The sequence below is a fragment of the Streptococcus azizii genome, assembly GCF_001984715.1.
GTDB lineage: Bacteria > Bacillota > Bacilli > Lactobacillales > Streptococcaceae > Streptococcus > Streptococcus azizii.
The window spans coordinates 57,672-115,342 of record NZ_MSPR01000001.1 but is presented as its reverse complement, the minus strand read 5'-3'; the positions used below and the strand labels follow the sequence as shown (position 1 = coordinate 115,342).

The 57,671-nt window shown below is 44.0% G+C and carries 50 protein-coding genes (1 of these 50 only partly in view); 43 read left to right on the top strand and 7 right to left on the bottom strand.

All coding sequences use genetic code 11. The annotated features are described in order from the left end of the window. From BVE84_RS00545 to rpsR, 12 genes are all read left to right on the top strand, one after another. Positions 1 to 105 carry the end of a class II fructose-bisphosphate aldolase gene (locus BVE84_RS00545; RefSeq protein ID WP_076995143.1) on the top strand. It extends 777 nt beyond the left edge of the window, so only the last 105 of its 882 coding nucleotides appear in the window; its start codon lies beyond the left edge, outside the window; it ends in the stop codon at positions 103 to 105. Between the two features lie 235 nt (positions 106 to 340). Next, positions 341 to 529, top strand: coding sequence for a 50S ribosomal protein L28 (gene rpmB, locus BVE84_RS00540; RefSeq protein ID WP_001140948.1), 189 nt, complete (start codon positions 341 to 343; stop codon positions 527 to 529). A gap of 540 nt (positions 530 to 1,069) precedes the next feature. Further along, positions 1,070 to 1,435, top strand: coding sequence for an Asp23/Gls24 family envelope stress response protein (locus tag BVE84_RS00535; protein WP_076995142.1), 366 nt, complete (start codon positions 1,070 to 1,072; stop codon positions 1,433 to 1,435). 2 nt (positions 1,436 to 1,437) lie between these two features. Continuing rightward, positions 1,438 to 3,102, top strand: coding sequence for a DAK2 domain-containing protein (locus BVE84_RS00530; RefSeq protein ID WP_076995278.1), 1,665 nt, complete (start codon positions 1,438 to 1,440; stop codon positions 3,100 to 3,102). 122 nt (positions 3,103 to 3,224) lie between these two features. Continuing rightward, positions 3,225 to 4,217: a LacI family DNA-binding transcriptional regulator gene (locus tag BVE84_RS00525; RefSeq protein WP_076995277.1), complete on the top strand. Its 993-nt coding sequence runs from the start codon at positions 3,225 to 3,227 to the stop codon at positions 4,215 to 4,217. 162 nt (positions 4,218 to 4,379) lie between these two features. Next, a complete protein-coding gene (locus BVE84_RS00520; RefSeq protein ID WP_076995141.1) occupies positions 4,380 to 5,678 on the top strand; it encodes an ABC transporter substrate-binding protein in 1,299 nt (432 codons plus the stop codon). A 69-nt stretch (positions 5,679 to 5,747) separates the two neighbouring features. Then, positions 5,748 to 6,641, top strand: a complete 894-nt coding sequence (locus BVE84_RS00515; protein WP_076995140.1) for a carbohydrate ABC transporter permease — start codon at positions 5,748 to 5,750, stop codon at positions 6,639 to 6,641. Then, positions 6,634 to 7,476, top strand: a complete 843-nt coding sequence (locus BVE84_RS00510) for a carbohydrate ABC transporter permease (RefSeq protein WP_076995139.1) — start codon at positions 6,634 to 6,636, stop codon at positions 7,474 to 7,476. The genes BVE84_RS00515 and BVE84_RS00510 overlap by 8 nt, the downstream gene beginning before the upstream one ends. A gap of 5 nt (positions 7,477 to 7,481) precedes the next feature. Further along, the gene (locus BVE84_RS00505; protein WP_076995138.1) at positions 7,482 to 8,846 is read left to right on the top strand and encodes a glycoside hydrolase family 32 protein; all 1,365 of its coding nucleotides are present in this window, start codon (positions 7,482 to 7,484) and stop codon (positions 8,844 to 8,846) included. A 156-nt stretch (positions 8,847 to 9,002) separates the two neighbouring features. Next, positions 9,003 to 9,293 carry a 30S ribosomal protein S6 gene (gene rpsF / locus BVE84_RS00500; RefSeq protein WP_076995137.1) on the top strand — a complete coding sequence of 97 codons (291 nt, stop codon included), beginning with the start codon at positions 9,003 to 9,005 and terminating at the stop codon, positions 9,291 to 9,293. 11 nt (positions 9,294 to 9,304) lie between these two features. Further along, a complete protein-coding gene (locus tag BVE84_RS00495; protein ID WP_076995136.1) occupies positions 9,305 to 9,799 on the top strand; it encodes a single-stranded DNA-binding protein in 495 nt (164 codons plus the stop codon). Positions 9,800 to 9,831: 32 nt separating this feature from the next. Then, positions 9,832 to 10,071 carry a 30S ribosomal protein S18 gene (gene rpsR / locus BVE84_RS00490; protein WP_002939250.1) on the top strand — a complete coding sequence of 80 codons (240 nt, stop codon included), beginning with the start codon at positions 9,832 to 9,834 and terminating at the stop codon, positions 10,069 to 10,071. 497 nt (positions 10,072 to 10,568) lie between these two features. Here rpsR and BVE84_RS00485 read toward each other — a convergent pair whose 3' ends face one another. The 3 genes from BVE84_RS00485 to BVE84_RS00475 all read right to left on the bottom strand — a co-directional run bounded on the left by BVE84_RS00485 (position 10,569) and on the right by BVE84_RS00475 (position 12,961). Next, positions 10,569 to 11,261 carry a hypothetical protein gene (locus tag BVE84_RS00485; RefSeq protein WP_076995135.1) on the bottom strand — a complete coding sequence of 231 codons (693 nt, stop codon included), beginning with the start codon at positions 11,259 to 11,261 and terminating at the stop codon, positions 10,569 to 10,571. 81 nt (positions 11,262 to 11,342) lie between these two features. Continuing rightward, a complete protein-coding gene (locus BVE84_RS00480) occupies positions 11,343 to 11,996 on the bottom strand; it encodes a DUF1129 domain-containing protein (RefSeq protein ID WP_076995134.1) in 654 nt (217 codons plus the stop codon). 20 nt (positions 11,997 to 12,016) lie between these two features. Further along, a complete protein-coding gene (locus BVE84_RS00475; protein ID WP_076995133.1) occupies positions 12,017 to 12,961 on the bottom strand; it encodes a magnesium transporter CorA family protein in 945 nt (314 codons plus the stop codon). A gap of 260 nt (positions 12,962 to 13,221) precedes the next feature. Here BVE84_RS00475 and BVE84_RS00470 point away from each other — a divergent pair, with 260 nt between their 5' ends. The 8 genes from BVE84_RS00470 (at position 13,222) to nusB (ending at position 21,664) form a co-directional block, all read left to right on the top strand. Then, positions 13,222 to 13,680 (top strand): rhodanese-like domain-containing protein, encoded by a 459-nt coding sequence (locus BVE84_RS00470; protein ID WP_076995132.1) that lies wholly within the window; start codon positions 13,222 to 13,224, stop codon positions 13,678 to 13,680. A gap of 447 nt (positions 13,681 to 14,127) precedes the next feature. Continuing rightward, positions 14,128 to 16,956 carry an excinuclease ABC subunit UvrA gene (uvrA, locus tag BVE84_RS00465; RefSeq protein WP_076995131.1) on the top strand — a complete coding sequence of 943 codons (2,829 nt, stop codon included), beginning with the start codon at positions 14,128 to 14,130 and terminating at the stop codon, positions 16,954 to 16,956. 115 nt (positions 16,957 to 17,071) lie between these two features. Next, positions 17,072 to 17,263, top strand: a complete 192-nt coding sequence (locus BVE84_RS00460) for a type II toxin-antitoxin system HicA family toxin (RefSeq protein WP_076995130.1) — start codon at positions 17,072 to 17,074, stop codon at positions 17,261 to 17,263. Positions 17,264 to 17,298: 35 nt separating this feature from the next. Then, positions 17,299 to 17,676: a type II toxin-antitoxin system HicB family antitoxin gene (locus tag BVE84_RS00455; protein WP_076995129.1), complete on the top strand. Its 378-nt coding sequence runs from the start codon at positions 17,299 to 17,301 to the stop codon at positions 17,674 to 17,676. Between the two features lie 670 nt (positions 17,677 to 18,346). Further along, positions 18,347 to 19,408, top strand: coding sequence for a M24 family metallopeptidase (locus BVE84_RS00450; protein WP_076995128.1), 1,062 nt, complete (start codon positions 18,347 to 18,349; stop codon positions 19,406 to 19,408). Between the two features lie 866 nt (positions 19,409 to 20,274). Then, positions 20,275 to 20,832 (top strand): elongation factor P, encoded by a 558-nt coding sequence (gene efp, locus BVE84_RS00445; protein ID WP_024416366.1) that lies wholly within the window; start codon positions 20,275 to 20,277, stop codon positions 20,830 to 20,832. A 27-nt stretch (positions 20,833 to 20,859) separates the two neighbouring features. Beyond that, positions 20,860 to 21,252 (top strand): Asp23/Gls24 family envelope stress response protein, encoded by a 393-nt coding sequence (locus tag BVE84_RS00440; protein WP_076995127.1) that lies wholly within the window; start codon positions 20,860 to 20,862, stop codon positions 21,250 to 21,252. Further along, positions 21,242 to 21,664 carry a transcription antitermination factor NusB gene (gene nusB, locus BVE84_RS00435; protein WP_076995126.1) on the top strand — a complete coding sequence of 141 codons (423 nt, stop codon included), beginning with the start codon at positions 21,242 to 21,244 and terminating at the stop codon, positions 21,662 to 21,664. Before BVE84_RS00440 ends, nusB begins: the two co-directional genes overlap by 11 nt. 383 nt (positions 21,665 to 22,047) lie before the next feature. On the opposite strand, the gene BVE84_RS00430 is transcribed toward nusB, so the two are convergent. Together BVE84_RS00430 and BVE84_RS00425 are read right to left on the bottom strand one after the other, a co-directional pair. Then, positions 22,048 to 23,010 carry a LacI family DNA-binding transcriptional regulator gene (locus tag BVE84_RS00430; protein WP_076995125.1) on the bottom strand — a complete coding sequence of 321 codons (963 nt, stop codon included), beginning with the start codon at positions 23,008 to 23,010 and terminating at the stop codon, positions 22,048 to 22,050. Then, positions 22,991 to 24,445: a sucrose-6-phosphate hydrolase gene (locus tag BVE84_RS00425; RefSeq protein ID WP_076995124.1), complete on the bottom strand. Its 1,455-nt coding sequence runs from the start codon at positions 24,443 to 24,445 to the stop codon at positions 22,991 to 22,993. The genes BVE84_RS00430 and BVE84_RS00425 overlap by 20 nt, the downstream gene beginning before the upstream one ends. 222 nt (positions 24,446 to 24,667) lie before the next feature. Here BVE84_RS00425 and BVE84_RS00420 point away from each other — a divergent pair, with 222 nt between their 5' ends. From BVE84_RS00420 to lacD, 8 genes are all read left to right on the top strand, one after another. After that, positions 24,668 to 26,551, top strand: a complete 1,884-nt coding sequence (locus BVE84_RS00420) for a PTS sucrose transporter subunit IIABC (RefSeq protein ID WP_076995123.1) — start codon at positions 24,668 to 24,670, stop codon at positions 26,549 to 26,551. A 92-nt stretch (positions 26,552 to 26,643) separates the two neighbouring features. Beyond that, complete coding sequence (scrK, locus tag BVE84_RS00415; protein WP_076995122.1) at positions 26,644 to 27,525, top strand: fructokinase ScrK; 882 nt, start codon at positions 26,644 to 26,646, stop codon at positions 27,523 to 27,525. Between the two features lie 1,075 nt (positions 27,526 to 28,600). After that, positions 28,601 to 29,545 carry a mannose-6-phosphate isomerase, class I gene (manA, locus tag BVE84_RS00410; protein WP_076995121.1) on the top strand — a complete coding sequence of 315 codons (945 nt, stop codon included), beginning with the start codon at positions 28,601 to 28,603 and terminating at the stop codon, positions 29,543 to 29,545. Between the two features lie 298 nt (positions 29,546 to 29,843). Further along, the gene (secA, locus tag BVE84_RS00405) at positions 29,844 to 32,369 is read left to right on the top strand and encodes a preprotein translocase subunit SecA (protein WP_076995120.1); all 2,526 of its coding nucleotides are present in this window, start codon (positions 29,844 to 29,846) and stop codon (positions 32,367 to 32,369) included. 70 nt (positions 32,370 to 32,439) lie between these two features. Continuing rightward, positions 32,440 to 32,811 (top strand): holo-ACP synthase, encoded by a 372-nt coding sequence (gene acpS, locus BVE84_RS00400; protein ID WP_076995119.1) that lies wholly within the window; start codon positions 32,440 to 32,442, stop codon positions 32,809 to 32,811. Then, the gene (alr, locus tag BVE84_RS00395) at positions 32,792 to 33,895 is read left to right on the top strand and encodes an alanine racemase (RefSeq protein ID WP_076995118.1); all 1,104 of its coding nucleotides are present in this window, start codon (positions 32,792 to 32,794) and stop codon (positions 33,893 to 33,895) included. The genes acpS and alr overlap by 20 nt, the downstream gene beginning before the upstream one ends. Before the next feature lie 333 nt (positions 33,896 to 34,228). Further along, positions 34,229 to 35,377, top strand: coding sequence for an N-acetylglucosamine-6-phosphate deacetylase (gene nagA / locus BVE84_RS00390; RefSeq protein WP_076995117.1), 1,149 nt, complete (start codon positions 34,229 to 34,231; stop codon positions 35,375 to 35,377). A 75-nt stretch (positions 35,378 to 35,452) separates the two neighbouring features. Beyond that, complete coding sequence (lacD, locus tag BVE84_RS00385; protein ID WP_076995116.1) at positions 35,453 to 36,451, top strand: tagatose-bisphosphate aldolase; 999 nt, start codon at positions 35,453 to 35,455, stop codon at positions 36,449 to 36,451. A 51-nt stretch (positions 36,452 to 36,502) separates the two neighbouring features. On the opposite strand, the gene BVE84_RS00380 is transcribed toward lacD, so the two are convergent. Next, a complete protein-coding gene (locus BVE84_RS00380; RefSeq protein WP_076995115.1) occupies positions 36,503 to 37,852 on the bottom strand; it encodes an aspartate kinase in 1,350 nt (449 codons plus the stop codon). A 719-nt stretch (positions 37,853 to 38,571) separates the two neighbouring features. Between BVE84_RS00380 and fabM the strand changes: the two genes are divergently transcribed. The 13 genes from fabM to BVE84_RS00315 all read left to right on the top strand — a co-directional run bounded on the left by fabM (position 38,572) and on the right by BVE84_RS00315 (position 50,400). Beyond that, positions 38,572 to 39,363 (top strand): trans-2-decenoyl-ACP isomerase, encoded by a 792-nt coding sequence (fabM, locus tag BVE84_RS00375; protein WP_076995114.1) that lies wholly within the window; start codon positions 38,572 to 38,574, stop codon positions 39,361 to 39,363. Between the two features lie 147 nt (positions 39,364 to 39,510). Further along, on the top strand, positions 39,511 to 39,945 hold the full coding sequence (gene fabT, locus BVE84_RS00370; protein ID WP_076995113.1) for a fatty acid biosynthesis transcriptional regulator FabT: 435 nt from the start codon (positions 39,511 to 39,513) through the stop codon (positions 39,943 to 39,945). After that, the gene (locus tag BVE84_RS00365) at positions 39,945 to 40,919 is read left to right on the top strand and encodes a beta-ketoacyl-ACP synthase III (RefSeq protein WP_076995276.1); all 975 of its coding nucleotides are present in this window, start codon (positions 39,945 to 39,947) and stop codon (positions 40,917 to 40,919) included. The genes fabT and BVE84_RS00365 overlap by 1 nt, the downstream gene beginning before the upstream one ends. A gap of 154 nt (positions 40,920 to 41,073) precedes the next feature. Next, positions 41,074 to 41,298, top strand: coding sequence for an acyl carrier protein (locus BVE84_RS00360; protein ID WP_076995275.1), 225 nt, complete (start codon positions 41,074 to 41,076; stop codon positions 41,296 to 41,298). Positions 41,299 to 41,820: 522 nt separating this feature from the next. After that, positions 41,821 to 42,774, top strand: coding sequence for an enoyl-[acyl-carrier-protein] reductase FabK (fabK, locus tag BVE84_RS00355; RefSeq protein ID WP_076995112.1), 954 nt, complete (start codon positions 41,821 to 41,823; stop codon positions 42,772 to 42,774). Between the two features lie 774 nt (positions 42,775 to 43,548). After that, the gene (gene fabD / locus BVE84_RS00350) at positions 43,549 to 44,472 is read left to right on the top strand and encodes an ACP S-malonyltransferase (protein ID WP_076995111.1); all 924 of its coding nucleotides are present in this window, start codon (positions 43,549 to 43,551) and stop codon (positions 44,470 to 44,472) included. 3 nt (positions 44,473 to 44,475) lie between these two features. Beyond that, positions 44,476 to 45,210: a 3-oxoacyl-[acyl-carrier-protein] reductase gene (fabG, locus tag BVE84_RS00345; RefSeq protein WP_076995110.1), complete on the top strand. Its 735-nt coding sequence runs from the start codon at positions 44,476 to 44,478 to the stop codon at positions 45,208 to 45,210. Between the two features lie 11 nt (positions 45,211 to 45,221). Next, positions 45,222 to 46,454: a beta-ketoacyl-ACP synthase II gene (gene fabF / locus BVE84_RS00340; protein ID WP_076995109.1), complete on the top strand. Its 1,233-nt coding sequence runs from the start codon at positions 45,222 to 45,224 to the stop codon at positions 46,452 to 46,454. Continuing rightward, on the top strand, positions 46,455 to 46,910 hold the full coding sequence (accB, locus tag BVE84_RS00335; protein WP_076995108.1) for an acetyl-CoA carboxylase biotin carboxyl carrier protein: 456 nt from the start codon (positions 46,455 to 46,457) through the stop codon (positions 46,908 to 46,910). Continuing rightward, positions 46,907 to 47,329, top strand: a complete 423-nt coding sequence (fabZ, locus tag BVE84_RS00330; protein WP_076995107.1) for a 3-hydroxyacyl-ACP dehydratase FabZ — start codon at positions 46,907 to 46,909, stop codon at positions 47,327 to 47,329. Before accB ends, fabZ begins: the two co-directional genes overlap by 4 nt. An 18-nt stretch (positions 47,330 to 47,347) precedes the next feature. Then, positions 47,348 to 48,721 (top strand): acetyl-CoA carboxylase biotin carboxylase subunit, encoded by a 1,374-nt coding sequence (gene accC / locus BVE84_RS00325; protein ID WP_076995106.1) that lies wholly within the window; start codon positions 47,348 to 47,350, stop codon positions 48,719 to 48,721. 51 nt (positions 48,722 to 48,772) lie between these two features. Continuing rightward, positions 48,773 to 49,636 (top strand): acetyl-CoA carboxylase, carboxyltransferase subunit beta, encoded by an 864-nt coding sequence (gene accD / locus BVE84_RS00320; protein WP_076995105.1) that lies wholly within the window; start codon positions 48,773 to 48,775, stop codon positions 49,634 to 49,636. Further along, positions 49,633 to 50,400: an acetyl-CoA carboxylase carboxyl transferase subunit alpha gene (locus tag BVE84_RS00315; RefSeq protein WP_076995104.1), complete on the top strand. Its 768-nt coding sequence runs from the start codon at positions 49,633 to 49,635 to the stop codon at positions 50,398 to 50,400. The genes accD and BVE84_RS00315 overlap by 4 nt, the downstream gene beginning before the upstream one ends. Positions 50,401 to 50,694: 294 nt before the next feature. Here BVE84_RS00315 and serS read toward each other — a convergent pair whose 3' ends face one another. Continuing rightward, complete coding sequence (gene serS, locus BVE84_RS00310; RefSeq protein ID WP_076995103.1) at positions 50,695 to 51,972, bottom strand: serine--tRNA ligase; 1,278 nt, start codon at positions 51,970 to 51,972, stop codon at positions 50,695 to 50,697. Positions 51,973 to 52,376: 404 nt separating this feature from the next. On the opposite strand from serS, the gene BVE84_RS00305 reads away from it, so the two are divergent. Together BVE84_RS00305 and BVE84_RS00300 are read left to right on the top strand one after the other, a co-directional pair. Continuing rightward, positions 52,377 to 52,583, top strand: coding sequence for a YSIRK-type signal peptide-containing protein (locus BVE84_RS00305; protein WP_076995102.1), 207 nt, complete (start codon positions 52,377 to 52,379; stop codon positions 52,581 to 52,583). A gap of 335 nt (positions 52,584 to 52,918) precedes the next feature. Continuing rightward, positions 52,919 to 57,421: a discoidin domain-containing protein gene (locus tag BVE84_RS00300; RefSeq protein WP_076995101.1), complete on the top strand. Its 4,503-nt coding sequence runs from the start codon at positions 52,919 to 52,921 to the stop codon at positions 57,419 to 57,421. The last annotated feature ends 250 nt before the right edge of the window (positions 57,422 to 57,671 follow it).

Genomic DNA, 57,671 nt, shown 5'->3' with positions numbered 1-57,671 from the left:
AAAAAACTCTTTGACCCACGTAAATTCTTGGCTGATGGTGTAAAAGCTATCCAAGACTCTGTTGAAGAGCGCATCGATGTTTTCGGTTCTGCAAACAAGGCCTAATCCGCTATAAACGATGAACAATCTCTCGATTTGGGAGGTTGTTTTTAGTATACGGCTGTATTATGGGGGAGAAAGTGTCAAAAAGCACTAGAGGTCACCCCTTTTTTATCCCCTCTAGGTCCTTCCTGTTAAAAAATATAAAAAATTTTCTTGCCAAGAGTTGGATTTTTTGGTAGAATAGTCAAGTATGTGGTGCTAGCACATCCGTAATATTTGATCAAATGAGGAGGAATACATGGCTAAAGTATGTTATTTTACAGGTCGTAAAACTGTGTCAGGAAACAACCGTTCACATGCGATGAACCAAACGAAACGTGCGGTAAAACCAAATCTTCAAAAAGTGACTGTGTTGATTGATGGCAAACCTAAAAAAGTTTGGGCTTCAGCTCGCGCGCTTAAATCAGGTAAAGTTGAACGTGTTTAAAAAAAGAGGTCCAGTGGACCTCTTTTTCACGAGCCTAGAAACGGGAAAGCGAGTAGAGGTCCAGTGGACCTCTTTTTCACGAGCCTAGAAACGGGAAAGCGAGTAGAGGTCCAGTGGACCTCTTTTTCACGAGCTTGGAAATGGGAAAGCGAGTAGAGGTCCAGCGGCCCTCTTTTTCACGAGCCTAGAAACGGGAAAGCGAGTAGAGGTCCAGTGTCCCTCTTTTTCACGAGCTTAGAAACGGGAAAGCGAGTAGAGTTCCAGTGGCCCTCTTTTTCACGAGCTTGGAAACGGGAAAGCGAGTAGAGGTCCAGCGGCCCTCTTTTTCACGAGCCTGAAAACCAGACCACGTGCCAATAGAATATGGACCCTATTATACAGAACATGGAATACAGCCAGTGACGGGGAGTTTGATTTTATAACATTGCTGGAACTCTTACTAGATGGACGCTTCTTCTTATCCGTTGTCACAGCCTAGTTTTTTACAGCCATGAGAAATTGTGGTAGAATAGAGTGATAAAATGATTTGAGGTAGGAAAAATGACGGTTAAAATCAATACAAAAGATGGCCAGATTGAACTAACAGATGATGTCATTGCAACAGTTGTTGGTGGTGCTACAACGGAGATTTTCGGCGTTGTTGGTATGGCGAGTAAATCTGCGATTAAGGATAACTTTCAGGCGCTTCTTGGAAAGGAAAATTATGCCAAGGGTGTCGTCATTAAAACGACCGAAGATGGCCACATTGCAGTCGATGTCTATACTGTGATGAGTTATGGTGTGAAAATTAGCGAAGTTTCACGCAATATTCAAGAACGTGTCAAGTTTAATTTGGAAAATCAGTTAGGGATTGCAGCAGATACAGTCAATGTCTATATTCAAAATATCAAAGTCGTGGGAGAATAATGGTGTCTAAAATTACAACTAGTTTATTTCAAGAAATGGTGCAGGCGGCATCCACTCGTCTAAATAAACAAGCAGAATATGTCAATTCCTTAAATGTTTTTCCTGTCCCAGATGGGGATACGGGAACAAACATGGGGATGACGATTACCAATGGTGCGAAGGAGGTATCTGATAAGCCAGCCAGTACAGTCGGTGAGGCTGCTCAGATTTTATCAAAGGGACTTTTGATGGGCGCGCGTGGAAATTCAGGTGTGATCACTTCCCAGTTATTTCGTGGTTTTGGTCAGTCTGTTAAAGGTAAGGAGGAGCTGACGGGGAAAGACTTGGCACAAGCCTTCCAGCATGGAGTAGAAGTGGCCTACAAAGCGGTGATGAAGCCAGTAGAAGGCACAATCCTGACAGTATCTCGTGGAGCAGCCACAGCTGCTTTAAAAAAAGCAGAACAAACCGATGACGCTCTTGAAGTGATGCGTGCGACCTTAGAAGGAGCAAAACGTGCGCTTAAAAAGACACCTGAAATGCTTCCAGTATTGAAAGAAGTTGGTGTAGTAGACTCTGGTGGTCAAGGCTTGGTCTATATCTACGAGGGGTTCCTCGCAGCCTTGACAGGCGAGTACATCGTTTCGGAGGACTTTGAAGCAACGCCTGCTGTCATGTCTGGCATGATCAATGCAGAGCATCATAAGTCGGTTGCAGGCCATGTCGCGACAGAAGATATTACCTTTGGCTACTGTACAGAGATTATGGTAGCGCTCCGACAAGGACCAACCTATGTGAAAGAATTCAATTATGAAGAGTTCCGTGCTTATTTGAATGACTTAGGAGACTCTCTACTGGTGGTCAATGATGATGAGATCGTGAAAGTTCATGTCCACACTGAAGACCCAGGGCTTGTGATGCAGGCAGGACTCCAATACGGTAGCCTGGTGAAAGTCAAGGTTGACAATATGCGTGAGCAGCATGAGGCGCAAGTTGAGAAAGAAGGAGGCTTTCAACAACCAGCAGAGCAGACAGAATACGCTGTGATTGCTGTTGCTGCTGGGGAAGGTCTGACAGAAATCTTCAAATCTCAAGGTGTCGACTATGTCATTTCAGGCGGTCAAACCATGAATCCGTCTACAGAAGATTTTGTGAAGGCGATTGAACTGGTCAATGCTCGCAATGTCATTTTATTGCCAAATAATAAAAATATCTTGATGGCAGCTCAATCCGCAGCAGAGGTAGCGGAAGTGGCGGTCAAAGTGATTGAGACTCGCACGATTCCACAAGGGTTTACGACTCTACTGGCCTTTGATCCAAGTCGTGACATTGAAGCTAATGCGGAGGCAATGACAGCTTCACTTGCAGATGTCAAGAGCGGAAGTGTAACGACTGCCGTGCGAGATACAAGGATTGATGGTCTTGAAATCCATGAAAATGACAATCTTGGAATGGTCGATGGGAAAATTGTAGTATCGAATCCAGATATGGTAGAGACCTTGACTGCTACCTTTGATCAGATGTTGGATGAAGATAGTGAAATTGTGACCATTTACGTTGGGGAAGAGGGAGACGAAGCTCTGGCTCAGAATCTTGCCCAAGACCTCGAAGAGAAATATGAAGACATTGAGGTGGAAATTCACCAAGGCGGTCAGCCAGTCTATCCATATTTGTTTAGTGTTGAATAAAAATAGAGGCCTGTTTAGCGTGCTAAATGGGTCTTTTTGTATGCCTTAATGAGAAGGGGCTTGAAAAAGATATGGAAAACGATTTCAAAAAGTGTTATAATGTAGGAAAAGGAGGTGAAACGATGGAAGAAGTGCAGAAAAAATCGGTTACTATGAAAGATGTCGCCCAGCGAGCAGGGGTTAGTGTAGGAACAGTGTCGCGCGTCATCAACCAAGAACAGGGGATCAAAAAAATAACGCTGCAAAAGGTTCAGCAGGCCATTGAGGAACTGAATTATATCCCAGATGTCTATGCAAGAGGTATGAAAACCAATCGTACAGAGACGGTTGCCTTAATCTTGCCGACTATTTGGCATCCGTTTTTCAGTGAGTTTGCCTTTTTTGTCGAAGAAGCTCTCAGTAAGAAGAACTATAAATTATTGTTGTGTAACACAGATGGGGCGAAAAAAGAGATTGAATACCTCATGATGTTGCGGCAGAATAAGGTAGATGGCATTATTGCAATCACCTACAGCCCGATTGAAAACTATTTAGCCTCCAATATTCCCTTTGTCAGTATCGATAGAACCTATAGGGATAAAAAAATAGCCTGTGTGACCTCTGATAACCGAAAAGGGGGCGAGCTAGCAGCTCAAATATTGCTTGAAAAAGGATGTCAGCACTTTGCCTTTGTTGGCAGTCACAATGATACTTTCAATGAGACCAAAAAACGCCGCCAATTTTTTGAAAAGACAGTCCACCAGACGGGGAAAGAATGTCTTGTTTTTGATATTCCAGAGCCGGTAGATGATTTTCTTGGAGAACTGGAAAAATTCTTAGTGGTGCATCCGCAAATTGACGGTATTTTTGCCATCAATGATTTTACGGCTCTTGATGTGATTAGGATTTTGGAAAAACAAGGAAAGCGTGTTCCAGAAGATGTTCAAGTGATTGGATATGACGGAATTCGTTTTTCGAGCGATAGGGGCTATCATGTGTCTACCATCAAACAGCCGTTAGAGCAGATGGCCGAGGAAGCAGTTGACGTTTTGCTTGCAATTATTCATCAAAAAACGCATAAGTCACAAAGTATTTTACCGATTTCTTATGTCGAAGGGGGAACTACAAAAAATTAAAAAAGCACTTGACAGAAAGCGCTATCAATGATAGGATATAAGTATCAAAATTTATTTTTAACAAAAATGAAACGTTTCAAAAATAAAGTGATGAAATCTATTTAGTTAGAATAGGTTTTCTCCTTTCTATAAAATTGAAACGTTTCAAAAAGGAGGATAAAGATGAAAATCTTTAAAAAAACAACGGTAGCAGTCGCCCTACTCTCTACTTTTGTGTTGACGGCTTGTGGTAATAGTAGCTCGTCAAGTGGAAATGATAGCGATGAGAAGAGTGTGATACTGTGGGTGCAATATTCAGAGGAGTCGGCTGAAGGTCAAGTTATGGCACAGTCTATCAAAGACTTTAATGCAAATAATGGAAAAGGCTACACAGCGAAAGTAGAATATATTCCTCGTAGTGGTTCAGGTGGCGGATACGAAGATAAGGTGAACGCAGCTTTGACGACCAATACCTTGCCAGATGTATTGACCTTAGATGGACCAAATACAGCAGCTTATGCAAAATCAGGGATTTTAGCGCCGATTGATGAGTACATCAGCAATCGCGATGATTTGCTACCGAGTATTGTCGAAGAAGGAACTTATGATGGTAAACTTTATTCACTAGGCTACTCTGAGTCTGGTGTCGGCATTTTCTACAATAAGAAAATGCTTCAAGATGCTGGTGTTGACCTTGCAAGTCTGCCTACAGTTGATAAGCCTTGGACTTACGATCAATACAATACACTGTTTGCAACATTGACGAAGCATTACAACAAACCAGCCATTGACGTTGGCTTTGATGATCATTCTGAATGGTTGATGTATGCCTTCACGCCGTTTATCTGGTCTTCAGGAGGAGATGTAGTCACCGAAGATGGGACAAAATCTACTGGAGCCTTTGATAATGCTGGTTCAGTTGAAGCCTTTACCTTTATCCAAGGGCTGATTAAGAATGGTTACTCAACCATTACACCTGAAAAGAATGGTTTCCAAACAGGGGTGTACCCGCTTAAAATGACAGGTTCTTGGACCATGCAAGAAATGGATTCTCAATATAAAGATGTAGAGTATGGTGTTTTGCCATTGCCAATGTCTCCTAAAACGAAGAAACTTGTATCTCCAACAGGTAGTTGGGCTTATGGTATGAGCCGGACAACGAAGAAGAAAGAAGCAGCGGGTGCCTTGATTGACTTCCTTGGTTCAGAACAAGAAGTTTATGATATGAGTGTCGGAAACTCTGTCTTACCATCTCGGAAATCAACATCTGATCGTTTGGCAACAGAAGTTTCTGAACAGATGAAAGTATTGCTAGAGCAAAATGCTAAGACAGGTCAGGCACGTCCCGTTCTTGTAAATTATCCTCAAGTTAGTCGCGTGGTACAAAACGCAGTGACTGAGGTTACCTACACCGACCAAAACCCAGACGTAGCAGCTCTATTGAAACAAAAAGCTCAAGAAATTGATGGATTCTTACCATAATTTGAAAATGTAAGGTGATAGGTCGTCTATAAGCACAAGAAGATAGACGACCTATCATGTTAAAAGGAGATGCAAAGTATGAAACTAATAAAAAACCGAGAGTCAGCAGTAGGGTATTTATTCCTATCTCCAGCACTACTCATCTTAGGATTATTTTTGTTTTTACCGACTCTACTTTCTGTTTATTCCGCATTTACAGACTACTATTTACTAACACCTGAACAGACTCGTTTCATCGGATTGGAGAATTTTATAAAACTCTTTAAAGATCCACTATTTATGCAAAGTCTAAAAAATATTGGGCAATTTGTTATCTTTATTATCCCAATCCAGTTGGGCTTAGCTCTCGGGTTAGCATTATTGGTCAATAATAAAAGAAGGACCACAATCTTTTTTAAAGTTGCTTTCTTTGCACCAGTGGTCATGTCGCTTGTTGTTGTATCGGTGTTATGGCTGGTACTGCTGAATCCATCAAGCGGGCTAATCAATGCGTTTCTAGGCAATCTAGGAATTGATCCACAACCGTTTTTGACAAGTCCAGATCAGGCTATGTATGTCATTATTGGTGTATCTGCTTGGCAAGGAGCGGGTTATCAGATGCTCATTTTTCTAGCAGGCCTGCAAAATATTCCTTCTTCTCTCTATGAAGCGGCAAGTATTGATGGTGCTAGCAAAATGAAACAATTCTTCCATATCACCTTACCGATGTTGAAGCCGACTTCGATTTTGATTTTAACTACGACCCTAATCGATGCCTTTAAGCTGGTGATTCAGCCGATGGTCATGACACAAGGTGGACCGTTAAATTCCACGCTAACTCCGGTTTACTATATCTATAGGACAGGTTTTACAGATCGGATGGTTGGGTATGCTAGCTCGATTACCGTTATTTTTGGAGTGATTATCATTATCTTCACGCTTTTGCAGCGGAAATTAACAGGAGAGGATCAAAACTATGGATAAGAGAGTAAGTCGTATTTTATATTTTGTATTGACATTTTTATTGGCTGCATTATTCATTTTTCCATTGGTTTGGATGGTTGCCTCATCAATGAAACCTGAAAAAGATGTTTTTGAACAGTTGGGAACATGGAGATCATTTTTGCCATCTTCTAATCTGGTGGAATGGTTTGCGCCTTATAAAGAAATTTCTTCCCGTTTTAATTTATTACGATATGTTGGGAACAGTATTTTCTATGCAACTTGCGTGACGATCGGTTCTATTTTAGTCAATTCTCTTGCTGGATATGCATTTGCGAAATTTGAATTTAGAGGTAAAAAATTCTTATTTGCCTTGATGTTGGCTCTGTTGGTTATTCCAGCTGAGACCATTATGATTACCAAATTTTCGATTGTACAGCGGTTGGGAATTTTAAATACAAGATTTGCGGTTATTTTGCCTGCTTTATCTGCACCACTATTCATCTACATGTTCCGCCAATTTTTCAGAGCGGTTTCTGATGAGATTTTAGAGGCGGCGAAAATTGAAGGTGCATCGCATTTTCGGATTTTTTGGAACATCATGTTGCCATTGTCAAAACCAGCCATTGCAACAGTAGGCACCTTATCGTTTATTGGTAGTTGGAATGATTATATTTGGCCCTTGATGGTATTGACAAATACCAATGATTTTCCACTACAGGTTGCCATCACAAATATCAATAACACTCAACCGACCTATACGAATCAAATTATGGCGATGTTAACTATTTCGACGATTCCATTGATTATTATTTATGTGTTCTTCCAAAAATATTTGGTTCAAGGTTTGGGTAGTACAGGTACGGGGGTAAAATAATCGTTATGAATGAGAGTATCAGTAAAGCTAATGAATTTATTGCGCAACATCAGGGTGAGGTCGATCCTCTTTACAAGCCAGAGCTTCATTTTTCAGCCCCGGTAGGCTGGATCAATGACCCGAATGGTTTTGTGTACTTTAGAGATGAATACCATTTGTTTTATCAGTATTACCCTTACGGAACGCAGTGGGGGCCAATGCACTGGGGACATGCTAAAAGTAAGGACTTACTGCACTGGGAACACCTCCCAGTCGCTCTTGCTCCAGACCAAGATTACGATAAGGACGGCTGTTTCTCAGGGAGTGCGATTGTCAAAGATGACAAGCTGTGGTTGATGTATACAGGGCATATTGTGGATCCAGATGGCAGTGTTCGTCAGGTGCAAAATATGGCCTATTCAACAGACGGGATTCATTTTGAAAAGTTGACATCTAATCCTGTTGTAACAGGTGAAATGCTGCCGGCAGAACTGATTGCCAGTGATTTTCGTGATCCGAAATTATTTGAAAAAGATGGAATGTACTATGCAGTAGTGGCTACTAGACATCGGGAGGAGGTTGGGACGATTGTTCTACTTGAGTCGCCTGATTTGATGACCTGGAAATGTGCATCCATTTTCCTAAAGGGGGAAAAGCACCAAGGTATCATGTGGGAATGTCCTGACTACTTCGAGTTGGACGGGGTGTCCTGTCTAGCCATGTCTCCGATGCGTTATCAAAAAGATGGTCTAGACTATGCTAATATCAACTCGTCAGTCATCATGACAGGGCGTGTAGACTGGGATCAGAAAATCTTTCAGCTTGATACGGTGAAAGAAATTGACCACGGTCATGACTTCTATGCACCGCAGACCGTGGAAAATGCTGCTGGCGAGCGAATCATGATTGCCTGGATGCAGACTTGGGGGCGGACCAATATCACAGACCAACTTGGTCATAAATGGGCATGTGCCATGACTATGCCAAGAAAGTTGCAGTTGAAAGATGGAGTTCTTATCCAGGCACTTCCTACCAGCCTTTTTGAACAACTACCTGTTCTTTCTGAGCAAGGAGCTGTTACAGTCGGGACTTTCCAAGGAGATTGGAGTAACGGCAAGGTTTTCCGTTTAGGAGATGAGCATGATTACATTGAGTTTGGTTACGATGCAGTAGCAAAAGAAGTCTATATTGATCGTAGCCATCTAAAACAAGTCATTCAAGGTGAAGAGGCTTGGTCTATTGAGCGTCGAGCTGTTCGGGTGATTGCACCCGAGGTTATGGTAGTGCTTGATACTAATAGCATCGAACTTTTTGTCAATGGCGGTCAGGATAGTTTGACCAGTACCTATTTTTTGTCAGGGGAACGAAATTTAATGACAAACGAGGGATGAAGGGGGGGATGACTCCCTTTTTTACTTCCAAAGCCAAACAATCTATTGTTTTTCTTGCTATTTCCTTGAAGGTGCGGTATAATAGTGTTCTGTGAGAACCCCTCACTTACTCGTGGCTAGACCATGAGTCATTAGACCAAAAGGAGGAACATATCAATGGCTAAATACGAAATTCTTTATATTATTCGTCCAAACATTGAAGAAGAAGCTAAAAATGCTTTGGTAGCACGTTTTGACTCTATCTTGACTGACAATGGTGCAACGATTGTCGAGTCAAAAGCATGGGAAAAACGTCGTCTTGCATACGAAATCAAAGATTTCCGTGAAGGACTTTACCACATTGTAAACGTTGAAGCAACTGATGACGTAGCTCTTAAAGAGTTTGACCGTCTTTCAAAAATCAACGGTGACATTCTTCGTCACATGATTGTGAAATTAGACGCGTAAGAAGGTAGACTATGATAAATAATGTAGTACTAGTTGGTCGTATGACCCGCGATGCAGAACTTCGTTACACACCGTCAAACCAAGCTGTTGCGACATTTACACTTGCGGTTAACCGTAATTTTAAAAATCAAAATGGTGAGCGGGAAGCGGATTTTATTAACGTCGTGATTTGGCGCCAGCAGGCTGAAAACCTGGCAAACTGGGCTAAAAAAGGTGCCTTGGTGGGAATTACGGGTCGTATTCAAACTCGTAATTACGAAAATCAACAAGGTCAACGCGTTTATGTAACAGAGGTTGTTGCAGATAATTTCCAATTATTGGAAAGTCGTACTGCACGTGAAGGGCAAGGCGGTGGTTACCAAGCAGGTAATTCATTTGCTGGAGGCAGTGATTACAACTCACCGTATCAAGCGCCTGCACAATCTACCCCAAACTTTGCACGCGATGAAAGTCCATTTGGAACGACGAATCCGATGGATATTTCAGACGATGATTTACCATTTTAGGTAAGGACAAATAAAATTATAAAGGAGAAAACATGGCTCAACAACGTCGTGGCGGCTTCAAACGCCGTAAGAAAGTTGATTATATCGCAGCGAATAAAATTGAATATGTTGATTACAAAGATACTGAGCTTCTTAGCCGTTTCATCTCAGAACGTGGAAAAATCTTACCACGTCGCGTAACTGGAACTTCAGCTAAAAATCAACGTAAAGTAACAACAGCAATCAAACGCGCTCGCGTGATGGCATTACTACCATTTGTAAATGAAGATTAAAAAAGAGGTCCGGTGGACCTCTTTTTCACGAGCCTAGAAACAAGAAAGCGAGTTAAGGTCCGGTGGACCTCTTTTTCACGAGCTTAGAAATAAGAAGGCGAGTTAAGGTCCAGTGGACTGTTTTTTCACGAGCCTAGAAACAAGAAGGCGAGTCGAGGTCCATTGGCCTGTTTTTTCACGAGCCGAGAGGAGTTGACAGAGTATTCTGCTGATGTTTGAAGAGTATCAACAGCTCCGACTGTGAGAAACATCACATTTTGGGCTACTTTGCTGGGGGATAACCAAGCTCGCGTAGACTTGCGTTACTTGGGAAAAGGGAAGAAAAAATAGTTAAGTTACGTGGTCTATAAGCGAAAAATAGGGAATCAGATTATGTAGCTCATCAATCCGATTCCCTATTTTCATGGAGTATTCCTTGGAGTGTAGCGTCTATTCAATCCATTTGTTTTTGGTTTTCTTGAGCCGATATTCTGGATAAAAGCAAGGTTTATCGGGGGTCAAATGTATTGAATGGTGATGGTACCTGCTATGTTACTTCCTGTTAGGTAGAGCTGATGAGTGGTCTCTTGGGGAGTTGGGGGAAGATAGAGCTCGCCGAAGCCTGACTTGAGGGTATTGACAACCTTGACGTTTTTGGGAATTTGAATCCGACAGTTTGAGAGAGTATTTTTGACGCTAAGCTGGGTGATGTCTTTTTCAAAGGAGGCTGTGTGGATATCTAATTGCACATTAGCGCAGAAGGCTTTGATTGAGATGGCTTGTAGAGCAGGAGCAACAGAGTATTCATATTTGTCGGTGAAATTAGCTTCGATACTCAGATAATTGCTATCACTTGAATGGAGGGTGGTCTTTGTGGAGTCAAATTGCGAGAATGACTGCTGCTGTCTTTTTTTATTGATACTGTGAAGGGCGATTCCTAAAACGAGAATACCAAAAAAGAGAGGACCGACATTAAAGAGAGCATAAGAATATGGGATGATGTCCCGCATATAGAGGGCTGAGAAACTTAGTCCAACAAAGAATAACAGAGTATTCTTCCGCTCTACTCCCAGCCACAAAAAGCCAAGAGCCAGAAGCAGGGTTAGGCGGAAGTAGTCGAAGATGATGCTTAGTTCAGGGACAAAAGCGATAAGGATAAGGTAGATAGCAAATAGTAGTAATAATACTTGCCAAGAGTAGTTTTTTTTCATGGAGACCTCCAGGTTTTTTTGAAGAATTAGAGTGAGGTGATTGAGATGTTGAGTCTCAATGGCGTTTAGCTCTCCTGCTAATTATGCCATAGGTTGCATGGCATTGCGAATGTTGTATTTTTTCTTGAGGAGGTAGCGAATCCCAAATGCTACTGCTCCGATTAACATAGCAAAGAATGGCGATACAGGTGGATTGATAGAGCTTGGAATGAGTGCCGCAAGGAAGAAAACAATCGTCCAAGCAAGGGTGGCTAGGACCAGAAAGGCAAGGGCTCTGATGATGCTAGGGCGCTTACCAGTCCTAGCTTGCTCACGGTAGACGAAGTGGTACATCATATACATACCGGCCCCTACGCCAAAGCCAATGAGTAACATGGTAATGAGACCGTAGTTGACACCTGCACCAAATGAATTCATCGCACCGTTGACCACACCGATAATGGCAAGGAGTAGGAGACTGGAGTCGAGCCACATGAGCCAAGGGTTGTCGTTGAGCTGCGGTTGCCCTGCGTCTTCAAGGGGAGCTGTTTTGCTGGCAACCCAAGCGCTAGGTGCGCCGTAGATGCTGCGGGCTGTGACTCCCTTTTTTTGATTTTCCAAAATGACAGGAAGAATTTCTTCAAGTAATTCTTTGACTTCTGTATCGGTCTTACCAGCCTTGATAAGCTGGTTGGTTGCGATATGGATAAATTCCTGATTTTTCTTGGTCAATTCTTTGATTTCTGTAAATGACATAAATAATCTCCTCTTGGTGGCTAGAACCATTTTTTTCTTAAAAAGTTAATGACGACAACTGCACTGAAGCAGGCAGAGATAAAGGCGATAATCCAAAAGGAGTTGGGGTATCCTCCAAAGGGCATGCCGGATGTAGGGACATTCATCCCATAGGCTGAGAAAATGACGGTGGGAATATCTAGTGCCATGGTCATGAGTGCCAATGTTTTCATAATCGTGTTTTGATTGTTAGAAATGATTGCCGCAGATGTTTCGGTCATGGCATACAAGACATTGCCATAGATATCGGCCATCTCAAGAGCCTGTTGGGTTTCGATTAAGGTGTCCTCAAGTAAGTCCTCGTCCTCGACATATTTTTTTAAGGTACTGTTTCGGACAGCCAGTTTTTTCACCACCCGCTCATTGAGTTTTAGGGAGGCTTTTAGGTAGACGATGGATTTTTCCAACTCCATCATATCAATAACCTGCTCATTTTTTGTAGCTCGGTCAATATGGGCGCTAATCTGATCTGTCTGCCGGTCAATAGAGCGAAGAGCAGTGATGAAGAGCTCGGCATTGCGATAGAGTAGTTGAAAAACAAATCGCGTTTTCATAAACGTATAGAAATTTTTAATCCGCCGATTGAAAAAATGATCAAAGAGGGTCAAAGGTTGCACGCAGGTGGTAATGACGACATCCTTAGTCACAATAATCCCGAGCGGTAGAGTGATGTGGTAGCTCTTGTTGTTTCGCTCTTCATAGGTCGGAACGTCCACAATAATGAGGGTGTAGTCATCTTCCACAGCGATACGGGATGATTCCTCAACGTCAAGTGGCGCCCGTAAATCTGTGATGTCGATGTTGAACTGTTCTGCTAATGTGACAGACTCTTCCTGGGAGGGATTGACCAAGTTAATCCAAGATCCCGGTTCAAAGGTTTGGATTTCTTCTAAATCAGTTAATGTAGAACGAAACATTTGCTTCATACTCAAGTCCTCCTCAGTTTTTATTGCGTTCAAACGCACCCCTTCATTATACCAAAAAAAGCTCCCTAAAGGAAAAGTTTTCCCCAGATGTTGCTAAAAGGAGGAGCGGCTTGGGCAAGTTTTACGGTATCGGTATATAAGGTATGGTACAATAACAGAAATTCTTGGTTTCATACTCTTTAAAAATCGACTGGATACTCGGTCTCCTCGTTTGATGATTAGGGAGTGTAAGACGATTCTAGGAGAAAGGAAAATCTTGAATGAAAGTAGCAATATGCAGTGTTGGAGTAGCTGTTCTTCTGTTGGGTGGTTGTCGCTCTACCAGTCCACTTCCACCTACTAATTCAACAGATACTACTTCTATAAAGCAAGCCAAAGAAATAGATTGGAGGAAGGCTGGCGTGGATGCACAGACATATCAGTTGACGTTTGAACAGGTTCGGAAAGATGTAGAAGCAGGTGCCAAATTCTATGATGTTCGCTCAAAAGAGGAATATGACGAGGGGCGTTTTGAAATGACAGACAATCTCCCCATCGACGATTTAGAAGCTGGGAAACTGCCCGATCTGCCAAAGGATACGACAATTTATGTCCACTGTTTGAAAGGGATTCGTTCGGCCCAAGCAACTAAGATTTTAAGAGAGGCGGGGTTTAGCCAAGTTTATGATTTAGGCGGTGTGGAAGAGGTAGAAGCCATAGGTGGTAGCTTACGAAAATAGAAGCTGGTATCGCCATTTATACTCTTTAAAAATTAACAGGATACGTTGCCAACTTTTGATTTTTATTGAGTATTAGTTTACCTTTTACATCTATTTCCCACTTCCAATCCTCCTAGATTATTGGAAGTGGGAAATAGGGAAACGGAGTTTCTAACTACCACTTTTTTAATGAAAGGTGGTAGGCTGAAAACCTCCACTGGAGCTTTTCACTCGTCGAAGTAATAAAAGAGACGCAGCTGTTTCAGATTTAGTCAATTACAGCTGTGGCTACCTTTAGGTATAAACTAAACGACTATAAGGGACAAGCTCGTCTATGTTTAGTAGGGGCTGCTATCTTTCAGGAGTATTAAAAACTTGATTTGCCAGCGTTGGGTGGTGAGTGATACTCCGATGAGTCACTCATGCCTAAAAAGTGGTATAATAGAGTCATTGTAGAAGGAAGAAGAAATGAACGATAAGATTGTAATTCATGGGGCTCGCGCCCATAATTTAAAAAATATTGATGTGACCATTCCACGTGAGAAGTTAGTGGTAGTGACGGGACTGTCTGGTTCAGGAAAGTCAAGTCTCGCCTTTGATACCTTGTATGCAGAAGGGCAACGGCGATATGTAGAGAGCTTGTCGGCCTATGCCCGCCAGTTTTTGGGCAATATGGACAAGCCTGATGTAGACTCGATTGAAGGGCTGAGTCCTGCTATTTCGATCGATCAAAAAACTACCTCGAAAAATCCGCGCTCAACAGTCGGAACGGTGACGGAGATCAATGATTATTTGCGCCTCTTGTATGCTCGGGTAGGAACGCCCTACTGTATCAATGGTCATGGAGCGATTTCGGCTTCATCTGTGGAACAGATTGTTGATGAGGTCTTGGAATTGCCAGAGCGTCAGCGCCTGCAAGTTCTAGCGCCGATTGTGCGGAAGAAAAAGGGACAGCACAAGGCCATTTTTGAGAAGGTTCAAAAGGATGGTTACGTCCGTGTCCGGGTAGATGGGGTTGTTTATGATGTGACGGAGGTACCGGAATTATCAAAGAGTAAGCAACATACGATTGAGGTAGTAGTGGACCGTATCGTGTTAAAAGAGGGCATTCGTTCGCGTTTATTTGACTCGATTGAAGCAGCCTTGCGCATTGCAGACGGTTATGTCATCATTGATACGATGGATGGGCAGGAGCTTCTCTTTTCAGAGTATTACGCCTGTCCGGTCTGTGGCTTTACTGTCCCAGAATTGGAGCCGCGACTCTTTTCTTTCAACGCGCCTTTTGGCTCTTGTAGCGATTGCGATGGTCTGGGAATGAAATTGGAAGTCGATGAAGACCTGATTGTGCCAGACCCTCAGAAAACCTTACGTGAGGGTGCCTTAGCGCCTTGGAATCCGATTTCATCTAACTACTATCCACAGATGTTGGAGCAGGCCATGACCCAGTTTGGGGTCGATATGGATACCCCGTTTGAGAGCTTGTCGGAAGAGGAAAAATCCTTGATTTTCCACGGTTCAGATGGCAAAGAATTTCACTTCCATTATGAGAATGAGTTTGGGGGAGTACGTGATATTGATATTCCTTTTGAGGGCTTGATGACTAATATCAGCCGTCGCTATCGTGAGACCAACAGTGACTATACCCGTCAGGTCATGCGAGCTTATATGAATGAATTGACTTGTGCGACCTGTCAGGGCTACCGCCTGAATGACCAAGCCCTATCGGTTCGTGTGGGTGGAGAGAAAGGCCTACATATTGGGGAGCTGTCTGATTTATCTGTAGCAGACCACTTAGAGCTGGTGTCCCACCTACAGCTGTCGACCAATGAAGCTACCATCGCAAATCCGATTGTCAAGGAAATCAAGGATCGCTTGACCTTCTTAAACAATGTCGGACTGAATTATTTGACCTTGTCACGTTCAGCCGGGACCTTGTCAGGTGGAGAAAGTCAGCGGATTCGCCTAGCCACTCAAATCGGTTCAAATCTCAGTGGCGTCCTGTATATTTTGGATGAGCCTTCTATCGGATTGCATCAGCGGGACAATGACCGCCTGATTGCTAGTCTCAAGAAAATGCGGGACTTGGGCAATACCCTAATCGTGGTCGAACACGATGAAGATACGATGAGGGAAGCGGATTATCTCATTGATATTGGACCAGGTGCAGGTGTCTTTGGGGGTGAGATTGTCGCTTCTGGTACACCGGCTCAGGTTGCGAGAAATAAGAAATCTATCACGGGTCAATACCTGTCTGGCAAACGGGAAATCCCCCTTCCCTTGGAGCGTCGGATTGGCAATGGTCGTTTTATCGAAGTGACCGGTGCGCGTGAGAACAATCTTCAGAACGTAACTGCTCGGATTCCCCTTGGCAAGTTTGTCGCTGTCACGGGAGTATCTGGTTCTGGCAAGTCGACGTTGGTCAACTCAATCTTGAAAAAAGCCATTGCTCAGAAACTCAACCGCAATTCGGACAAGCCAGGAAAATTTAAGACTATTTCAGGAATCGAACATCTGGATCGCTTGATTGATATTGACCAAAGCCCGATTGGACGTACTCCTCGCTCCAATCCTGCTACCTACACAGGGGTCTTTGATGACATCAGGGATTTGTTTGCCCAGACCAATGAAGCCAAGATTCGAGGCTATAAGAAGGGACGCTTCTCCTTTAATGTCAAGGGAGGTCGCTGTGAGGCCTGCTCGGGAGATGGTATTATCAAGATTGAAATGCACTTCCTGCCAGATGTCTTTGTCCCTTGTGAGGTCTGCCATGGTCGCAGGTACAATTCAGAGACCCTTGAGGTCCACTATAAGGAAAAAAATATCGCAGAAGTCCTCGATATGACGGTCAACGATGCAGTCGACTTCTTCAAGCATATTCCAAAGATTGAGCGGAAATTACGCACCATTCAGGATGTTGGTCTAGGCTACGTCACTTTGGGACAACCAGCGACGACCCTATCAGGAGGAGAAGCCCAGCGGATGAAGCTGGCATCAGAACTCCACAAGCGTTCGACGGGTAAATCCTTATATATCTTAGATGAGCCAACAACTGGTCTACATACAGAAGACATTGCCCAGCTCTTGAAAGTCTTGGCACGCTTTGTCGATGATGGTAATACGGTGCTGGTCATCGAGCATAATTTGGATGTGATAAAAACAGCAGACCATCTCATTGACCTAGGACCAGAAGGCGGTATCGGTGGCGGTATGATTATCGCGACCGGAACACCAGAAGAAGTAGCGACAAATGACGCCAGCTATACAGGACAGTATTTAAAAGGGAAGTTACATAAATAAATGAAACATTCGGTGTTTTAGGGCTATCTGCAATTAGATTGAAGGTGTTTATTGCCCTACTTGACAAATGCGCATAATACGTATAAAATTGATAATGTAAGGAGGTAGTAGCGCTATGCCACTTACAGGAAAAGAGATGGTAAAACTTGTAGAGGCTAACGGATGGGAAGAAATCCGAGTCAATGGAAGTCATCACCATTTCAAAAAAGAGGGGTTTTCAAAAATAGTTACGATTCCTGTTCATGGAAATAAGGATTTGGGAAAAGGACTTGAAAAGAAAATTCTGAAAGATTTGGGGCTATTATAAAAAAGTCCTATCTCTTTCATTTCTGGAGGTAAACCATGTTAAAATCTTATCCTGCTATTTTTCACTCTGAAGACACAGGCTACTGGGTAGAATTTCCAGAATTCGGAGGGGGTACTCAAGGAGATGACCTAGAAGAAGCTATGTATAATGCCCGTGAATTTTTAGGAAGTTCTATCGCTCTTTACATTGATGAGGGGATAGTGTTGCCTAAAATGACCAATATAGAAGCCCTACATTCTCCTGATGGTTTTGTCACAATGATACAGGCTGACCCAACGCCATTCATTAAAAACAATAAAGCAGTTAGAAAGAATGTGACTGTTCCTGAATGGTTGACTAAACTCGCTGACCGTGAGGGTTTGAACTATTCAGAAGTATTAACAAAGGCCTTAGAGAGACGTTTGCAAGTATAAGCCTAGCCGCTCGCTGGGCTTTTTGCTATTCTACGTACCTCAGTAATCCATTATAGAATTGTACTATTCAATAAAAATCAAGAGTAGACTAGGAAACGAAGCCGAAGGTAGTTGAAATAAGAAAAGCTACAAAGGGCGTGTAGAACTCAAAGTGAAAATAGGAGTTTTGATGAGTGAAAAGCTCCATTGGAGGTTTTCGACCTATTTCCTTGTTCTATCTTCGCTTCTTGTTTTTTAGGGTCAGTGACAAATTCCTTCACTTTTTAATGTCTAAATTCGGGATTCTAGGGTCACTTTCTTGTCTTTGGATGACCAGCTGAAACAGTTCTCCGAATGGTTTCGCTTCACTGGAGCTTTTCACTCGTCGAAGTAATAAAAGAGACGCAGCTGTTTCAGATTTAGTCAATTACAGCTGTGGCTACCTTTAGGTATAAACTGAACGATTATATATTCAATGAAAATTAACATTAAACTAGACACGCAGATGCAGATAGGACTGAAGTTCAGCGAATCAAGTCAACAATACCTGAGTTTGATTTCCGAAGAGTATAAACCTCTCCTTTCATGTAGAATAAATGCTGCCTTGTCTTTTGATAGAGTGTATTCCCCTTTCCTAGTATTCTTTTCAAAATAGTGATAGAATAATAAAAAAAGTTAAGGAGCAGGAAAGATGCAAAGAAGATTAGAAAACCTCCGTCAACATATGCAAGAGCAGGGATTGGCAGCCTTTTTGGTGACCAATCTGAAAAATATCTACTATCTAACAGGGTTCTGGGGGACAGCTGGAACGGTTTTGGTGACAGCAGAGCGTCAAGTTCTGATTACAGACGATCGCTATATCACCTATGCCCAATCGGTGGTCAAAGGTTTTGAAGTAGTGTCTAATCGGGATGCCCTCTCAGTTGTAGCTCAGGTTTTAAAAGACAGCAACTTGAGAGAATTGGCCTTTGAAGATGAGGTGTCGGTGGCTTACTATCACGCTATGCAAAGCGTTTTTGAAAGTATAGATTTGATTCCTACGACGGATGTAGTGATGGGCTTGCGCATGGTGAAGGATGCAGGAGAACTTGCGACCATCCAGCGCGCCTGCCAGATCTCGGACCAAGCCTTTTTAGACGCTTTGGACTTTATCAAACCAGGGAAAACTGAATTGGAAGTGGCCAATTTCCTTGACTTTCGCATGAGGGAAATGGGGGCCGAAGGGGTATCATTTGATACGATTGCGGCATCTGGTTTTCGCTCTGCTATGCCACATGGTCGTGCCTCGAATAAGGTCATTGAAGTAGGAGATGCGCTGACGCTAGATTTTGGTTGTCTCTATAACCATTATGTCAGTGATATGACGCGAACAGTTTATATCGGCTCTGTCAGCGATGAAGAGGCAGAGATTTATCAAACTGTCTTAGCGGCGAATCAAGCCCTGATTGCAACAGCCAAGGCAGGGATGGAGTATCGTGAATTTGATGGTGTGCCACGCCGTGTGATTGAAAGAGCTGGATATGGCGCCTACTTTACTCATGGAATTGGACATGGTATGGGGCTAGATGTCCATGAACCTCCTTACTTTAGACAAACAGCTACCGATACCATTCAAGCAGGGATGGTCTTAACAGATGAGCCAGGAATCTATCTAGAGGGGCGATATGGGGTACGCATTGAAGATGATCTCCTCATCACAGAGACAGGCTGTGAGGTCTTGACCTCAGCGCCGAAAGAGTTGATTGTCTTATAGTTTCTCCGAAGATCTTTCTGCTTGATGAAAGAGATGGTCTTGCCTAGCCCTTACTTGGACAGGGTGAAGCAGCTTCTAATTATTGACACGACTTGTTCTCCGTTCATCTCCAACCTTGCCTACTTCGCTCTCGGATTTATAGGCTCAGGCTGAAACAGTTCACCGAACTGTTTCACTCTCCCAGACGGGTGGAGTAAGGACTAAAAACAACCGAAAAGACGATCATCACTCGCTATCTATGAAATAAGTAGTGAACAAAGTGAGCGTTTTAAAGCTATGTCCCGCCCTATTCCAGACACCTACTATGCTAGTGTCTGGAGAGGGATTTTTGAGACGGAGGCTCAAAAATAAGGGATAAAACTGCAAAGGAGTCCAGGTTGTAGACAAAGTATCTCTGAGAAAATTTGTCAATGTCAACATCGAAGGATAGTATCAGTGCTCTTATCACTTCGTGAAAAGGTGAGCGAAGCGAGCCCATAACCGCTATTTTACGCCGTAGCAAAAAACACCAGAAACGTTCTGTTTCTGGTGTTCGGAGATTTTGAGACTCAGGCTCAAAATCTAGGCATGAAATCCCGTAGGGAGTTGCTGCCGTCCGTGCTACCTAAGTAAAGTATCATAATAAAATAATCGTTTTGAAGAAAGTAGACTTTTTCTTCAGTCTAAAACTCCAAAGGAGTCTGCTGACGTCCGCCCTGCCAAAGGGAAATGGTAAAGGATACTACATAGAGATGAAAAGATTATAAAGGTGAATCGAAAAACGAATGGATACAGACGAGCCTTGGGAATGGTCCCATATTTGAGAAATTTGACGGTTTATGGTAAAATGAACCGAATAAATAAAAAGTGAAGAGGTATTCAATACAATGATTGAAGCAAGTAAACTTAGAGCAGGTATGACTTTTGAGGCTGAAGGAAAATTGATCAAGGTTTTGGAAGCAAGCCACCACAAGCCAGGTAAGGGAAACACCATCATGCGGATGAAATTGCGCGATGTTCGTACCGGTTCAACCTTCGATACAACCTACCGACCAGACGAAAAATTTGAACAAGCGATTATCGAAACTGTCCCAGCGCAGTACCTTTACCAAATGGATGATACTGCTTATTTTATGAACACGGAAACCTATGACCAGTATGAAATTCCAGTAGCGACCATCAAGGAAGAATTGTTGTATATTTTGGAAAACTCAGATGTGAAAATCCAGTTTTACGGAACAGAAGTCATCGGTGTGACAGTTCCTACAACGGTTGAGTTGGTAGTTGCGGAAACACAACCTTCTATCAAAGGTGCGACTGTGACTGGTTCAGGAAAACCTGCAACTATGGAAACAGGTCTTGTAGTGAACGTTCCAGACTTCATCGAAGCAGGTCAGAAGTTGGTGATCAACACGGCAGAGGGAACATACGTATCACGTGCTTAATCGCATACCTCTTAGAAAGGGTTTCTCATGGCAAAAGAAAATTTAGGCGAAATTGTTATTGCACCTCGTGTCTTGGAGGTGATTACAGGGATTGCTTCTGCTAAGGTAGAAGGTGTGCATTCGTTACACAACAAGAAAGTAAGAGATGGCTTATCAAAGACAGCCCTAAACCGCGGTGTCTATCTTCAGACAGATGAGGCAGGAGATGTAACAGCGGATATCTATGTTTATTTGGAATATGGAGTCAATGTTCCAACAGTATCAATGAATATTCAACGCGCAGTGAAAACGGCCATTGCCAACTATGCGGATGTTACTGTAAAAACGGTCAATATTCATGTAGATGGTATCGTACCAGACAAGACGCCAAAGCCAGATTTAAAAGATTTGTTTGGTGAGGACTTCTTAGATGAAGAATAAGCAACACGAATCACGGCACTATTTGCGCAGGTGTGCGCTTCAGGCCATTGTCTCTTTGGAATTTGGTCAGGAACCCCTTCAGGCAGCTCAGTTTGCTTATCTCTATAATGACGAAGAAGAAAAAGAGGTCGCACTTCCGCTCTTTCTGTTGAATCTGGTTACAGGGGTTGCAGATGTGCAAGAAGAGATCGATGCCCAGTTGGAGACGCGTTTGAAAGCAGGCTGGACCTTGGAGCGTTTGACCTTGATTGATAAGAATATTATGCGTTTGGGACTGTTTGAAATGTTATATTTCGAAGAGACACCCGATCGCGTTGCCGTCAATGAAGCGATTGAGCTAGCAAAAGAATTTTCGGACCCTGCTTCTGTAAAATTCATCAACGGTGTCTTGAGTCAATTTATAAAGTCATAATCAAAAAGTCCTACAGTTCTTCACTTTACGGAGAATGGTAGGACTTTTTATTATGTATGGTCTTTTAGTTTACTTTTAGTAATAGGCAACGAGCTGCAGGCTGCTTCAACAGTCATTAGGCTGTTGAAGGTTGGAAATCATACTGACGATAGTCAGTGACAATCGTAGAGTACGGCAAAGCGAGTTCCAATCATCTGGGAGAGTGAAACAGTTCGGTGAACTGTTTCAGCCTGAGCCTAAAAATTTGAGAGCGAAGTGGACAAGGTTGGAAATAGGGCAACGGAGTTTCTAACGACCACTTTTTAATGAGAGGTGGTAGGCTGAAAACCTCCACTGGAGCTTTTCACTCGTCGAAGTAATAAAAGAGAAACTAAGTGAGTATATTAGATACTGCGACCTGCTAAGAGGCTGATTGGAAGAGAATACTGTTGGTCAAGGGAGGCTCCGTCAATTTTTTGGAGGAGTAGATCGACCATCAATGTTGCAATATCTGCTAGCGGCTGTTTAATCGTAGTAAGTTGTGGATAGTGGGTCTCAACGAAGTAAGTCCCATCGTAGCCGATGAGTTTTAGGTCTTGTGGGATAGAAAGTCCCAAAGAGTGAGCAATATTCCAAACCAGCATAGCCATCAGATCTCCTGAGACAAAGACTCCGTCAGCTTGGAGAGTCTGTAAAATGCTTTTAATTTCCATCTCCTTACGGATAGGGGAGAAGTCACTTGAGATGTGGTAGACTGTTGCTTGTGGAAAAATGCTGGAAAACCCTTTTTGGCGCAGGCTTGTAGGAGAATTGGAATCATCGTTTCCTGTAATCATAATCGGTTGTTGACAGCCGGCTTTTTTTAAGGTCTGGGCAGCAAGCACCCCACCGCTGTAGTTATCAGAGGAGACAATCGGTGTTGACGGTGATAAGTTTCGATCAAAGGCGATAATGGGAGCAGAGATTCGGTCATAGTCTTTGATGCCTAAATTGTGGCTACCAGAGATAATCCCGTCGACCTGATTGGCTGTCAGCATCTCCAGATATTCACGTTCTTTTGCAGAATCGTGCTGGCTATTGCAGATAATGGCCTTGTAGCCATGGTTGAACAATTCTTTTTCCAGATACTCAATCAATTCTGCATAGAAAATATTACCGATATTGGGGAAAATCAAGCCGACCAATTTGGCAGATTTTCCCTGTAAGCCACGCGCAAGATTGTTGGGTTTGTAACCCAGCTCTCGCATGGCGTCGGTAACCTTTCGGATGGTTTTTTCAGAGAGGTAGCCTTTTTTGTTAATGACGCGGGAGACAGTCGTAGGACTGACCCCTGCTAGCTTTGCGACATCAGTGAGTTTTGTGACCATAATCTAATGGGTAGTAATTTCCGGTTGCCTGACCTGATAGAATCGTGATACCAGATTGATCTTGGCGAGGGAAGACACGTCCGGAAAATACCTTTTCTCCTTTGTTGATAAAAATTTCAAAGACAGATTTGTCAATGAAGATATTGGCGATTGTTGCTTGATTGGCAATCTGGCAATGGCGTGTTGTCCCAAAGTCGAGGGCGAAGGCTTCTCCGCAGTCCTTGCGGTCTAGGACAATACAGCCGTTTGTAGGGTCAATGGTGAGCTTGAGTCCGTGGCCATCAGCGTCAGCAAAGAGGACTAATTCTAAATGGCTATTGGCTTCTATCGTTAATTCTAATTCGTAGGTATTATCGGTCTTAGTCTTTTCAGTGAAAAGTTGCGCTTCAGCCCGGAGACTGGTAATGGCTGGGACGGGGTATTGGTAGAGTTTGCCGTCTTTAATGGTTAATTCTTTGACAAGGGAGAGGCAACCTTGGTAGTCATAGCGATCTGTCGGGTAGTCGACATCTGGTAGGGCGAGCCAGCTCACAGCAAGGGCGCGTCCAAAAGGGTCGTTGAAGGCTTGAGTTGCATAGCATTCAAAGCCGTAGTCCAACTGTTCTAAAGGACCTGGGTTGATCATGGTAGCCGTCTCAGGATTAAAAGATTGACCAACTTTATACAGATTTGGATAAATATTGCCATAGTCCAGAACAGTCTTGTCCAGTCCTTGCGGACAATAGAGGAGGACAGGTTGTCCACTGATAAAGACTAGGTTCGGACATTCCATCATGTAGGCAGTCAGGTCATTGTCAAATGCTAGATCGTCGATATACTCCCAGTTGAGGTAGTCATTATTGACCGCTTTGTAGAGTTTGATGATGCCCTGTTTCTCTAGGTTTTGTCCCCCTACGATGGCGTAGTAGTTCCCTTCATAGTTGAAGATTTGTGGATCGCGGAAGTGGTCTGTCGTATCGGATGGTTGGTCGATTAAGACCTTGTTCAATTTTTGGATATGACCATCGGTGTCCATGAGAGCACCGATTTGGTAGGGATGACGCACCCAATTTTCATCACGGACATTCCCTGTATAAAAGAGAAACAGGTGATCATCAAACTGCATGGCAGAGCCAGAGTAAGCCCCATGGCTGTCGAGGGCTGTATCTGGATAAAGGATGGTTCCAGTTTTTTCAAAATGCACTAAGTCTGCCGATTCCATGTGAACCCATGATTTCAAGCCGTGAGCGGCACCAAATGGAAAATATTGGTAGAAAAGAGTCCATTTTCCATTGAAATGGGAAAAGCCATTCGGGTCATTTAAGAGTCCGTGAGGTGTTTCGATATGAAAGTTTGTTCTCCAAGGGGAGCTTTTTGTATTTTGTTTGATGGTTTCGATATGGTCTGCGGGCCAGTCTGCATAAGCACGGTAGCGTTCTTCGGTTGTGAAAGCCATGGATTCTCCTTTTATAATCGTCTCTGTATTGATTCTATAGTTTATAGTAATATAGTAAACGTTTACTTGTCAAAAAGCAAGGCTTTAACGCAAAATTAAGAAAAACAATAAAAAATTCTGTCAAGCGTTTGACATATCGATAAAAAATGATATAATAAAAAACAGAGAAAGTTTAAAAACGCTTTCAAAACAAAAATATGAACTAAAGGAGATTTTTGCAAGATGAATAACACAGAAATTGCAAAAAAAGTCATTGACGCTCTCGGTGGTCGCGAAAATGTCAGAAGTGTTGCCCACTGTGCGACACGCCTTCGCGTGATGGTCATCGATGAAGGAAAAATTAACAAGGATGCTGTAGAGAACATTGAAAAAGTGCAGGGTGCTTTCTTCAATTCAGGTCAATATCAGATCATCTTCGGTACAGGGACTGTGAATAAAATCTACGATGAGGTGGTAGCGCTCGGTCTGCCGACTTCTTCAAAAGATGAGATGAAGGCTGAAGCTGCTAAACAGGGAAATGCCTTCCAGCGTGCTATTCGTACCTTTGGTGATGTCTTTGTTCCCATCATTCCGGCCATTGTTGCGACGGGGCTATTCATGGGATTGCGTGGGCTTCTCGCCTCACTCGGTATTACCTTACCAGGAGACTTGAATGTCTATTCACAAATCTTGACAGATACAGCCTTCATCGTATTGCCAGCCTTGGTAGTATGGTCGACCTTCCGTGTATTTGGCGGGAATCAAACCATCGGTATCGTACTTGGTATGATGTTGATTTCTGGCTCATTGCCAAATGCTTGGGAAGTTGCTTCAGGCGGTGAGGTAACGCCGCAAATTTTCTTCGGTTTCATTCCAGTTGTGGGCTTGCAAGGCTCTGTATTACCAGCCTTTATCATTGGACTTGTGGGGGCTAAGTTTGAAAAAGTGGTCCGCAAGGTAGTTCCAGAAGTTCTGGACCTCCTCGTTACTCCTTTTATCACACTTTTTGTCATGTCTATCCTTGGCTTATTTGTGATTGGTCCAGTCTTTCACGTAGTTGAAAACTATATCTTGTCTGCTACACAGGCAGTCTTGAACTTGCCATTTGGCTTGGGTGGTTTCTTCATCGGTGGGGTTCACCAAGTCATAGTTGTATCAGGTGTTCATCATATCTTCAATTTCTTGGAGGCTCAGTTGGTAGCGACTGGTGCAAATCCATTTAACGCAATTATCACCGCAGCCATGACTGCACAAGGTGCTGCGACAGTAGCGGTCGGTGTGAAAACAAAAAATCCTAAGTTGAAAGCTCTAGCATACCCAGCTGCCCTTTCAGCCTTCCTCGGTATTACTGAGCCAGCCATCTTTGGTGTCAACTTACGTTTCCGTAAACCCTTCCTCCTTTCATTGATTGCTGGTGCTATCGGTGGAGCCTTTGCTTCTATTCTTGGTCTAGCAGGTACAGGTATGGGAGTTACCATTATTCCAGGTATGACCCTTTACACTGGTAACGGGCAGTTCTTCCAATACCTCCTCATGGTAGCCGTATCCTTTGTTTTAGGTTTTGCTCTTACCTACCTGTTTGGCTTTGAAGATGAAGAGGATGCTCCTGCTCAACAGTCTAAAGCAGTAGCGACAGAAGGAGTAGCCAAAGAAGCTGCGACTGATCTCGTTGCTGAAGAGACACTTGTATCCCCGCTTTCTGGTGAGGTGGTTGCACTTGAAGATGTCAACGATCCAGTCTTTTCATCAGGTGCTATGGGGAAAGGACTCGCTGTAAAGCCGTCTGAGGGTCTTGTCTATGCCCCAGCAGATGCAGAAGTGACTATTGCCTTTGAAACAGGTCATGCCTATGGTCTAAAGACAGCAAGTGGAGCAGAACTCTTGATTCATATCGGTATTGATACAGTGTCCATGAACGGTGATGGATTTGAAAAGTTGGTTGCAGCAGGTGATAGGGTGGCAGCAGGGACCCCGATTGCTAAGTTTGATGCAGGTAAGATTGCGGCTGCAGGTCTCGATGATACAACGATGGTCATCGTGACAAATACCGCCGACTTTGCAAGCGTTGAAGCCCTAGCAAGTGCAACGGTTGCACATGGAGCAGCCTTTATGAAGGTGGAAAAATAATCCCTAGAAAAAGGCGTTTCGCCTTTTTCTTACGTTTCAAACTATGATATAATAGAACAGAATACAACGATTTCATAAAGAGGAGAACAAAGATGACAAGATTGTATGGTAGCTTGGAAGCAGGGGGGACAAAATTTGTCTGTGCGGTGGGCGATGAGCAGTTTCAAGTGGTCGAAAAGACACAGTTTCCGACAACGACCCCGTATGAAACTATTGAGCGGACAGTCGAATTTTTCAAGCGCTATGAAGACCGTCTGGCAGGAATTGCCATCGGCTCATTTGGACCGATTGATATTGACCCAAATTCTACAACCTATGGCTACATTACGACGACCCCAAAACCTCATTGGGCTAATGTAGACTTGCTGGGCTTGATTGCCAAAGAATTTAAGATACCCTTTTATTTCACAACAGATGTGAATTCGTCCGCTTTTGGGGAAACGCTTGTGCGTAAAGGTGTGAGAAGCCTTGCTTACTACACGATTGGAACAGGCATCGGGGCTGGTGTCATTCAAAATGGTGAGTTTGTCGGCGGTGCGGGTCATACCGAAGCAGGCCATACCTACGTTGCACTTCATCCCCAAGATGTCGCCAAGGAATTTACAGGTGTTTGTCCCTTCCATAAGGGCTGCTTAGAGGGATTGGCAGCAGGTCCATCACTGGAAGCTCGGACAGGAACTCGCGGGGAATTGATTGAGCAACATGCCGATGTATGGGACGTTCAAGCCTACTACATTGCTCAAGCGGCAGTACAAGCAACCTTGCTGTATCGTCCGCAAGTCATTGTCTTTGGTGGAGGTGTCATGGGGCAAGAGCATATGCTCAAACGTGTGCGAGATAAATTTACGGCCTTGATGAATGGCTATATACCGACGCCAGATGTGATCGACTACATCGTAACACCAGCAGTGGCTGAAAATGGATCAGCAACCCTGGGGAACTTTGCTCTAGCAAAGCAAGTAGCTGAAAAATAAGATAAGGAGCTAGACGTGCTGTCTAGCTTTTTAGCGCAGTGAGGGGAGGGACTGGAAGGATTATATCTGCAAATACTCTTTAAAAATCAAAAGGATACGTTGTCAAGAGTCTCGGTGAATTGAACTCGAGCTACAACTCACTGAAAAAAAGACCAATCTCATTGGTTGCAAAACAACCCGCTTCGATTGTCTATTTTTTCTAGGAGTTGTTTGACGCTCTCGTATCTTGACGAATTGAACACGCCCTAAACTCTGTGCGAAAAAGATAAATACTCCTAGCTTCAAAGGTATAGTATACCTTTGAAGGCGGGAAATAGAAGTTTGCCTTAGCAAACGTCCTTTACTTCTTCGTCGTATTTCCTATTTTCGCTTTGAGTTTTTCACGGGCTTTGTATCTTGTAATTGAACTCGAGCTACAACTCGCTGACAATAAAACTAATCCAGTGGAGTGAAACAGTTCGGTGAACTGTTTCAGCTGGTCACCTAAAAATCAGAAAATGACCATAGAAGTCCGAGCCAAGAAATCGGAAAGCGAGAATAAATACTCCTAGCTTCAAAGGTATAGTATACCTTTGAAGGCGGGAAATAGAAGTTTGCCTTAGCAAACGTCCTTTACTTCTTCGTCAGATTTCCTATTTTCACTTTGAGTTTTTTACGGGCTTTGTATCTTGTGGAATTGAGTTCGGACTAAAAATGTTAGAAAAAAGATGAATTGGCTTGATGACCTGAGTCACCTGCCCCAATTCCCTATTTTTCTTTACATTTTCTTAACGTCCTCACATCTTAACTGAACACGGGCTAAAAGCTCGGAAAAAAGATAGGCAGATGTTTTGGCTTTAGCCAATTACAGATGAGAATCCCTTTAGGGATAGATTTCCTCGTGTTCAACAAACACGTCGTCAATCTCCTATTTTTCATTCGCTTTTTACACGCCCTTTGTATCTTAGTCTACTTTTGATTTTTATTGAGTAAAAGTGTCCTGTTTTTCCTTCTTTTTGGGAACATTTCTCAAAAGAAGTTGGCAATTCCCTCTTCTTTTTGCTATGATAAAAGAAAATAGAAACGAGGGATAGTTATGGCGGAACCATTATTTTTACAGTCGGTTATGCAGGAAAAAATCTGGGGTGGCACCAAACTTCGGGATGAATTTGGCTATGAGAGTCCAAGTGATCGGGTAGGAGAGTATTGGGCAATTTCAGCGCATCCAAATGGTGTTTCCATCATAAAAAATGGAAGGTATGCAGGCTATAGGCTGGATGACTTATACCGTGAGCACCGCGAACTCTTTGCAAATCGAACAGAGGAAGTCTTTCCCCTTCTGACCAAAATGTTGGATGCCAACGATTGGTTGAGCGTACAGGTCCATCCAGATGATGCATACGGACTTGCCCATGAGGGAGAACTCGGTAAGACGGAGTGCTGGTATGTTCTGGCAGCAGATGAAGGTTCAGAAATTATCTATGGACACAAGGCTCAATCAAGGGATGAGCTACGCAAGAAAATAGAGCAAAAAGACTGGGAAAACCTGTTGCAGAGGATTCCAGTCAAGGCAGGGGATTTCTTCTACGTACCTAGCGGGACCATTCATGCGATTGGGAAGGGTATCATGATTTTAGAAACCCAGCAGTCAAGCGACACAACCTACCGTGTCTATGATTTTGATCGTAGGGATGATGCTGGTAACCTTCGAGAATTGCACTTGGACAAATCGATTGATGTGACAAGAATTGGAAAGCCAGCCAATAGCCGCCCTGTCACGTTACAGGTGGATAATCTAAGCTCAACCTTGCTGGTTGCGAACGACTTTTTTAGTGTCTACAAGTGGGCAGTGACTGGTGAAGTATTCATGAAGCAGACAGCTGATTATTACCTGGTGAGTGTCTTAGCAGGGGCAGGTGAGTTGGTGATAGGAGGGTCCAGCTATGCGATTGGAAAGGGAGATCATTTTATCTTGCCACATGATGTCAAAGATTGGACCTTGAAAGGGCAGGCACTAGATATCATTGCCAGTCACCCATAAGCACAAAGATAGCGATGAACCAAGAACCGATGGAGCCTGACTTCATCGGTTTAAACTATCGCCCTATCTTGAAAGTAGAGGGGAAACATGCTATAATGGGGAGAACAAAAAATAATACTCTGCGAAAATCGTTTCAACCAGTACTAGCCTTGTCTTCTTTCTGCTAGTCACTGGCTTTTGCAAGCGCTATTTCTACCTTGTATGGTTCAGTGGACTACATACGGGTGGCGGTGGCTAACCTTATGGTTTGCTTTGTGATTTTCATTGAGTATAAGAATGGATACAAGTAAGGAACAAGATGGCAAATATTTTAAAAACGATTATCGAAAATGATAAAGGTGAATTAAAAAAATTAGAAAAAATGGCGGATAAGGTGATTGCCTATGCAGATGAGATGGCAGCTTTATCAGATGAAGAATTACAAGCCAAAACGATAGAATTTAAAGAGCGCTATCAGAAGGGTGAGACCCTTGATGACTTGCTATATGAAGCCTTTGCGGTCGTGCGTGAGGCTGCTAAACGGGTTCTTGGACTCTATCCCTACCCTGTTCAGATTATGGGAGGGATTGTCCTTCACCATGGTGATGTGCCAGAGATGCGTACTGGGGAAGGAAAGACCCTGACTGCGACCATGCCAGTCTACTTAAACGCCTTGTCTGGTAAAGGAGTGCACGTTGTCACTGTCAATGAATACTTGGCGAGCCGAGATGCCACAGAAATGGGAGAAGTATACGCTTGGTTAGGTCTTTCTGTAGGTATTAACCTAGCTGCTAAGTCTTCCCTTGAAAAACGTGAAGCCTATAACTGCGATATTACTTACTCAACTAATTCAGAAATCGGTTTTGACTACCTTCGTGATAACATGGTCGTTCGTGCGGAGGACATGGTGCAACGTCCTTTGAATTTTGCCTTGGTCGATGAGGTAGATTCTATTTTAATCGATGAGGCCCGGACACCTCTGATTGTTTCAGGAGCAGAAAGCTCGGAGACGAATCAGTTGTATTTCTTGGCGGACAAGTTAGTCAAATCCTTGGAAGAAGCAGACTACATCATAGATGTTCCGTCAAAAACCATCAGTTTGTCAGACTCTGGAATCGACAAGGCAGAGAGCTTCTTCAAGCTGAAGAATCTTTACGATATTGAAAATGTCGCCTTGACGCATTTTATCGATAATGCGCTTCGTGCCAACTATATCATGACCTACGACATTGACTATCTTGTCAATGATGCGCAAGAGGTGATGATTATCGATCCATTTACGGGTCGGACCATGGAAGGGCGTCGTTACTCGGATGGTCTGCACCAAGCGATTGAAGCCAAAGAAGGTGTTCCTGTTCAGAACGAATCAAAAACAAGTGCATCCATTACCTATCAAAATCTCTTCCGCATGTATAGCAAGCTAGCCGGTATGACTGGTACAGGTAAGACAGAAGAAGAAGAGTTTAGAGAAATCTATAATATCCGGGTGGTGCCGATTCCAACCAACCGTCCAATAGCCCGTATCGACCATGAAGATTTATTGTACCCAAGTTTGGAGTATAAATTTAATGCAGTGGTAGCTGATGTCAAGGCTCGTTATGAAAAAGGGCAGCCTGTCTTGGTCGGTACTGTTGCAGTAGAGACTTCGGACTATCTCTCAAAGCGGCTGGTGGCTGCAGGTGTTCCCCACGAGGTCCTAAATGCCAAGAACCACTATCGTGAGGCACAGATCATTATGAATGCTGGTCAACGGGGAGCCATCACCATTGCAACCAATATGGCAGGACGTGGTACAGATATCAAGTTAGGTCCTGGTGTTCGTGAGCTCGGAGGCTTGTGTGTCATTGGGACAGAGCGTCATGAAAGTCGTCGGATTGATAATCAGCTCCGTGGTCGTTCAGGCCGTCAAGGAGATCCAGGTGAATCCCAATTTTATCTTTCTTTAGAAGATGATTTGATGAAACGCTTTGGATCAGAGCGGATTAAGGCCTTCATGGAACGCATGAATCTGACCGAGGAAGAATCGGTTATCAAGTCTAAAATGTTGACCCGTCAAGTGGAGAGTGCTCAGAAACGTGTAGAAGGAAACAACTACGATTCACGGAAGCAAGTCCTTCAGTATGATGATGTGATGCGGGAGCAACGTGAGATTATTTATCGTCAAAGGCAAGACGTCATCACCGCTGAGCGTGACCTAGCTCCAGAAATCAAGGCGATGATCAAGCGGACGATTGAGCGTCAAGTAGCAGACCATAAGGCAAGCAAGCGCGAGGAAGCCTTGCAAGCGATTTTACACTTTGCTCAAATCAATCTAGTTCCAGAAGATTCTATCAGCCTGGCTGACTTGGAAGGGAAATCAGATAAAGAACTTGTGGCTGAATTATACAAACGTGCTTTGGAAGTTTACGATAGTCAGGTGGCTAAGTTACGCGACGAGGATCGGGTACGTGAATTCCAAAAAGTGTTGATTCTTCGCGTGGTTGACAATCGTTGGACGGACCATATTGATACGATGGACCAGTTGCGCAATGCGGTCAGTCTACGAGGCTATGCGCAGAACAATCCAGTTGTAGAGTATCAGTCAGAGGCCTTTGCGACCTTTAATCAGATGATTGGTGCCATTGAATTTGACGTAACCCGTCTCATGATGAAGGCGCAAATCCATGACAATATTGAACGGGAGCGTGCTAGTCAAGAAGCCCATACAACGGCTGTGAAAAACATTGTTCCAGCTCAAGCTGCTAGCAATGAGCAAGTTCGTTTTGAAGGGGTTGAACGCAATGATCCATGCCCATGTCAGTCTGGTAAGAAATTTAAGAACTGTCATGGACGCAAGCGCATCTAGAAAAATATGAGGGAGGAGTGAGGGGATCCGGTATTCGATACAGACGGATTGCTCACTTCTTTTTTAGGAAATGATTATAGGACACGGAATAGATTTACAAGAAATTGCCGCAGTTGAAGCAGCGATGAAAAAAAACGATCAATTTGTTCGAAGAGTATTGACTGAAAATGAATTTAGGCGATTTGCTCAGTTAAAAAACCGCCGTCAACTGGAATATTTGGCTGGTCGCTGGTCAGCCAAAGAGGCCTTTGCCAAGGCGCTTGGAACAGGGATTGGGAAGATTGGTTTTCAAGATATTGAAATTTTGACAGATGGTAAGGGGGCGCCTTATATCGCTAGATCGCCGATTCAAGCCAAAGTTTGGCTCAGTATCAGTCACTCTGCTGGTTTTGTGCAAGCCAGTGTGATTTTGGAGGAAGTAGATGAAAGTAAGTTTTCATAGACCTACAAGGATTCAGATTAACTTGTCAGCTATCTCAAACAATTTGGAGCAGGTCAAGAATCATCTACCTAGAGAGGTCAAGGCTTTCGCAGTCGTCAAAGCCGATGCTTATGGACACGGGGCAGTTGAAGTTGCGAGGCACCTGGAAGGTCAAGTAGATGGTTTTTGTGTCTCTAATTTAGATGAGGCCTTGGAATTGCGTCAGGCTGGCATTCAGCGACAGATTCTGATCCTAGGAGTGGTACCAGTAGAAACAGTTCCGCTAGCGATTTCAGAAAATATCATGCTAACAGTAGCGAGTGTCAACTGGGTCGAGCAGTTAGTTGAGTCTGGTTTATCCTTGCAGGGCTTGCAGGTGCATGTCAAAGTGGATACAGGTATGGGAAGGATTGGCTTTCGAGAAAGTCAATCCCTCAATCGGGCCATGGGTGAGCTGAGCCAAGCAGGTGTAGTGGTTGAGGGGATCTTCACTCATTTTGCAACAGCTGATGAAACAGATGATAGGTATTTTCAAACTCAACTTTCTCAGTTTAAAGAACTGTTGTCCCAACTGTCTCAAGTACCTGCCTGCATTCACGCGAGCAATTCTGCAACCAGTATTTGGCATGCAGACACAGTCTTTACCATGGTTCGTCTGGGGAACGTCTTATACGGTCTGAACCCAAGTGGGCATGCCTTAGCCATGCCTTATCCGATTGAGCCAGCCTTGCAGTTGACCTCTGAATTGGTCCATGTCAAGGAAGTGGAGACAGGGACCAGCATTGGCTATGGTGCGACCTATCATAGCTCACAGTCTGAGTATATCGGGACGGTGCCGATTGGCTATGCGGATGGTTTTTTGCGGGCTATGCAGGGCTTCTCTCTCCTAGTAGAAGGGGAGGTCTGTCCGGTTGTCGGTCGTGTTTCTATGGATCAGATTACTATCCGCCTACCAAAGCGGTATGGTTTAGGCACGCCTGTGACCTTGATTGGTTCAAGTGGGAAAGGGGCTATTGCTGTACAAGATTGGGCGGATTACCTCGGGACAATCAACTATGAAGTCGTCTGCACCTTATCAGATCGTATCCCTCGTTATTATAAGTAAAGCAACTATCTGCCGAGGCGGATAGTTGTTTTACGTACGACGGAAATTGTCCCAGTGCTTGCCTATTGAGTATAAGTGTGTATCTTAAAGAGTTTCCTTGTATGTGTGGCGAACAACGAGTATTCCTCTTTGAGATGTTTTTTCATACACGCAAACTGGATCGCTTCATTTTAGAAGATTCAAGGAGAGAATAGAGAGACGAAAAGACTATAATCCTGTAAAAATAACTTGACAATTAAGGAGAAGGTGAGTACAATAAGAGGAGAGGTTATAACCAGTTGAAGGTGGCTAGGTTACAGCAAGTGAAATCGAGTCTAATAGAAAGGAAACGATATGTCAAATTATATTTTTGCCAAGTCTATCATTTTGTCAGATAGGGAGGTGGAAGAGGCCTATCTTGAGATTACAGATGATGGTCGATTTGGTGCTATTTTAACGGACAAACCGGAAGGTACGATCATAGATTATTCAGATTATCATATAGGACCTGGTCTTGTTGATACGCATATCCATGGCTATGCTTCACACGATGTGATGGATAATGATTTTGAAGGGATCAAGGTGATTTCTGAAGGGCTATTGTCCTGCGGTGTGACGTCTTGGTTGCCGACCACTTTGACGGACTCAACAGAAAATTTGGATGCAGTCTGCGAAACGATTGGTCGCCATGCAGGTGAGGAAGAGGGAGCCAAGATTCAGGGAATCTTTCTTGAAGGGCCATTTTTCACGGAGAAATATAAGGGAGCCCAAAACCCTAAGTATATGAGTGATCCATCAATAGAGAAACTGGATAACTGGCATCGTCTGTCGGCGGGCTTGGTGAACAAGATTGCCATTGCTCCAGAGCGTGACGGTGTGGAAGAATTTATCCACTTTGCAAAGAAGAAGGAGATTCATACTGCGCTTGCACATAGCGATGCCACCTATGAGCAAGCGAAAAAGGCAGTTGAAGCAGGAGCTGACATCTTTGTCCATGTCTACAACGGGATGAGTGGGCTTCATCATCGTGAGCCGGGGATGGTCGGCGCAGCACTTGAGTTGCAGAATGTCTTTGCAGAAGTGATTTGCGATGGCTACCATGTACACCCAGCAGCAGTTGAGCTTGTTGTGAAAGCGCGGGGCGTGGATGAGACAGTTCTCATCACGGACTGTATGCGTGCGGGTGGTCAAGGAGAAGGGGACTCCCGCTTAGGGGAATTTGAAGTAGTCGTCAAAGATGGAACAGCACGATTGAAGCATAATGGCAGTCTAGCAGGTTCTATTTTGGAGCTCATTCAGGCAGTTGAACATATTGTGGAGTGGGGCTTAGCGAGTTTACCTGATGCGGTTCGCATGGCGTCACTTGCACCAGCAAAATCTGTTCAGATTGACCATATTTGTGGACAAATTGCTCCAGGTCGTGCAGCAGATTTCATCGTCATTGATGATGAGGGGCATTTGCAGGCCACTTATTTAGATGGAATCAAGCGTTTCAGTGCTTGATACCTTACCAGTAATGCTTGATTAGAAGCAACCAATTATTTTTGTTTATAGTCTACTTTATCTAGGAGGAAGATAATGGAAAAATTACAACTTTCACAGGCGAAATACAATCACCTTGTTCGTCTATCAAATGATGAAAAAGTGATTGCAGCCCTTGCGATTGACCAACGCGGTGCCTTAAAGCGCCTCTTGTCAGCAGCTGCAGATGCTGATTTTGGAGATGACATCTTGATAGATTTTAAAAAGGTTATCTCAAGTGATCTAACCCAGTATGCAAGTTCTATCTTGTTGGATGCAGAATATGGTGTACCAGCAGCTGAATTGCGTCATCCGGATTGTGGCTTTATTGCTGCTTATGAAAAAACAGGATATGATGCCTCTACACCAGGTCGTCTACCTGATTTATTGCCGAATTGGTCTGCAAAACGGATCAAGGAGCTGGGTGCAGATGCTGTGAAAATCTTGCTCTACTATGATGTAGATGATAAGCCAGAAATCAATGATATAAAACATGCCTGGGTGGAGCGTATCGGTAGTGAATGTGTGGCGGAAGATATTCCATACTTTGTGGAAATCTTGACCTATGATGCGAGCGATATGGATGTGACATCTCGTGAATATGCCTCTTTGAAACCTCATAAGGTCAACGGAGCGATGCGTGAATTTAGTAAGCCACGCTATCATGCAGATGTTCTAAAGGTAGAAGTACCTGTTAACATGAATTTTGTGGAAGGTTACACTGATCAAGAGCCTGTCTATAGCCTAGAAGAAGCGAAAGCCTACTTCAAAGAGCAGGCAGCAGCAACACACTTGCCATTTATCTTTTTGAGTGCAGGTGTATCGGCTAAATTGTTCCAAGAAACCTTGGTGGTTGCAAAAGAAGCCGGTTCTAGTTTTAATGGAGTGCTTTGTGGTCGTGCGACTTGGAAAGATGCGGTTGCAGTCTTTGCTAAAGAAGGTGAAGACGCGGCCAAAGCCTGGTTGGCAGACCAGGGCCGGAAGAATATGGAAGAGCTAAATGCTGTTCTTGCAACAACGGCAAGCTCTTGGCTTGATAAGGTAGAAGTAAACTAATCTGAAAAATCCAACTCTAACGTATGAGTTGGATTTTTTTACTTGAGAGGGCTAGTTGAAAAAGGCTTGATACAGGGCTTTGAGGGCTTTTTCTTTTTCTTCCGTTTTGATAACAAACATGACAGAAACCTCGCTTGCGCCTTGAGAAATCATGGCCAAGTTGACATTTTCTTTGGAAAGAGCTGCGGTGGCAGTGGCAGTTACCCCGACATGGCTCTTCATGTTCTCACCGACAATCATAATGATGGAGAGTCCGTGTTCTATCTCTGCCTTGTCCACTTCCAGCTTGGAATTGAGTTGACGGAGGATTTCTTCTTCCTTGATGGGGGTTAGTTCACGATTACGCAAGACAAGAGACAGATCATCAATTCCAGTTGGCATGTGTTCCCAACGGATATTGAGGTCTTCGAGGATATTTAAGACCTTGCGACCAAAACCGACTTCTCGGTTCATTAAGTATTTGGACATATTGATGCTGACAAAGCCATCATCTGCTGCAATCCCGACAACAGGTAGTGTGTGGTCACTGTGTTTGAGGACGATCCGTGTACCGGGATGGTCGGGATTATTGGTATTTTTTATGACGAGAGGAATGCGACCACGGTAGGCAGGTAGTAAGGCTTCGTCATGTAGGACAGAAAAGCCAGCGTAGGCCAATTCTCGCATTTCACGGTAGGTTAATTCCTTGATAGAGTGTGGATTGTGGATGATACCTGGGTGGGCGGCAAAGATTCCGTCCACATCTGTGAAGTTTTCATACAGGTCTGCCTTGACGCCAGCTGCTATGATAGACCCTGTAATATCTGAACCTCCACGAGAGAAGGTACAGATCTGTTGGTCGACAGTTACCCCGAAAAATCCAGGGATGACTAAGACCTCATCTGCTTCTCTTAGTGCCTCGATTTTATCGTAACTAGATGGTAAAATACGCGCATTACCAGGCTCTGAACTGACAATGATACCTGCCTTTTTGGGATGGATATAGCGGGCAGGGACACCTTTATAGGTAAAATACTCGGCAACTAATTTAGCATTATTGTCCTCTCCTGCCGCTAAAAAAGCATCGTAGAGAAATTCGTTATCGTCAACAGGAAGAGTGGCTAGGCTCAGGATGCTTTCTGCAATCTTGTTCATACATTTGCCTGGGAAACCAAGCTCGTCCACCATCGTTTGGTAGCGATTGATAATCCATTCTTGGCTGGCAGTCAGGTCTTTTCCATCTACGTAGTTTTTGTAGTATTTGATAAGGGCATCCGTCACCTTGGTATCCTTGCTATCACGTTTTCCAGGTGCAGACACAACGACAAATCGGCGCTCAGAATCTGCCTGTATAATGTTGAATACTTTTTCAAGTTGGGTAGCTGAAGCAAGAGAGCTACCACCAAATTTGGTCACTTTCATAAAATTTTTCAAACTCCTTTTATGCTTTTCATCATTATAGCAAAAACTGATAGGCTTGTCAGTAGGCTTAACAGGAAAGTTTGGTTAAGATACAAAGCCCGTGAAAAACTCAAAGCGAAAATAGGATTGAAACAGTTCGGTGAACTGTTTCAACGGTCACCTAGAAATAAGAAAGTGACCACAGAGGGCTGAGCTAGGAAATAGGAAATACGACGAGTGAAAAGCTCCAGTGGAGGTTTTCAGCTTATTCATTAAAGACAGTAAATAGGAGTATTTATCTTCGCTTCTTAGTTTCTAGGCTCAGTAACAAATTCCCTCACTTTTTAATTTCTAGGTTCGGGCTAAAATAATCCACTGGATTATTTTACTCCCCTGACTATTTCTATATCCCAAAGGGATTCTCATCAGTAATTGGCTAAAGCCAAAACAGCTGCCTATCTTTTTTACTTTGCTCACTTCAACAGTTTAGTAATAGATTGTTGAAGGTTGGAAATAAAACGAGTGAAACTCGCGTCAAACGTCCTCGTATCTTGACGAGTGAAAAGCTCCAGAGGAGGTTTTCAGCCTATCTTTAAAGTCAACGGAGGGGTTGCGTTTTCAAACTCCTATTTTCGGCTGTCACACTAGAATGGATTGCTTTTTGTGAAATGTGTGGTAGAATAGCTCAAACACATGAAACCTCTTTCTTTGAGGATTCAAAGTAAATAAGGAGGAAACAGATGACCTACAAAACGATTCAATACAAAGTAGAAGAACAGATTGCCAGATTGACCCTATGTCGCCCAGAAGTGTCAAATGGCTTTAATATTCCTATGTGTGAGGAAATCTTAGAAGCGATTGGAGCGGCTGCCGCATCAGCAGAGGTAGCTATTTTAGTGATTCAAGCAGAAGGGGCTGTGTTTTCCGTCGGTGGTGACTTGGTAGAGATGAAACGAGCTGTAGACGAAGAGGATATAGGCTCCTTAGTTCAAATCGCAGAGCTGGTCAATCAGATTTCTCTTGCTTTGAAAAAGTTGCCCAAGCCAGTTATTATGCTGACGGATGGAGCGGTTGCAGGGGCTGCGGCCAACATGGCTGTTGCGGTGGATTTTGTCCTTGCCTCTGATAAGACCAAATTCATTCAGGCTTTTGTAGGGGTGGGCCTAGCACCTGATGCAGGAGGGCTCTTCTTACTGAGTCGTAGTATCGGTGCGACTCGTGCTAGCCAGTTAGCCATGACCGGTGAAAGTCTAACAGCAGAAAAAGCTCAGGAATATGGTTTGGTTTATCGAGTGGTTGAAAAAGAGAACCTACCCAAGGCTTGTCGCCAGTTGATCAAACGCCTCTTACGCCACTCGCCCCACTCCTACCGTGCCATTAAAGAACTGATGTGGAAAAGTGAATTTGAACAATGGGAAGATTACGCTCAGTTGGAGTTGGCTCTCCAGCGTAAACTGGCTTTCAAAGATGATTTTAAAGAGGGTGTTCGGGCGCATTTTGAACGCCGTAGACCACATTTTACAGGGAAATAGGCTGGTTTGTTAGATCATAGACTCACAGAAATCGTCCTCAAGCATTCGTATCCTTGACTCTTATCCGATGTGACAAAAAATATTTGACAATCAAATAAATCTGTCGTATACTTTGATAGTCAAAGTATGTAAGGAGGGCCTTCGATTGTGGAAGATGCAAAAATAAATGACTATCTGACTGCGATTTTTAATAATGTACTCATTATTGAAGAAACGAGTCTGAGAGGGAGTCGTTTTAAAGATATTTCCATCAAAGAAATGCACACAATCGATGTCATCGGCAATGAAGAGGGGGTTACTCCAAGCGATGTTGCCCGTGCTTTGATGGTCACACTGGGAACGGTGACAACCAGTTTGAACAATTTGGAGCGAAAAGGCTATATTGAACGTGTCCGATCCACCAAAGATCGTCGTGTCATTCATCTTCATTTGACTAAAAAAGGAAGGTTAGTCTATCGCCTGCATCAACGATTTCATAATGAAATGGTGCGCCAAATTACATCAGATATGGACGAAGCTGAATTTAAGGTCATGAAAAAAGGTCTCTTGAAACTGTACCATTTCTTGGAGGATTTAAAATGATGGTCTTTGCAAAAATCAGCCAAGTAGCTCACTATGCGCCATCCCAAATCATTGATAATGATGAGTTGGCACAGAGAATGGATACGAGCGATGAATGGATTGCATCGCGGACAGGGATTCATAGGCGGCATATCACTAAGAATGAGGAGACGAGTGATCTAGCCACACAGGTTGCAAAACAGCTCTTACAAAAGAGTAACTATGCTCCAGAAACGATTGATTTTATCATTGTTGCAACGATGACACCGGACTCAGCGATGCCCTCAACGGCAGCACGTATCCAAGCGAATATTGGAGCCAGTCAGGCTTTTGCTTATGACTTGGTTGCGGCTTGTTCTGGCTTTGTCTTTGCCTTGTCAACGGCAGAAAAATTGATTGCCTCTGGGCGTTACAAAAGAGGAATGGTCATCGGAGCAGAGACCCTTTCTAAAATTCTTGATTGGTCAGATAGAAGTACGGCTGTTTTATTTGGAGATGGTGCAGGTGGCGTCTTACTAGAAGCGACGAATCAGCCACATTTCCTAGATGAAATCCAAAGGACCGATGGTAGTAGGGGCGGAGATTTGCAATCAGGCGTCTGGGGACTCTCTTCCCCTTTCTCAGAGATAAGAGGCAATGCCCCCTATTTGAAAATGGAGGGACGTGCTATCTTTGAATTTGCAGTTCGTGATGTGACCAAAACCTTGCAAGAATTGCTCGAGCGTCAGAACATGACAGATGAAGATGTAGATTATTACTTACTTCATCAAGCTAACCGACGCATCTTGGAAAAAATGGCTAAGAAATTAGGAAGTGACATGGCTAAATTTCCAGCCAATATGGCAGACTATGGCAATACCAGTGCGGCAAGTATTCCGATATTGCTCTCAGAATGTGTAGAGCGGGGCATCCTTTTCCTTGATGGTAGCCAAACCCTTCTGATAAGTGGTTTTGGTGGAGGTCTTACCTGGGGAGCAATTCTATTAAAACTTTAGTTAATGGACTGTTTTTACAGTTATTAAATGCTCAAAGAAAATCAGTATCAGCCTTGTCAGTGGAGTGATTGTTCACTACAATGAGTGACGGATGGATGTGATGGGTTTTCAAAGAGCCACTATTTTTATTATTTTCTTAAAGGAGAAAACTATTATGGCAGTATTTGAAAAAGTACAAGCAATTATCGTTGAAGAACTTGGTAAGGATGCAGAAGAAGTAAGTCTGACAACAACATTTGAAGATTTAGATGCAGATTCCTTGGATCTTTTCCAGGTGATTTCAGAAATCGAAGATGAGTTTGATATTCAAATCGAATCGGAAGAGGGATTGACGACTGTAGGCGACCTTGTGGCGTATGTAGAAAAACAAACCAACTAATACCGCTCAACAATCAGTTTCTTTCGTTAGAAATGAATCTGTCTGGATGGTTGAGAAGAGGGCAATGCTCTTTTGTTGATAGCATGAACCGCTTCTCCTCCTTCGTTTGCAGTTTCATTTTCTTGTTGGATTCAGATATTTATAGGGTACATAAATGCTAGTTTCTAGCATTTTTGCTAGAGTAAATACTTTGATATTCAAAACATCGAAATATCAAAGTATCTTCGAGTGGATGGTGGGATAAATACCTATCCCACGTCCTTGTTTTGTTAATTATTTGATGGTCATACTCTTCCAAAATCTCTTCAAACTAGATTAAGTATCGCCTTGGCGTACTTTGCAATAGTCCTCATAGGATTATGGAAAGATACGAAGGGCGTAAAAAAGTGACTGAAAAATAGAACATAGGCCGAAAAAGCCTTTGCTTTTAGCTTGTGTTCCATTCGGCTAGCTTCTGAGCTTGATTTTTAGTGAGTATCAAATGATTAACTAAGCAAAATGATGAATTGAAAAGGGGACATGATGCAAACAAAGATTACGGAACTACTTCAGATTGAGTATCCGATTTTCCAGGGAGGGATGGCCTGGGTAGCGGACGGCGATTTAGCAGGAGCAGTCTCAAATGCAGGTGGTTTAGGGATAATCGGTGGAGGAAATGCTCCAAAAGAAGTTGTAAAAGCCAATATTGATAAGGTTAAAGCGCTGACGGATAGACCCTTTGGAGTCAACATTATGCTCTTGTCTCCATTTGCTGATGACATTGTGGATTTAGTCATTGCCGAAGGTGTAAAAGTCGTGACAACTGGGGCGGGGAACCCCGGGAAATACATGGAGCGTTTCCATGCGGCAGGTATTATCGTTATTCCGGTTGTCCCAAGTGTTGCCCTTGCAAAACGCATGGAAAAGCTGGGGGCAGATGCGGTGATTGCTGAAGGAATGGAAGCAGGTGGTCATATCGGGAAATTGACGACCATGACCTTGGTACGCCAGGTAGTAGAAGCGGTTTCGATTCCAGTTATTGCAGCAGGAGGAATTGCAGATGGTCGCGGTGCAGCAGCAGCCTTTATGCTGGGAGCTACAGCTGTTCAGGTAGGGACTCGCTTTGCTGTAGCAAAGGAGTCGAATGCTCATCCCAAGTTTAAAGCCAAGATTTTACATGCCAAAGATATTGATACGACGATTTCTGCTCAGGTAGTTGGACATCCTGTGCGGGCGATTAAAAATAGGCTTTCGACAGCTTATGCCAGTGCGGAAAAAGATTTTCTCCGCGGTTTGAAAGATAGTAAGGACATCGAAGAATTGGGAGCAGGTGCCTTGAAGCATGCTGTAGTAGATGGTGATGTGGAATACGGTTCTGTCATGGCAGGTCAGATTGCGGGCTTGATTACCAAAGAAGAGTCTTGTGCGGAGATTTTGCAGGATATTTATACTGGAGCAGCCCGAGTCATAAAGGAACAAGCAGCATTGTGGAACTAAGATGTGAGGACGTTAAAAGGTCTAAGTGAAAATAGGAATTCTGACGTAGAGTCCAGAGACTCTAGGAGGAATTGTCTTTTTCACACAGACCTTAGTCCGAACTCAATTATATAAGATACAAAGCCCGTGAAAAACTCAAAGCGAAAATAGAAAATCTGACGAAGAGGGTTGCTGAGAGTTTGCTAAGGCAAACTCCTATTTCCCGCCTTCAAAGGTATAGTATACCTTTGAAGCTAGGAAGATTTGTCTTTTTCGCACAGAGTTTAGGGCGTGTTCAATTCCAAGATACAAAGGGCGTATAAAAAGCGACTGAAAAATAGGAGGTTGCCGCAGTGTTCGATGAATACAAGAAAGCCTATCCCTAAAGGGATTCTCATCTGTAATCGGCTAAAGCCGAAACAGCTGCCTATCTTTTTTCCGAGGTTTTAGGCTGAACTCAGTTGGCTAAGATGTGAAGACGTTAAAAGGTCTAAGTGAAAATAGGATTGAAACAGTTCGGTGAACTGTTTCAACGGTCACCTAGAAATAAGAAAGTGAGCCTAGAAGTTCGGGGAACTGTTTCAACGGTCACCTAGAAATAAGAAAGTGACCATAGAAGCCCGAGCCAAGAAATCGGGAAGCGATGATTAACCAGTTGAAACAAGAAAGTAATCATAGTGAGCTAGGAAATAGGAATTTTAACGACTTGACCAGGTATACGGTTGAGTTTGAAGAGTATAGGGATTCAGGTTGATACAAAAATGAACATCAAACGATATGAAATGGGAGAATAAGATGACGAAAACGGCCTATTTATTTGCTGGTCAAGGTACCCAATACCTAGGCATGGGGCGGGATTTGTATGACCAGTATAGGAGCGTGAGAGAGACCTTTGATGAGGCAAGGGCTACTCTAGGCTATGATATACGCGAACTGATTGATACAGATGAAAAAAGACTCCACCAGACCCGTTACACTCAACCAGCTATCTTGACAACATCTGTTGCAATTTGGCGCTTGATGCAAGAAAAGGGAGCAAGGGCAGATATGGTCGCAGGCTTATCGCTTGGGGAATATAGTGCCATGGTAGCTTCAGGAGCCTTGGAGTTCAAAGAGGCGGTTGCCTTAGTAGCTAAGCGAGGCGAATATATGGAGCAGGCTGCTCCAGCAGGTAGTGGGAAAATGGTTGCAGTCTTAAATGGAGATTTGGAGACAATCGAAGGGGCCTGTCAAGCAGCATCCTGCTGTGGAATCGTGGCGCCCGCCAACTATAATACCCCTAGTCAAATCGTTATTGGTGGGGAAGTGGCTGCAGTTGATGAAGCGGTAAGGTTACTGAGGGAGGCTGGTGTCAAGCGGCTCATTCCGCTCAATGTATCAGGGCCGTTTCACACTGCCCTATTACGACCTGCTTCAGAACGTTTGGGGAAAGTGTTAGCCAGCATTTCCTTCCGAGACTTTGACCTTCCCTTGGTAGGCAATACCCTTGCTCAAGTGATGACCAAGGAGGACATCGTCCCTCTTTTGACCCGCCAAGTGATGGAGCCAGTTCGTTTCTATGATTCGATTGCCTGTCTGCAACAAGCAGGAGTTACGAACTTTGTTGAAATTGGTCCGGGAGCAGTTTTATCAGGATTCTTAAAAAAAATAGACCGCTCAGCAAGTGTGAAGCAGGTTGAAAATCTAGCGACGCTTGAAATGTTCGTAAGAGAGGAGTAACAGATGGAGATAAGTGGAAAAAACGTATTGATTACCGGCTCTAGTCGTGGAATTGGCCTTGGGATTGCCCATGCCTTTGCAGGACAAGGGGCCAATGTTATTTTAAATGGTCGAAGCAGTATTCCAGCAGAAGTCCTAGAAAGTTTTGCTGACTACGGTGTGAAGGTCCATGTGGTACTCGGTGATGTTGCTAAGCAGCAAGATGCTAGGCAGATGGTAGCAAAAGCTATTGAACTGGCCGGTTCGATTGATATTCTCGTCAACAATGCGGGGATTACCAAGGATGGCTTAGCGCTTAGAATGTCAGAAGATGACTTTGAAGCGGTACTAAAGGTGAATCTAACGGGGACCTTCAATATGACACAGGCGGTTTTGAAACCCATGACGAAGGCAAAGATGGGAGCTGTTATCAATGTGTCTAGTGTTGTAGGGTTGATAGGAAATGCTGGTCAAGCCAACTATGCAGCCTCTAAGGCAGGAGTGATTGGTTTTACCAAGGCCATTGCTCGTGAGGTGGCAGGACGTAATGTTCGTGTCAATGCGATTGCTCCAGGTTTTATTGAGTCTGATATGACCGCTGTTTTATCAGATAAAATCAGAGAAGCCATGCTAGGACAGATTCCCATGAAACGTTTTGGTTTGGCGCAAGAAGTGGCAGATGTTGCGGTTTTTCTAGCTCGTCAAGAATACCTCACAGGCCAAGTCATCGCTATTGACGGCGGTCTAACCATGCAATAAAGGAGCAAGATATGACAACAAATAGAGTAGTAGTGACAGGATATGGCTTAACCTCACCGATCGGTAATACACCTGAAGAATTTTGGCATAGTTTAAAAACAGGAAAAGTTGGGATTGGTCCCATTACGAAGTTTGATACGAGCGACTACAGTGTCCACAATGCAGCAGAAGTGCTTGATTTTCCCTTCGACAAATATTTCGTAAAAAAAGATACGAATCGCTATGACCTGTACTCTCTTTACGCCATGTATGCAGCTCGTGAAGCAGTTGCAAATGCAGGCTTAAAGACAGAGAGTCTCAACCATGATCGGTTTGGTGTTATCTTATCAACCGGTATCGGTGGGATTAAGGAGATTGAAGAGCAGGTTGAAAAAATGAATACCAAGGGAGCAAAGCGGATTCGTCCGATGGCGCTTCCTAAGGCTCTTCCTAATATGGCAGCTGGAAACATCGCCATGCAGCTAGGGGCAAATGGTATCTGTAAATGTGTGATTACAGCTTGTGCTTCCTCAAATGACGCTATCGGTGAAGCCTTCCGTGAAATCAAGTTTGGCTTCCAAGATGTCATCTTAGCTGGAGGCTCAGAAGCAGCGATTACACCATTTGCTATTGGGGGCTTTCAAGCCTTGACAGCCCTATCGACGACAGAGGATCCCTTCCGATCGTCCATTCCCTTTGACAAGGATCGCAATGGATTTGTCATGGGAGAAGGAAGTGCGGTTCTGGTCTTGGAGAGCTTGGAACATGCTGAAAAACGTGGGGCAAGCATCCTAGCAGAAATCGTGGGTTATGGAAATACTTGCGATGCCCACCACATGACCTCCCCTCATCCAGAAGGTCTAGGAGCCATTAAGGCCATGAAGCTGGCGCTTGCTGAAGCGGGTCTTACACCGCAAGATATTGACTATATCAATGCCCATGGTACCTCTACCCCTGCCAATGAAAAGGGAGAAAGTCAGGCGATTGTCGCGGTGTTTGGCACAGAGACTCCTGTCTCTTCGACCAAGTCTTATACGGGACATTTGCTAGGAGCGGCAGGTGCCGTCGAGGCAGCTGTGGTGATTGAAGCCATGCGTCATTCTCATGCCCCAAAAACGGCAGGAACTCAAGAGCTATCTGACTATATTGAAGCAGATGTTATCTATGGTCATGGTCGTGATATGGAGATTCGCTATGCCATTTCAAATACCTTTGGCTTTGGTGGTCATAATGCCGTCATTGCCTTTAAACGCTGGGAGGACTAAGTGAATAATACAGATATTAAGGACTTGATGAGTCAATTTGATCAGTCTAGTCTACGTGAATTTTCGTATACAAATGATGGTATTCAGCTACTTTTCAGTAAAAATGAGCATCAGGTAGAAGCGGTTGCCCCCGCCTCTGTCGCCAGTCCAGCTGCGGTAGTAGAAGAAGTGGAAGCCTCTCAAGTAGCCACGCCACCAGCTGGCATAGATGGAACTGACGAGGGAATGGTGGTAGAAAGTCCTCTTGTAGGAGTGGCCTATCTAGCTCCTTCACCAGATAAGCCGGTCTTTGTTACTATCGGTGATCGTGTCAAAAAGGGTCAGACCGTGATGATTGTTGAAGCTATGAAGGTGATGAATGAAATTCCTGCCCCATGCGATGGAAGAGTAGTAGAGGTTTTGGTCACCAATGAGGATGTGGTTGAATATGGACAAGGATTGGTGCGGATTGTATGATGGATATTCAAGAGATTAAAGAAGCACTCCCCCATCGCTATCCCATGCTCTTGGTGGATCGGGTGCTTGAACTGAAAGAAGATGAGATTGTTGCCCTTAAAAATGTGACCATTAACGAGCCTTTCTTTAACGGGCATTTTCCAAACTACCCTGTTATGCCAGGAGTTCTCATCATGGAAGCCTTAGCACAGACAGCAGGTGTCTTGGAATTATCTAAGAAGGAAAATAAGGGCAAGCTGGTCTTTTACGCAGGCATGGACAAGGTCAAATTTAAAAAACAAGTCCTACCAGGTGATCAGCTCATCATGACAGCTCGGTTTGTCAAACGTCGTGGCACGATTGCGGTCGTAGAAGCCAAGGCGGAAGTAGATGGAACAGTAGCGGCTAGCGGGATTTTGACCTTCGCTATTGAACGTTAAACTATAAGGGAGGGGAGCATGTTTCGGAAAATACTGATAGCCAATCGTGGAGAGATTGCGGTGCGGATTATTCGAGCGGCGCGTGAGTTGGGAATTGCAACCGTAGCCATTTATTCAACAGCTGATAGGGAGGCTCTCCACACCATGCTGGCTGATGAAGCTATTTGTATCGGTCCAGCTAGATCGAGAGATTCTTATTTAAATATGAATGCCATTATTTCTGCGGCAGTGGTGACAGGAGCAGAAGCCATTCACCCAGGCTTTGGCTTTTTAAGTGAAAATTCAACCTTTGCAACTCTTTGTGCAGAAGTAGGGATTACATTTATTGGGCCATCTGGAGACGTTATGGATAGGATGGGAGATAAGATCAATGCCCGTACTCAGATGATTCAAGCAGTAGTGCCAGTGATACCAGGATCTGATGGTGAGATTACGACTGCAGATGAGGCTCTTGCTGTCGCAGCAGAAATCGGCTATCCAGTCATGCTCAAAGCCTCTGCTGGCGGTGGCGGAAAAGGGATTCGCAAGGTAGAGGCAGCCGAGGATTTAGTAGCGGCCTTTGAATCGGCCTCCAGTGAAGCCCAGGCTGCTTTTGGCAATGGTGCTATGTATTTGGAGCGAGTCATCTATCCTGCACGGCACATTGAAGTCCAGATTTTAGCAGATCGATATGGGCATGTTGTGCATCTGGGGGAGCGGGACTGCTCGCTCCAGCGTAATAATCAAAAGGTCTTGGAAGAAGCGCCTTCCATTGCCATTGGGAAGACCCTTCGTGAGAAGCTCGGTCAGGCAGCGGTACGTGCAGCAATATCGGTCGGTTATGAAAATGCAGGGACGATTGAATTTCTTTTAGATGAAGCAAGCGGTCAATTCTATTTCATGGAGATGAATACCCGTGTGCAGGTAGAACACCCTGTAACTGAGTTTGTGACAGGGGTGGATATTGTCAAGGAGCAAATTCGTATTGCTGCTGGCCAAGAATTGAGCCTTCGTCAGGAAGATATTGTGATTCAGGGACATTCCATTGAATGTCGGATTAACGCAGAAAATCCAGCCTTTCACTTTGCTCCAAGTCCTGGGACCATTTCAAATCTCTACCTACCGAGCGGAGGAGTAGGAGTGCGGGTAGATTCAGCTGTCTATCCGGGCTACACTATTCCACCCTACTATGATAGCATGATTGCCAAGGTCATCGTCCACGGGGCTGATCGGTTTGAAGCCTTGATGAAAATGCAGCGGGCTTTATATGAGTTAGAGATTGATGGCATTCAGACCAATAGTGGCTTTCAATTAGATTTGCTCTCCCATCCTCGGGTAGTTGCAGGAGATTATGACACTGCTTTTTTGATGGAGGATTTTTTACCAGAGTATAAAGCGAGCAATCAGACATAAGGACGAGGACAGTCGTTTGTTGACGGCTGTTTCTGTGAATAAGGAGTAAGGATGGCTTTATTTTCAAAAAAAGATCACTATATTCGGATCAATCCGAATCGTTCAAGAAGAGAAGAACCGCAAGCAAAGCCGGAGGTTCCAGATGAGTTGTTTTCAAAATGTCCAGCCTGTAAGCGCATGATTTATCAGAAGGAACTGGGTCAGGAGAAGATGTGCCACTATTGTTCCTATGCTTTCCGAATCGGTGCTTGCCAGCGTTTGGCGTTAACAGTGGATACAGATTCGTTTGAAGAATTATTTGCCGGTCTGGAAACGACCAATCCTCTTGATTTTCCAGATTATCTGGAAAAATTAGCCCTCGTTCGTCAAAAGACGGGGCTAGATGAGGCTGTCTTAACAGGACGAGCGAAAATTATGGAACAAGATGTAGCTCTTGGTATCATGGATGCTTCTTTTATTATGGCCAGTATGGGGACTGTTGTTGGTGAAAAGATTACCCGTCTGTTTGAATATGCCTTGGAGGAGTCCTTGCCCGTAGTCCTATTTACCGCTTCAGGTGGTGCCAGGATGCAGGAGGGAATTATGAGCCTCATGCAGATGGCGAAGGTTTCTGCGGCTGTTAAACGCCATTCCAATGCAGGGCTTTTTTATCTCACTATCTTGACAGATCCAACGACAGGCGGAGTGACCGCTTCCTTTGCTATGCAAGGAGATGTGATTCTAGCAGAACCGCAGGCCTTGGTTGGCTTTGCTGGTCGTCGGGTAATCGAAAGCACGGTTCGAGAACAGTTGCCCGATGACTTTCAAAGGGCAGAATTTCTCCAGGAGCATGGTTTTATAGATGCGATTGTCAAACGGCAGGAATTGCGGGAGACCATTGGTTTTCTAGTTCGGTTGCATGGAGGAAAGAGATGACAAAGATAGCGAAGACCATTCGACAAGCGCGTGATCAGGCGCGACTCACCAGTCTGGAGTATGCTCGCCTGCTCTTAGATGATTTTATGGAGTTGCATGGGGACCGTCAGTTTCGGGATGATGGCGCCGTCATCGGAGGGATCGGTTTTTTAGATAGCCTCCCTATCACAGTAGTAGGGATTCAAAAGGGCAAGAGTTTGCAGGATAATCTCAAGCGTAATTTTGGTCAGCCCCATCCAGAGGGCTACCGCAAGGCCCTCCGCTTGATGAAGCAGGCAGAGAAGTTTGGTCGTCCTGTGTTGACCCTTATCAATACCGCAGGTGCCTATCCAGGTGTCGGTGCTGAGGAGCGGGGGCAGGGGGAAGCCATTGCCCGTAATCTCATGGAGATGAGCGATTTGAAGGTTCCGGTGATTGCTCTTATCATAGGTGAGGGAGGGTCTGGTGGCGCGCTTGCTCTTGCAGTAGCAGATCAGGTATGGATGTTGGAGCATGCCATCTATGCCGTGCTGAGCCCAGAAGGATTTGCCTCTATTTTATGGAAAGATGCTAGCCGTGCCATGGAAGCTGCCCGCCTCATGAAAATCACCTCTTATGAACTCTTAGAGATGGGTGTCGTTGATCAGGTCATTCCAGAGCAAGAGAGTCAGCAGGAGATGGTGGCTTGCTTAAAGCAGAAGCTACTCACGAGCTTTCAGCAGTTGCAGTCTCAACCAACGGAGCAGCTAATAGCAGCCCGCTATGAGCGCTTTCGGAAATATTAGCATAAAAAGTCATAAGCTGAGCAGTTGCTCAGCTTATTTGGCGTCTCATTATACTCTTAAAAGATCAACAGGATACTTGGTCAACTCGTCACAATTCCTATTTCCTAGCTCAGGCTTCTGTGGTCACTTTCTTGGTTCAACTGGTTCATCCTCGCTTTCTGATTTCTTGGCTCGGGCTAGGGGCTGGGACAATAGTTGACCCGAATACCCCACAAAGCAACGGCATAAAAACCGTTGCTTTGTGGGGTTTATAGAGGTGCTATTGTCTGGACTACTGGAATGATTGAGACACCATCAGTCCGGTGCGATCACCTCAATTCCGCCCATATATGGACGAAGGACTTCAGGGATTGTGACAGAGCCGTCTGCATTTTGGTAGTTTTCAAGGATAGCTGCAACGGTTCGTCCTACCGCAAGGCCTGATCCATTCAAGGTGTGGAGGAGCTTGACCTTTCCATCGGCTTCATCACGGTAGCGGATCTGAGCGCGACGGGCTTGGAAATCTTCTGTATTGGAGCAGCTAGAAATCTCACGGTAGCTATTTTGAGCAGGAATCCAGACCTCTAGGTCATAGGTTTTGGCTGCTGAAAAGCCCATATCACCTGTACAAAGAGCAAGGACGCGGTAAGGAAGGCCCAGCTTTTGAAGAATATTTTCTGCATTAGCTGTCATCTTCTCCAATTCTTCATAGGATTCCTCTGGCTTGGCGAATTTGACCATTTCAACCTTATGGAACTGGTGCAGGCGGATTAGACCACGGGTATCGCGACCGGCAGAACCCGCTTCGGAACGAAAGGACGGACTCATGGCAGTGAAGTAGATTGGCAGTTGCTTGCTGTCTAAAATCTCATCACGGTAGTAATTGGTAAGTGGGACTTCAGCTGTTGGAATGAGAACAAAATTGGTACCATCTAGTTCGAAAGTATCCTCCTTGAACTTTGGATACTGTCCTGTTCCAAACATGGAATCGTGGTTGACGATATAAGGGGGAATCACTTCTTGGTAGCCTTCTGCGATATGCTCATCCAGCATGAAGTTGTAAATGGCACGCTCCAAACGAGCACCGAGGTCTTTGTAGAAGAGAAAGCGAGCCCCCGTTACTTTTGCCCCGCGCTCCCAGTCAAGAATCCCCAGGTCTTCACCAAGATCCCAGTGGGCTTTTGGTTCAAAGTCAAATTCACGTGGCCTTCCCCAACGGCGAATTTCTACGTTTTCTTCTTCGTCTGCGCCGACAGGTACGCTGTCGTGCGGTGTATTGGGCAAGACGACAAGGATGGCTTGTAATTCTTGGTCAATCGCAAGGAGATCAGCATCAAGCCCCTTGATGGTTGCAGAGAGTTCTTGCATGGCTGCAATCTTGTCTGTGGCGCTCTCCTTATTGCGTTTTGCTTGGGCAATTTCAGCTGAAACGGTATTGCGCTCTGCCTTTAATTCTTCAACCTTGACCAAGACTTCACGGCGTTTGGTATCTAATTCCTTGATGGTTTCAAGCGTTTTAGTAGCTACACCACGGCTAGCAAGTTTTGTTGCGACACTGTCAAAATCTGCCCGAATGCGTTTGATGTCTAACATAATTTCCTCCTATAGAAAAACGCACCCATGAAAGCGTTGGAGTGACAGGAGCCACGGTTCCATCCAACTTCACATGAGTGCACTTAGTTCTGTATAAAAATGTGAGAAACGGTAGAATTTCATATCCTTTGTCTATCTGCTCGCAGCTACCGCAGACTTTCTGAAAAACGCCTGATACTACTTATCCGTCTACTTGATTATACCTTAAATTAGTGAACTTGTAAACTACGATTAGAAAATTTAAAAAAATGATTGACAGTGGAGATAATCCCAGTCTATTTCATGTTGACAAAAGCGCTTACACAGAGTATAATAAAAGCAACTGGTTATAACCACTGGAAAGGAGGGTATAAACGAGTCATTGGGAATAAGTTTTATCTTTTCAGAAAATAACGGAGGAACATATGAATAGACAAGATAAAAATGATCAAAAATTATATCATTATTCGATTCGCAAGCGAAGCTGGGGTGTCGGCTCAGTTGTTGTTGGTGTCTTTTTAGCTGGCATGCTTCAAGCACCGACTGTTTTAGCAAATTCTGAGACAGTAGAAGGAGCAGTTCCCCCAGTCATTGTAGAACAGCCTCAGGCTGATTCGGGGGGGGGGGGGTAACTACATCTGAATCGGCCCTTGTTGCAGAAACTGCACCAAGAGTTAGTTCAGAAGCACCTGGAGATCAGGAAAACGTCACTCCAGACAGCGGAAATCCAGTTGGGGATTCACCGGTTTCAGCTCCAGATAGCGACAATCCATCAGGAGTTCCGTCGGCTTCAGCTCCGGATAGCGACGTTCCAGTTGGATCCTCATCTGTTTCAATTCTAGGTAGTGGAGTCCCAGATGGTTCAGCTCCAGAAGGAACAGTAAGATCGGTTGGCATACCAGAAGCCAGATCTGTACCTGTTGAAAATCAGGAAGTAACACTTGAAAATGACTATATCAGTCGCAGAATGATTGTCGAGAATGGTAAACTACGGACAGTTTCCATTTCAAATAAATTAACAGCAGCAAATGATGATCTTGTCTTCTCAGAAGGTTCCAAAGAATTTATCATTCAGTTTAAACCATCAGTGGGGGATAGTGATCAAGCTCCGAGTCGACCGGGCTATATTGCAGAGGCAGAGGATCGCAATCGTTGGGTCGTAGAGACCAATACACAGGCAAATGCTGGTAGTCGCGAAGGAAATGTTCGTTTTGTAGTGGACGGTGATGTAAACACCATTTGGCATAGCAACTATCATGCTGCGGGTACTGGTCCACAGAGAGAGCTACCAGCATATGTAGATCTGACCTTCCCAGATTCAAAAGATATCCGTACTTTTATTTATGTACCTCGTCAGGACGGCCCTGCTAATGCAAATGGGTTGATCAAGGGTTATAAGGTTTACATCAAAGAAGGTGACGCAACAAACTTCACATTGTTGAGCCAAGGGACTATTACAGAAAATCCAAAGGCCATCCAATACATTGATTTTGGAGAATTAAAACGAAATATCAAGGCCATTCGTTTTGAGACAACTTCATCACAAAATGGGCAGCCATTTGCAGCGGCAGCTGAATTAGATGTATCAGACTTGGATCCGGATGCTGTCAAGGCTAAGCATGCAGCAAGAGAGGCTGACTATCAAAAACACCTTGAAGCCTTCTTTGCCCGTCGTCAAATTTCTCTAGACAAACTCGTTTTAGCAGAGGGAGGGATTGAGAAGGTTGAGAAGAATGGAGATCAGACCATTACCTACACCTTCCAGCCATATATCTATAAAAATGTGCCTGTCACCATCAAATATGTGATGAGCCTAAAGAAGGATGCTAAATTCAGTCAGAGTCACTTGGTTATCTCCATTCCAGAGGAACATCGTGCGACCCTATCCATTGATACCATTGACCTCCAAAACTTTAAGTTACCGGCAGGGCAGGCTTATGAAGAGTTTTCCAACCAAGCACCGATTGCCGAAATGGCTAACTTTGATGGTTTTCATGCTGGACTAGGTCAACCAGTCTATCTGGGAAGTTTTTACACGGGATCAGAATTTCCGATTGCTTGGAACTCTGTTGAGGAAGCAACTAAACAGCTTTTCTCTCGCTATTATTCAGGTAAAACATTGGCAGAATTGGATTTAGATGAAGATGGGAATTACCGCACTTGGAATACCGTGATTGGTGTAGCTCGTTCAGCTGACTATAGCGTTGTTCAACAGGACTTCTATGATTATATTGCCAAGATTGGAACCAAGACCTACTTCCGTAAACAGTATAATTCTTGGTATGATTTGATGAAATCAATCACTGCTGAGAATATTCAGTCCAGTTTCAACGAAATTGATCGTGGATTTACAAATGGTGGCGTATCGCCTCTTGATTCCTTCGTTGTGGATGATGGCTGGCAAAATGTTGAATCAGTTTGGGATTTTAATGAAAAATTCCCAAACAAGTTGTATGATTCTAGTAAGCAAGTAAAACGGTTTGGATCTGACTTTGGTCTTTGGATGGGACCGCGGGGTGGATACGGTACAGAAGGTCGTATGGCAACCCACCTGGCCAATAATGGACTCGGTTCAAAAACTCCAGCAGGAGATGTCTACATCGGGGATAAGCGCTATGTGGATGCTTTGAAGGCCTTGTTTGCACGATATGGTCAAGAATTTGATATTAACTATTGGAAACTCGATGGTATGCTTCGCTATCCGCAGAATACAACAGATGCTGGTGGTCATTATATTGGTGGAGGATATAAAAATATGTACTCCATGACAGAAGCCCATGAGCGTTGGATTGGGTTGTATAGTATTATCCGTAAAAACGCTCCAACATTAGAGGATGCTTGGATTAACCTCACATCTTATATTCCACCATCACCATGGTTTCTTCAGTGGGTCAATTCAATCTGGATGCAAAACACTGCTGATGTTGACTACCAAGACGGTGTCAAACGTGCGCCAAATGACACCCTAGATTTTGGGAATGATGCCAATGAAGCATTGTCTTACCGTGACGATTCTTATGAAAAATTGATTCGCGACCGCAAATGGCAGATTCCATTTTCAAACATTTATAACCATGACCCGGTATATGGTGCAACAGCTCATACTAGTAAGAAATTGACCCCATTAGGACCTGCTCGTAGCCAGATTCAATTCTCCACAGAGGATTTCCGCACATATCTCTATATGTTGGGAACTCGAGGGACTGGCTTCTGGGAATTCTACTATAGCCCAAGTATGCTGGATGATGCCAAGTGGCAAGTAAATGGTGAAGCTGTCAAGTGGATTGAGTCGAATTTCGAGACGCTTCGCAATTCCGTTTATCATGGTGGTCAGCCACGTGAAGGAGAAGTGTACGGTTACTCCGCATGGGATGCAGAAAATGGTATTGTATCCATCCGTAACCCAATTGATCGCGAACAAAGTTATGAATTAAAATTAGATCGTATTGTCGGTATGCGTGAAGGAACAGCAAACCTATATCGTATCACTGTTTTAGGTGACAAACGTCATGATACCAGTGAGGTGACCAATTATGGAGATACTCTTCGGATTACGCTTCAACCATACGAGGCAGTTGTCTTTCAGTATTCAACCAAACAAGATAGGCGTGCTGCAGAGGTGTTTGAAGCAAAAGCGACAGCTGCCAATACCTTGACTGTGGAGTTTGATGAACGTGTCATTATCGATGATGCTAGTTTCACAGTATCTGGTCATACAGTCAGCTCAGTTCGGCTGAATGAAAATTTACGTACAGTCACCCTAACTTTGGCAGATAACCTGCTTAATCGTGAAAAGGTAATGATCACATTTGCCAATGTTAAAGATAATGCAGGCCAAGCTAATATTTCTGCAGGAACGGTTTCGGTAACAGCATATAGTGGTGGTGTTATTCAAGATATTAGCCAGGTAGAGCCTAGCCAAACGCTTGATAACGATGGTGTTGAAGGTCGTGGTGTCTTTTCTGTAACTGCAAAAGTGACGCTGGATCATCTTGGACAAACCATTGCAGAGCAAGAAGGACAGTGGAAGCTATCTGTTGATGCGGAAGGTCGTGCAGTGTTTGAAGTCAAAGGTGAGGTTGTTAAGTCGGCTCCATTTACAGCCTTGAGCAAAGAAGATACTGGTCGTCCGGATAAATTGATTGTTGCAAACGAAGAAGTTGTCATTACTGCAGTTCGTGTACCGAATGGGAGCTTGCGTATTTATATCAACGGAGAGCTACACAACAGTCATTACAATCCTAACAAGATTAACGAACGTTTAGAACGATCGTCCATCAAGCTGGCCAAAGGTGACTTTGCAGGTAACCTCGACCGCTTTATTCTAGAAAACGGTGCGAGAGACTTTGAGACAGCTCTTAATCTAGCACGAGAACTGACACCGGTTAAGGAAATGCGCCCTGTTGAGATGAATGTGACTGGTTCACAAGCACCATCATATGATCCAAATGATGGTGGTCCTCGACCGGCAGGTGCAGCTACGGATGGCAATACCGGTACGTATTGGGCAAGTAGTCCGACAGCAGATAACAGAACGACTCGGCAACGCCTGACGATTGAGATGACTCAACCACAGTCTATATCAGAGGTCCGCTATGTTCCTCGACTTCAAAATTTACAAGCTACAGGAGATATTCGGAAAGCTTCATTGGAATACAGCTTAAATGGTCAGGACTGGGCAGCGGTCGCCCTAACGGAAGGTAATGCTGATGGTACCATCACCTTTACGCCAGGTAAACCATATCATTCCATCTTATTTGAGCCAGTAGAAGCGAAATATTTCCGTCTGACTGCCTATGAGACGTATCATTGGCAAAACGGTACCAATGGCCAACCAGATAATCGAAATAAGATTGTAGCTGTTGCGGAACTTACACCAGTTGTTCTGTTTGTACCTGAAGACGTCAAAAGTCTGACGACAGGCTACTTATTGAATGCGATTGATCAAGCAAATAGTATTGATTCAGCAGCTTACACTGCTGAGGCAATAGCAGCCATTCGAGCAGAAGTGCAAGTAGCCTATGCAGCTTTGGCTGGCAATAATCAAGAAGCTATCGATCGTTCTAATAGGATACTACGCGCCTTGTTAGCTAGTGGAAAAGTTGACGCTAATAGCCAACAACAATCTGGTCATCAAGAAGGTAAGCCGGATAACACTGGTGGGGAGTCAAACACAGATAAGAATGATAGTCTGTTGATTCCAGAACCACCAGCCTTTGAAGGGGGTATCAGTCCGAATGAAAATCTCCTCCACAAAGTTCCGACCTTTGAACATGGTATGAGTCCAAATGAGAATCTGACTCATGGAATTCCAGCTGTAAAACTAGCTTCTATTCAATCTTCAAGGAGTCAAGATGAACCAAGAACGAAAGACTTGCCGAAAACATCTGGAGTAGGGAATCTATTCCTAACGGCTCTAGGTTTAATTAGTCTAGGAGTAACGGTGGTAAGTCGTCGTAGAAGAAATTGATACTTGTCAAAAATAAAGCTCTGACGTCGTTATACAAGATACAAAGGGCGTTAAGCGAGCAAAGCAAAAATAGGAGTTTTGACGAAGAACCTCAAGTTCTAGGAAAAACTATCTTTTTTGCACAGCTCGTAGCCCGTGTTCAGTTACACAGGATACAAAGGGCGTTTGACACGAGTTTCACTCGTTCTATTTCCTACTTTCAACAGTCTATTCCTAGACTGTTGAAGCGAGCAAAGCAAAAATAGGAGTT

Excerpts from the sequence above, each read along its gene's own strand:
- fabK (WP_076995112.1), top strand. The coding sequence starts at position 41,821 with ATGCAAACAAAGATTACGGAACTACTTCAGATTGAGTATCCGATTTTC.
- BVE84_RS00430 (WP_076995125.1), bottom strand. The coding sequence starts at position 23,010 with ATGGTCACAAAACTCACTGATGTCGCAAAGCTAGCAGGGGTCAGTCCT.
- acpS (WP_076995119.1), top strand. The coding sequence starts at position 32,440 with ATGATTATAGGACACGGAATAGATTTACAAGAAATTGCCGCAGTTGAA.
- scrK (WP_076995122.1), top strand. The coding sequence starts at position 26,644 with ATGACAAGATTGTATGGTAGCTTGGAAGCAGGGGGGACAAAATTTGTC.
- BVE84_RS00420 (WP_076995123.1), top strand. The coding sequence starts at position 24,668 with ATGAATAACACAGAAATTGCAAAAAAAGTCATTGACGCTCTCGGTGGT.
- serS (WP_076995103.1), bottom strand. The coding sequence starts at position 51,972 with ATGTTAGACATCAAACGCATTCGGGCAGATTTTGACAGTGTCGCAACA.
- manA (WP_076995121.1), top strand. The coding sequence starts at position 28,601 with ATGGCGGAACCATTATTTTTACAGTCGGTTATGCAGGAAAAAATCTGG.
- fabG (WP_076995110.1), top strand. The coding sequence starts at position 44,476 with ATGGAGATAAGTGGAAAAAACGTATTGATTACCGGCTCTAGTCGTGGA.
- BVE84_RS00525 (WP_076995277.1), top strand. The coding sequence starts at position 3,225 with ATGGAAGAAGTGCAGAAAAAATCGGTTACTATGAAAGATGTCGCCCAG.
- BVE84_RS00425 (WP_076995124.1), bottom strand. The coding sequence starts at position 24,445 with ATGGCTTTCACAACCGAAGAACGCTACCGTGCTTATGCAGACTGGCCC.
- BVE84_RS00510 (WP_076995139.1), top strand. The coding sequence starts at position 6,634 with ATGGATAAGAGAGTAAGTCGTATTTTATATTTTGTATTGACATTTTTA.
- alr (WP_076995118.1), top strand. The coding sequence starts at position 32,792 with ATGAAAGTAAGTTTTCATAGACCTACAAGGATTCAGATTAACTTGTCA.
- BVE84_RS00460 (WP_076995130.1), top strand. The coding sequence starts at position 17,072 with ATGCCACTTACAGGAAAAGAGATGGTAAAACTTGTAGAGGCTAACGGA.
- BVE84_RS00470 (WP_076995132.1), top strand. The coding sequence starts at position 13,222 with ATGAAAGTAGCAATATGCAGTGTTGGAGTAGCTGTTCTTCTGTTGGGT.
- BVE84_RS00440 (WP_076995127.1), top strand. The coding sequence starts at position 20,860 with ATGGCAAAAGAAAATTTAGGCGAAATTGTTATTGCACCTCGTGTCTTG.
- BVE84_RS00520 (WP_076995141.1), top strand. The coding sequence starts at position 4,380 with ATGAAAATCTTTAAAAAAACAACGGTAGCAGTCGCCCTACTCTCTACT.
- uvrA (WP_076995131.1), top strand. The coding sequence starts at position 14,128 with ATGAACGATAAGATTGTAATTCATGGGGCTCGCGCCCATAATTTAAAA.
- nagA (WP_076995117.1), top strand. The coding sequence starts at position 34,229 with ATGTCAAATTATATTTTTGCCAAGTCTATCATTTTGTCAGATAGGGAG.
- rpmB (WP_001140948.1), top strand. The coding sequence starts at position 341 with ATGGCTAAAGTATGTTATTTTACAGGTCGTAAAACTGTGTCAGGAAAC.
- BVE84_RS00475 (WP_076995133.1), bottom strand. The coding sequence starts at position 12,961 with ATGAAGCAAATGTTTCGTTCTACATTAACTGATTTAGAAGAAATCCAA.
- rpsF (WP_076995137.1), top strand. The coding sequence starts at position 9,003 with ATGGCTAAATACGAAATTCTTTATATTATTCGTCCAAACATTGAAGAA.
- BVE84_RS00480 (WP_076995134.1), bottom strand. The coding sequence starts at position 11,996 with ATGTCATTTACAGAAATCAAAGAATTGACCAAGAAAAATCAGGAATTT.
- BVE84_RS00300 (WP_076995101.1), top strand. The coding sequence starts at position 52,919 with ATGATTGTCGAGAATGGTAAACTACGGACAGTTTCCATTTCAAATAAA.
- BVE84_RS00535 (WP_076995142.1), top strand. The coding sequence starts at position 1,070 with ATGACGGTTAAAATCAATACAAAAGATGGCCAGATTGAACTAACAGAT.
- fabD (WP_076995111.1), top strand. The coding sequence starts at position 43,549 with ATGACGAAAACGGCCTATTTATTTGCTGGTCAAGGTACCCAATACCTA.
- accC (WP_076995106.1), top strand. The coding sequence starts at position 47,348 with ATGTTTCGGAAAATACTGATAGCCAATCGTGGAGAGATTGCGGTGCGG.
- BVE84_RS00450 (WP_076995128.1), top strand. The coding sequence starts at position 18,347 with ATGCAAAGAAGATTAGAAAACCTCCGTCAACATATGCAAGAGCAGGGA.
- BVE84_RS00365 (WP_076995276.1), top strand. The coding sequence starts at position 39,945 with ATGGTCTTTGCAAAAATCAGCCAAGTAGCTCACTATGCGCCATCCCAA.
- fabZ (WP_076995107.1), top strand. The coding sequence starts at position 46,907 with ATGATGGATATTCAAGAGATTAAAGAAGCACTCCCCCATCGCTATCCC.
- BVE84_RS00495 (WP_076995136.1), top strand. The coding sequence starts at position 9,305 with ATGATAAATAATGTAGTACTAGTTGGTCGTATGACCCGCGATGCAGAA.
- rpsR (WP_002939250.1), top strand. The coding sequence starts at position 9,832 with ATGGCTCAACAACGTCGTGGCGGCTTCAAACGCCGTAAGAAAGTTGAT.
- BVE84_RS00305 (WP_076995102.1), top strand. The coding sequence starts at position 52,377 with ATGAATAGACAAGATAAAAATGATCAAAAATTATATCATTATTCGATT.
- fabM (WP_076995114.1), top strand. The coding sequence starts at position 38,572 with ATGACCTACAAAACGATTCAATACAAAGTAGAAGAACAGATTGCCAGA.
- BVE84_RS00315 (WP_076995104.1), top strand. The coding sequence starts at position 49,633 with ATGACAAAGATAGCGAAGACCATTCGACAAGCGCGTGATCAGGCGCGA.
- efp (WP_024416366.1), top strand. The coding sequence starts at position 20,275 with ATGATTGAAGCAAGTAAACTTAGAGCAGGTATGACTTTTGAGGCTGAA.
- BVE84_RS00380 (WP_076995115.1), bottom strand. The coding sequence starts at position 37,852 with ATGAAAGTGACCAAATTTGGTGGTAGCTCTCTTGCTTCAGCTACCCAA.
- fabF (WP_076995109.1), top strand. The coding sequence starts at position 45,222 with ATGACAACAAATAGAGTAGTAGTGACAGGATATGGCTTAACCTCACCG.
- accD (WP_076995105.1), top strand. The coding sequence starts at position 48,773 with ATGGCTTTATTTTCAAAAAAAGATCACTATATTCGGATCAATCCGAAT.
- lacD (WP_076995116.1), top strand. The coding sequence starts at position 35,453 with ATGGAAAAATTACAACTTTCACAGGCGAAATACAATCACCTTGTTCGT.
- nusB (WP_076995126.1), top strand. The coding sequence starts at position 21,242 with ATGAAGAATAAGCAACACGAATCACGGCACTATTTGCGCAGGTGTGCG.
- secA (WP_076995120.1), top strand. The coding sequence starts at position 29,844 with ATGGCAAATATTTTAAAAACGATTATCGAAAATGATAAAGGTGAATTA.
- BVE84_RS00515 (WP_076995140.1), top strand. The coding sequence starts at position 5,748 with ATGCAAAGTATGAAACTAATAAAAAACCGAGAGTCAGCAGTAGGGTAT.
- BVE84_RS00485 (WP_076995135.1), bottom strand. The coding sequence starts at position 11,261 with ATGAAAAAAAACTACTCTTGGCAAGTATTATTACTACTATTTGCTATC.
- BVE84_RS00455 (WP_076995129.1), top strand. The coding sequence starts at position 17,299 with ATGTTAAAATCTTATCCTGCTATTTTTCACTCTGAAGACACAGGCTAC.
- BVE84_RS00505 (WP_076995138.1), top strand. The coding sequence starts at position 7,482 with ATGAATGAGAGTATCAGTAAAGCTAATGAATTTATTGCGCAACATCAG.
- BVE84_RS00360 (WP_076995275.1), top strand. The coding sequence starts at position 41,074 with ATGGCAGTATTTGAAAAAGTACAAGCAATTATCGTTGAAGAACTTGGT.